Source organism: Halomonas halophila (genome assembly GCF_030406665.1).
In the GTDB taxonomy this organism is placed as follows: domain Bacteria; phylum Pseudomonadota; class Gammaproteobacteria; order Pseudomonadales; family Halomonadaceae; genus Halomonas; species Halomonas halophila.
On the sequence record NZ_CP129121.1, the window covers coordinates 1,129,093 to 1,185,269 of the forward strand.

General features: G+C 67.6%; 51 protein-coding genes (2 of these 51 only partly in view). 24 read left to right on the forward strand and 27 right to left on the reverse strand.

Annotated features, from left to right (window positions below):
- From QWG60_RS05090 to QWG60_RS05100, 3 genes are all read right to left on the reverse strand, one after another.
- Positions 1–630 carry the 5' end (the start) of an ABC transporter ATP-binding protein gene (locus QWG60_RS05090; RefSeq protein WP_146908371.1) on the reverse strand. The gene continues 1,170 nt to the left of window position 1, outside the view, so only the first 630 of its 1,800 coding nucleotides appear in the window; it begins with the start codon at positions 628–630; its stop codon lies off the left edge, out of view.
- Between the two features lie 178 nt (positions 631–808).
- A complete protein-coding gene (locus QWG60_RS05095) occupies positions 809–2,485 on the reverse strand; it encodes a peptidoglycan DD-metalloendopeptidase family protein (RefSeq protein ID WP_246124657.1) in 1,677 nt (558 codons plus the stop codon).
- Between the two features lie 202 nt (positions 2,486–2,687).
- On the reverse strand, positions 2,688–3,533 hold the full coding sequence (locus QWG60_RS05100; RefSeq protein WP_146908348.1) for a pirin family protein: 846 nt from the start codon (positions 3,531–3,533) through the stop codon (positions 2,688–2,690).
- 100 nt (positions 3,534–3,633) lie between these two features.
- Here QWG60_RS05100 and QWG60_RS05105 point away from each other — a divergent pair, with 100 nt between their 5' ends.
- Positions 3,634–4,533 (forward strand): LysR family transcriptional regulator, encoded by a 900-nt coding sequence (locus QWG60_RS05105; protein ID WP_046079047.1) that lies wholly within the window; start codon positions 3,634–3,636, stop codon positions 4,531–4,533.
- 127 nt (positions 4,534–4,660) lie between these two features.
- Positions 4,661–5,674: a glutathione S-transferase family protein gene (locus QWG60_RS05110; RefSeq protein WP_146908351.1), complete on the forward strand. Its 1,014-nt coding sequence runs from the start codon at positions 4,661–4,663 to the stop codon at positions 5,672–5,674.
- Positions 5,675–5,730: 56 nt separating this feature from the next.
- On the opposite strand, the gene QWG60_RS05115 is transcribed toward QWG60_RS05110, so the two are convergent.
- Positions 5,731–6,180, reverse strand: coding sequence for a YaiI/YqxD family protein (locus tag QWG60_RS05115; protein WP_035592929.1), 450 nt, complete (start codon positions 6,178–6,180; stop codon positions 5,731–5,733).
- A gap of 398 nt (positions 6,181–6,578) precedes the next feature.
- Here QWG60_RS05115 and QWG60_RS05120 point away from each other — a divergent pair, with 398 nt between their 5' ends.
- From QWG60_RS05120 to QWG60_RS05130, 3 genes are all read left to right on the forward strand, one after another.
- A complete protein-coding gene (locus QWG60_RS05120; protein ID WP_035592930.1) occupies positions 6,579–8,288 on the forward strand; it encodes a DEAD/DEAH box helicase in 1,710 nt (569 codons plus the stop codon).
- A gap of 159 nt (positions 8,289–8,447) precedes the next feature.
- Positions 8,448–9,437 carry a DMT family transporter gene (locus tag QWG60_RS05125; protein WP_186810059.1) on the forward strand — a complete coding sequence of 330 codons (990 nt, stop codon included), beginning with the start codon at positions 8,448–8,450 and terminating at the stop codon, positions 9,435–9,437.
- Between the two features lie 131 nt (positions 9,438–9,568).
- Positions 9,569–10,540 carry a Gfo/Idh/MocA family protein gene (locus QWG60_RS05130; RefSeq protein ID WP_146908354.1) on the forward strand — a complete coding sequence of 324 codons (972 nt, stop codon included), beginning with the start codon at positions 9,569–9,571 and terminating at the stop codon, positions 10,538–10,540.
- Here QWG60_RS05130 and QWG60_RS05135 read toward each other — a convergent pair.
- Positions 10,501–11,514 (reverse strand): LysR substrate-binding domain-containing protein, encoded by a 1,014-nt coding sequence (locus QWG60_RS05135; protein WP_107181653.1) that lies wholly within the window; start codon positions 11,512–11,514, stop codon positions 10,501–10,503. The two genes, QWG60_RS05130 and QWG60_RS05135, sit on opposite strands and share 40 nt — an antisense overlap.
- Positions 11,515–11,786: 272 nt before the next feature.
- Between QWG60_RS05135 and QWG60_RS05140 the strand changes: the two genes are divergently transcribed.
- The 5 genes from QWG60_RS05140 (at position 11,787) to QWG60_RS05160 (ending at position 17,813) form a co-directional block, all read left to right on the forward strand.
- On the forward strand, positions 11,787–12,902 hold the full coding sequence (locus QWG60_RS05140) for an aldose epimerase family protein (RefSeq protein ID WP_246124658.1): 1,116 nt from the start codon (positions 11,787–11,789) through the stop codon (positions 12,900–12,902).
- A gap of 324 nt (positions 12,903–13,226) precedes the next feature.
- Complete coding sequence (locus QWG60_RS05145; protein WP_046079041.1) at positions 13,227–14,219, forward strand: arabinose ABC transporter substrate-binding protein; 993 nt, start codon at positions 13,227–13,229, stop codon at positions 14,217–14,219.
- A gap of 58 nt (positions 14,220–14,277) precedes the next feature.
- Complete coding sequence (gene araG, locus QWG60_RS05150) at positions 14,278–15,771, forward strand: L-arabinose ABC transporter ATP-binding protein AraG (RefSeq protein ID WP_146908359.1); 1,494 nt, start codon at positions 14,278–14,280, stop codon at positions 15,769–15,771.
- A 44-nt stretch (positions 15,772–15,815) separates the two neighbouring features.
- Positions 15,816–16,829 (forward strand): L-arabinose ABC transporter permease AraH, encoded by a 1,014-nt coding sequence (araH, locus tag QWG60_RS05155; protein ID WP_035592935.1) that lies wholly within the window; start codon positions 15,816–15,818, stop codon positions 16,827–16,829.
- Between the two features lie 63 nt (positions 16,830–16,892).
- Positions 16,893–17,813 carry an SMP-30/gluconolactonase/LRE family protein gene (locus tag QWG60_RS05160; RefSeq protein WP_146908362.1) on the forward strand — a complete coding sequence of 307 codons (921 nt, stop codon included), beginning with the start codon at positions 16,893–16,895 and terminating at the stop codon, positions 17,811–17,813.
- Positions 17,814–17,925: 112 nt separating this feature from the next.
- Here QWG60_RS05160 and QWG60_RS05165 read toward each other — a convergent pair whose 3' ends face one another.
- The 7 genes from QWG60_RS05165 to QWG60_RS05195 all read right to left on the reverse strand — a co-directional run bounded on the left by QWG60_RS05165 (position 17,926) and on the right by QWG60_RS05195 (position 25,870).
- Entirely contained in the window at positions 17,926–19,089 is a 1,164-nt protein-coding gene (locus tag QWG60_RS05165) for a fumarylacetoacetate hydrolase family protein (RefSeq protein ID WP_290130930.1), read from the reverse strand.
- 10 nt (positions 19,090–19,099) lie between these two features.
- A complete protein-coding gene (locus tag QWG60_RS05170; protein ID WP_290130931.1) occupies positions 19,100–20,677 on the reverse strand; it encodes an aldehyde dehydrogenase (NADP(+)) in 1,578 nt (525 codons plus the stop codon).
- 14 nt (positions 20,678–20,691) lie between these two features.
- Complete coding sequence (araD1, locus tag QWG60_RS05175; protein WP_146910395.1) at positions 20,692–21,678, reverse strand: AraD1 family protein; 987 nt, start codon at positions 21,676–21,678, stop codon at positions 20,692–20,694.
- Between the two features lie 139 nt (positions 21,679–21,817).
- The gene (locus tag QWG60_RS05180; protein WP_146910394.1) at positions 21,818–22,777 is read right to left on the reverse strand and encodes a glycoside hydrolase family 43 protein; all 960 of its coding nucleotides are present in this window, start codon (positions 22,775–22,777) and stop codon (positions 21,818–21,820) included.
- 97 nt (positions 22,778–22,874) lie between these two features.
- Positions 22,875–24,176: a TRAP transporter large permease gene (locus QWG60_RS05185; protein ID WP_046079897.1), complete on the reverse strand. Its 1,302-nt coding sequence runs from the start codon at positions 24,174–24,176 to the stop codon at positions 22,875–22,877.
- Positions 24,176–24,754 (reverse strand): TRAP transporter small permease subunit, encoded by a 579-nt coding sequence (locus QWG60_RS05190; RefSeq protein ID WP_107181626.1) that lies wholly within the window; start codon positions 24,752–24,754, stop codon positions 24,176–24,178. Before QWG60_RS05190 ends, QWG60_RS05185 begins: the two co-directional genes overlap by 1 nt.
- Positions 24,755–24,847: 93 nt before the next feature.
- Entirely contained in the window at positions 24,848–25,870 is a 1,023-nt protein-coding gene (locus QWG60_RS05195; RefSeq protein WP_146910390.1) for a TRAP transporter substrate-binding protein, read from the reverse strand.
- Positions 25,871–26,100: 230 nt separating this feature from the next.
- On the opposite strand from QWG60_RS05195, the gene QWG60_RS05200 reads away from it, so the two are divergent.
- Together QWG60_RS05200 and QWG60_RS05205 are read left to right on the forward strand one after the other, a co-directional pair.
- Positions 26,101–27,846 carry an IlvD/Edd family dehydratase gene (locus tag QWG60_RS05200; protein ID WP_046079900.1) on the forward strand — a complete coding sequence of 582 codons (1,746 nt, stop codon included), beginning with the start codon at positions 26,101–26,103 and terminating at the stop codon, positions 27,844–27,846.
- A gap of 14 nt (positions 27,847–27,860) precedes the next feature.
- A complete protein-coding gene (locus QWG60_RS05205) occupies positions 27,861–29,666 on the forward strand; it encodes an IlvD/Edd family dehydratase (protein ID WP_290130932.1) in 1,806 nt (601 codons plus the stop codon).
- Between the two features lie 77 nt (positions 29,667–29,743).
- Here QWG60_RS05205 and QWG60_RS05210 read toward each other — a convergent pair whose 3' ends face one another.
- From QWG60_RS05210 to QWG60_RS05225, 4 genes are all read right to left on the reverse strand, one after another.
- Positions 29,744–30,511, reverse strand: coding sequence for a FadR/GntR family transcriptional regulator (locus QWG60_RS05210; RefSeq protein ID WP_035594095.1), 768 nt, complete (start codon positions 30,509–30,511; stop codon positions 29,744–29,746).
- Between the two features lie 71 nt (positions 30,512–30,582).
- Positions 30,583–31,317 (reverse strand): glutamine amidotransferase, encoded by a 735-nt coding sequence (locus tag QWG60_RS05215; protein WP_146910320.1) that lies wholly within the window; start codon positions 31,315–31,317, stop codon positions 30,583–30,585.
- 2 nt (positions 31,318–31,319) lie between these two features.
- Positions 31,320–32,480 (reverse strand): acetylornithine deacetylase, encoded by a 1,161-nt coding sequence (argE, locus tag QWG60_RS05220; RefSeq protein ID WP_146910323.1) that lies wholly within the window; start codon positions 32,478–32,480, stop codon positions 31,320–31,322.
- A gap of 108 nt (positions 32,481–32,588) precedes the next feature.
- Positions 32,589–33,155 (reverse strand): antibiotic biosynthesis monooxygenase, encoded by a 567-nt coding sequence (locus tag QWG60_RS05225; RefSeq protein WP_173835007.1) that lies wholly within the window; start codon positions 33,153–33,155, stop codon positions 32,589–32,591.
- Positions 33,156–33,565: 410 nt separating this feature from the next.
- Here QWG60_RS05225 and QWG60_RS05230 point away from each other — a divergent pair, with 410 nt between their 5' ends.
- Both QWG60_RS05230 and fic read left to right on the forward strand, forming a co-directional pair.
- Positions 33,566–35,257: an SWIM zinc finger family protein gene (locus QWG60_RS05230; protein WP_290130933.1), complete on the forward strand. Its 1,692-nt coding sequence runs from the start codon at positions 33,566–33,568 to the stop codon at positions 35,255–35,257.
- A 186-nt stretch (positions 35,258–35,443) separates the two neighbouring features.
- A complete protein-coding gene (gene fic / locus QWG60_RS05235) occupies positions 35,444–36,553 on the forward strand; it encodes a protein adenylyltransferase Fic (RefSeq protein ID WP_146910327.1) in 1,110 nt (369 codons plus the stop codon).
- Between the two features lie 61 nt (positions 36,554–36,614).
- On the opposite strand, the gene QWG60_RS05240 is transcribed toward fic, so the two are convergent.
- Entirely contained in the window at positions 36,615–37,475 is an 861-nt protein-coding gene (locus QWG60_RS05240; RefSeq protein ID WP_146910329.1) for an SDR family oxidoreductase, read from the reverse strand.
- Positions 37,476–37,570: 95 nt separating this feature from the next.
- Between QWG60_RS05240 and QWG60_RS05245 the strand changes: the two genes are divergently transcribed.
- Positions 37,571–38,424 (forward strand): IS5 family transposase gene (locus QWG60_RS05245; protein ID WP_146910409.1). Its coding sequence is split into 2 segments (ribosomal slippage): positions 37,571–37,913 and positions 37,913–38,424, totalling 855 coding nucleotides; the frame shifts between segments, so codons are not numbered across the junction.
- Here the strand turns inward: QWG60_RS05245 and QWG60_RS05250 are convergent.
- The 4 genes from QWG60_RS05250 to QWG60_RS05265 all read right to left on the reverse strand — a co-directional run bounded on the left by QWG60_RS05250 (position 38,421) and on the right by QWG60_RS05265 (position 43,565).
- Positions 38,421–38,675, reverse strand: a complete 255-nt coding sequence (locus QWG60_RS05250) for a Txe/YoeB family addiction module toxin (protein ID WP_046079907.1) — start codon at positions 38,673–38,675, stop codon at positions 38,421–38,423. The genes QWG60_RS05245 and QWG60_RS05250 overlap by 4 nt on opposite strands.
- A complete protein-coding gene (locus tag QWG60_RS05255) occupies positions 38,672–38,926 on the reverse strand; it encodes a type II toxin-antitoxin system Phd/YefM family antitoxin (protein WP_035594107.1) in 255 nt (84 codons plus the stop codon). The genes QWG60_RS05250 and QWG60_RS05255 overlap by 4 nt, the downstream gene beginning before the upstream one ends.
- A 74-nt stretch (positions 38,927–39,000) precedes the next feature.
- A complete protein-coding gene (locus QWG60_RS05260; RefSeq protein WP_146910267.1) occupies positions 39,001–42,303 on the reverse strand; it encodes an AAA family ATPase in 3,303 nt (1,100 codons plus the stop codon).
- Positions 42,300–43,565 carry an exonuclease SbcCD subunit D gene (locus tag QWG60_RS05265; RefSeq protein ID WP_146910265.1) on the reverse strand — a complete coding sequence of 422 codons (1,266 nt, stop codon included), beginning with the start codon at positions 43,563–43,565 and terminating at the stop codon, positions 42,300–42,302. Before QWG60_RS05265 ends, QWG60_RS05260 begins: the two co-directional genes overlap by 4 nt.
- Positions 43,566–43,641: 76 nt before the next feature.
- Here QWG60_RS05265 and nfi point away from each other — a divergent pair, with 76 nt between their 5' ends.
- Positions 43,642–44,346, forward strand: a complete 705-nt coding sequence (gene nfi, locus QWG60_RS05270) for a deoxyribonuclease V (RefSeq protein WP_046079909.1) — start codon at positions 43,642–43,644, stop codon at positions 44,344–44,346.
- 89 nt (positions 44,347–44,435) lie between these two features.
- The gene (locus QWG60_RS05275; RefSeq protein WP_146910262.1) at positions 44,436–44,999 is read left to right on the forward strand and encodes a DUF1415 domain-containing protein; all 564 of its coding nucleotides are present in this window, start codon (positions 44,436–44,438) and stop codon (positions 44,997–44,999) included.
- Between the two features lie 28 nt (positions 45,000–45,027).
- On the opposite strand, the gene QWG60_RS05280 is transcribed toward QWG60_RS05275, so the two are convergent.
- Complete coding sequence (locus QWG60_RS05280) at positions 45,028–45,912, reverse strand: aldo/keto reductase (RefSeq protein ID WP_052052391.1); 885 nt, start codon at positions 45,910–45,912, stop codon at positions 45,028–45,030.
- Between the two features lie 150 nt (positions 45,913–46,062).
- On the opposite strand from QWG60_RS05280, the gene QWG60_RS05285 reads away from it, so the two are divergent.
- Positions 46,063–46,491, forward strand: a complete 429-nt coding sequence (locus tag QWG60_RS05285; RefSeq protein ID WP_046079911.1) for an OsmC family protein — start codon at positions 46,063–46,065, stop codon at positions 46,489–46,491.
- A 70-nt stretch (positions 46,492–46,561) separates the two neighbouring features.
- On the opposite strand, the gene QWG60_RS05290 is transcribed toward QWG60_RS05285, so the two are convergent.
- The gene (locus tag QWG60_RS05290; RefSeq protein ID WP_046079912.1) at positions 46,562–47,251 is read right to left on the reverse strand and encodes a gamma-glutamyl-gamma-aminobutyrate hydrolase family protein; all 690 of its coding nucleotides are present in this window, start codon (positions 47,249–47,251) and stop codon (positions 46,562–46,564) included.
- A complete protein-coding gene (locus tag QWG60_RS05295) occupies positions 47,248–48,243 on the reverse strand; it encodes an amidoligase family protein (protein ID WP_046079913.1) in 996 nt (331 codons plus the stop codon). The genes QWG60_RS05290 and QWG60_RS05295 overlap by 4 nt, the downstream gene beginning before the upstream one ends.
- An 86-nt stretch (positions 48,244–48,329) precedes the next feature.
- On the opposite strand from QWG60_RS05295, the gene QWG60_RS05300 reads away from it, so the two are divergent.
- On the forward strand, positions 48,330–50,648 hold the full coding sequence (locus QWG60_RS05300) for a mechanosensitive ion channel family protein (protein ID WP_046079914.1): 2,319 nt from the start codon (positions 48,330–48,332) through the stop codon (positions 50,646–50,648).
- A 35-nt stretch (positions 50,649–50,683) separates the two neighbouring features.
- Here QWG60_RS05300 and QWG60_RS05305 read toward each other — a convergent pair whose 3' ends face one another.
- Complete coding sequence (locus QWG60_RS05305) at positions 50,684–51,091, reverse strand: hypothetical protein (RefSeq protein WP_107181614.1); 408 nt, start codon at positions 51,089–51,091, stop codon at positions 50,684–50,686.
- A gap of 1 nt (position 51,092) precedes the next feature.
- A complete protein-coding gene (locus QWG60_RS05310; RefSeq protein ID WP_146910260.1) occupies positions 51,093–52,211 on the reverse strand; it encodes a DnaJ domain-containing protein in 1,119 nt (372 codons plus the stop codon).
- Between the two features lie 216 nt (positions 52,212–52,427).
- Between QWG60_RS05310 and QWG60_RS05315 the strand changes: the two genes are divergently transcribed.
- The 5 genes from QWG60_RS05315 to QWG60_RS05335 all read left to right on the forward strand — a co-directional run bounded on the left by QWG60_RS05315 (position 52,428) and on the right by QWG60_RS05335 (position 55,785).
- Positions 52,428–52,796, forward strand: coding sequence for a glutaredoxin family protein (locus tag QWG60_RS05315; RefSeq protein ID WP_186810097.1), 369 nt, complete (start codon positions 52,428–52,430; stop codon positions 52,794–52,796).
- Positions 52,797–53,087: 291 nt separating this feature from the next.
- A complete protein-coding gene (locus QWG60_RS05320; RefSeq protein WP_146910256.1) occupies positions 53,088–53,672 on the forward strand; it encodes a hypothetical protein in 585 nt (194 codons plus the stop codon).
- A 30-nt stretch (positions 53,673–53,702) separates the two neighbouring features.
- Entirely contained in the window at positions 53,703–54,314 is a 612-nt protein-coding gene (locus QWG60_RS05325) for a hypothetical protein (protein WP_146910254.1), read from the forward strand.
- A gap of 87 nt (positions 54,315–54,401) precedes the next feature.
- The gene (locus QWG60_RS05330) at positions 54,402–55,091 is read left to right on the forward strand and encodes a DUF2268 domain-containing putative Zn-dependent protease (protein ID WP_146910411.1); all 690 of its coding nucleotides are present in this window, start codon (positions 54,402–54,404) and stop codon (positions 55,089–55,091) included.
- Between the two features lie 118 nt (positions 55,092–55,209).
- Positions 55,210–55,785: a hypothetical protein gene (locus QWG60_RS05335; protein WP_246124771.1), complete on the forward strand. Its 576-nt coding sequence runs from the start codon at positions 55,210–55,212 to the stop codon at positions 55,783–55,785.
- A 52-nt stretch (positions 55,786–55,837) separates the two neighbouring features.
- On the opposite strand, the gene QWG60_RS05340 is transcribed toward QWG60_RS05335, so the two are convergent.
- Positions 55,838–56,177 (reverse strand): IS5 family transposase gene (locus tag QWG60_RS05340; protein WP_146910409.1) (it continues 514 nt past the right edge of the window). Within the gene, positions 55,838–56,177 belong to an annotated coding region that runs on past the window's edge; the region does not span the whole gene.

Genomic DNA, 56,177 nt, shown 5'->3' on the forward strand with positions numbered 1-56,177 from the left:
CTGCATGCGGGTCTGCGGCGAACGCCAGCGGAACAGTCGGAAGGCGTCGCCGGAGAAGCGTGCCTCGGAGAGAAACACCGGCAGGGCGCCGATCACCAGCACCAGCAGCGCCCAGGGCGAGAAGCCGACCAGCAGCACGCCGAAGCTGGCCAGCGAGATGGCGTTCTGAAGCAGCGAGAAGGTCTTGTTGACCAGCCCGAGGGGGCGGGTCGAGGCTTCGCGCCGGGCCCGGGTCAGCTTGTCGTAGAACTCGGAGTCCTCGAACTGGGCAAGCGACAGGCGACCGGCCTTCTCCAGGATCATGACGTTGACCTTCTGGCCGAGCAGGGCGCGCAGCAGCGACTGCTGGGCGGCCAGGCCGCGCTGGGCCAGGGCGATCAGCGCCACCACGCCGGCTTCCAGCAGCACGAAGCGCAGCACCGGCCACAGCTCTGGCAGGAGCGGCGTGCCGGCCTGGTGGCGTTCCATGCCGGCGACCACGCCGTCGATGATCAGCTGGCCGACCCAAGCGGCCACGGCGGGCATCACGCCGGCGACCAGGGTGCACAGGGCCAGCCCCAGCGTCAGGCGGCGCGAGGTCTGCCACACCAGGCCCAGCGCCCGGTGGCTGTAGCGGAACACTCCGAGCATGGCCAGGGGGGAAGAGACGGAGGAGGGCGGTGCGGCGCGCGAGGACAAGGGCGGGCTCCGTTGTCGGCAGGAGAGCCCCAGTCTAGCGGAGGCCGCGGCCGACGATAGAGAGGGGCGATACGACGACGCCCCGCACGGGGCGGGGCGTCGTCATGGGGCCGGCGGCAAGGCCTGGCGGTCAGCTGCCATCGTCGGAGGCGCCGCTCGGCTCGGTGCCGGTACTGGCCACCGTGGTGCCGGTCTCGCCGCTCTCCAGGGCCGCCAGCATGGGCTCGGCCTCGCGCTGGAAGGCGACCAGGTCATCGCCGCTCAGGCCCTGATGCTCCGGCAGTTCCACTTTCATGGCGTCCACCTGGGTGTTGTTGACCATTACCTCGTAATGCAGGTGGGCACCGGTGCTGCGTCCGGTGTTGCCGGAGAGCGCGATGCGTTCTCCGCGCGTCACCCGGTCGCCGCGGCTGACCAGCGGCCGCGAGAGGTGCAGATAGCGGGTCTTGTAGCCGTTGTCGTGGCGGATCACGATGTAGCGGCCGGCCAGGGGATGGTTGCCCACCAGCTCGACGCGACCGTCGGCCGGCGCGTCCACCGGCGTGCCGCTCGGCATGGCGAAGTCGGTGCCCTTGTGCGGGCTGATGCGCCCGGTCACCGGATGATGGCGACGCAGGTTGAAGTTGGAGCTGATGCGATAGTGGCCGCTGAACGGGTAGCGGTCGAAGGCCGGGTCCAGGCTCTCGCCATCCGGCGTGTAGAAGCGATTGTCCTCGGCGTTGCGCACCAGGGTCAGGTCCATGCGCGAGCCTTCGTAGCTGACCGCCAGCACGCGCGGATCGAGGTCCTCGCCGTCGATCAGGTCGGATTCCACCAGCACGCTGAAACGATCACCGCGACGGGTGTCGCGGCGGAAATCGAGTTTCTTCTCCAGCACGTGGGAGAGCTCGGCCACCTCGGCGCTGTTCAGGCCGGTGGCCTGGGCCGAGCGCGCGAAGCTGCCGCTGACGGTGCCGGCATAGAGCCGCTGGGTGGCCTCGCCGGTGCGTTCGATGGTGGCCACGTCCAGTGCGCCCTCGTCGTCACGCTTGACCAGATAGCCGTCGCGGGCGTTCTTCATCATGCGCATCGACAGCAGCTTGCCCTGCTCGTCGAGCTGGTACTCGAAGCGGTCGCCGGCGCGCCAGTGGGTGAGCATCCGCGGCTCCGGGAGCGTCTCGAGCAGGGCGGTGACCTCGCTGTAGCCCAGCCCAAGGTTTTCCTGCGCCATGATCGCGAAGGTATCGCCGGGCTCGACCGTATAGGCCAGCCACTCGGGCACATAGGGCTCGTCGGCGTCGATCTCGTCCTCGAGCACGATGGGGCCATCGTCGAACAGTTCGAGTTCGTCCGAGGAGACGTCCTCGTAGGAAGTGGCGTCGGCGACCACCTGCTCGTCATCGGCCAGCATGCCGTTGCCGATCGTGCCGACCACGATGGCCAGGTGGCGCGCGGTGTCGTCGATCTGCGGGGCGGTGACCTCGGCGTCGTCGACCTCGCCGCTGGCCTGCGCGGCGCGGGCGAAGTCCACGTCGACGATCTCGGAGGCGGTCAGTTCGGAGAGGGGAATGGCTTCCCGGGTGGCATCCCGGGCGCGCGAGGCGAGTTCGATGGCCTCGGCGACCGGGGCGCGATCCAGGGCGATGGAGGGAACGCCGGGGCTGGCGTCTTCGCCGAGGGGAACCAGAACGGTGTCCTGATTCTGATGGCCCTGGCGGGCATCCTCGACGGAAGTCAGAATCTTGTGGGCGCCCAGCACGGTGACCATGGTGGCAACGGGCAACAGCAGCAACTTGTGCGTGCGGGGCAGCGAACGAAGGATTCGCATGATGGTTTTAGCCGTGTGAAATAGGTGTAAACGCATAAAAAGGCACTAGAACCTTAACCCATGACGATTAGGGTGCCTAGGCTGTACACCTATACAGCAGAGCGCGGACCCGGCCCGAGAGCGGGCGAACCGAGTCCGTGAACAGTGTTTATTAATTCGACCTTGCCATGCTTCACCCGCCTTCGGCAACCCTGCTTCCGGCTTAGTCGGTGAGACTGCCATCCCGATAGTCGCGCAGTGCCTGGTCGAGCTCGTGGCGGTGATTCATCACGAAGGGGCCGTAATGGGCGATCGGCTCGCCGTGGGGTTCGCCCGCCAGCAGCAGGGCCTGGGCACCGGCGTCGCTTGCCAGGGACAGTCGTCCGCCATCACCGAGGCGCACGAGTTCGCCCCGGGTGACGCCATCGCCCGCTATCTCGAGTTGGCCGGCGAAGACGAACACCAGCAGGGTGCTGGCGTCGGCCTCGAGAGCGATGTCACCGCCGGCCTCTAGGGTGACGTGGGCCACGCCGGCCCGGCCGGCCAGGGCATCGAGAGGGCCGCTGACGCGCTCGCCGTCGGCCGCTACCCAGTCCCCGCCGAGGGCCGTTAGCCGGGCGCCCGGCCGGGCCAGGTGCGGCATCTCGTCGCCGGGCACGTCGCGATAGGTCGGTTCGCTCATCTTGTTGCTGGCGGCCAGGTTGAGCCACAGCTGGAAGGCATGCAGGCCATGCGCGTCGGCGAAGGGCGTCTCGCCGTGGATGATGCCGCGGCCGGTATGCATCCACTGGGCGCCGCCGGCGCCGATGCTCGAGTGATGGCCGAGGTGATCCTCATGGCGCAGGCCGCCGTGGAGGACGTAGGTCAGGGTCTGGATACCGCGGTGGGGATGCGGCGGAAAGCCACCGATGGCGTTGTCGTGGGGCGCCGCCTCGAGCTCGTCGAGCATCAGGAACGGGTCCAGGCTGCCGCCGAAGTCGTGCAGGCGGTGGATGGCGACGCCGTCGCCGTCCTGGCTGGGATGGCTCTTCAGGCGACGCTGGGGGCGGCGGTCGATGGGCTGGGTCATCGTCTCGATCTCCCTGGGGAATGGAATGACTGGCATTCTAGGCCGATTTTTTCGAAGATTAAGCGCAACGTTTCGCGCATTACATTCGAGGAAATCGAACATGTCCCGTGTCACCCTCGCTCAGTGGCAGATGCTGGCCGCGGTGGTCGATCATGGCGGCTTCTCGCGGGCCGCCGAAGCCATCCACAAGAGCCCCTCGACGCTCAATCACGCGGTCCACAAGCTGGAAGAGCAGCTCGGGGTGGCGGTACTGGAGCCGATAGGGCGCCAGGTGCGGTTGACCGAGGCCGGCGAGATGCTGCTGAGACGCGCTCGTCAGTTGCTCGACAACGCCGCGTCGCTGGAGGACGTGGCCTCTCGCCTGGCCGAAGGCCTGGAGGCCGAGATCGTGCTGGCCATCGACCAGATCTTCCCGCCGGATGCCCTGGCGCGGGCGCTGGATGCCTTCTCCGCGGCCTTTCCCTATGTGCGCGTGCAGCTCCACGAGACGGTGCTCAACGGCGGCGTCGAGATGCTCCAGGACGGCGAGGCCGATCTGCTGATCTCGGGGCTCGGCGCCCAGGGGTTCCTGGGCGAGCCGCTGGTGACGGTGCGGTTCATCGCCGTGGCCCACCCCGACCACGAGCTGCATCGGCTGGGGCGCGAGCTCGATCTGCGCGACCTCGAGCAGTACCGTCAGCTGGTGGTGCGCGACTCCGCCCAGGGCCGCTCCCAGGATTCCGGCTGGCTCAAGGCCGAGCAGCGCTGGACGGTCAGCCACCTCGACACCTCCATCGGCATGCTGGAGCGTAACCTCGGCTTCGCCTGGGTGCCCGAGACGCGGCTCGGCGACAGCCTGGAGGCCGGGCGGCTCAAGCCGCTGCCGCTGACGGCCGGCGGGGTGCGCGAGATTCCCATCCAGCTCATCCATCGCGACCAGGACCGCGCCGGGCCGGCCACTCGGGCCATGGCCCAGCAGCTGCGTGACAGCGTGCGCGAGGTCGGCGGCGGTGAGGAATGATGCGGCGTAGCGTCGCCGTGCCGCCTGATCTTTCGAAGAAAACGAACAATGACGGCCAAAAACTGCGCTTGAGCTTCGATTTCCTCGGTTTAGGCTAGGTGCAAACGTTCTGAAAGAGGAAATCGAGATGGGCTTGCTGATCGACGGCCAGTGGCACGACCAGTGGTATGACACCAAGGCGCACGGCGGCGAGTTCGTGCGCGAATCCGCCAAGCTGCGCGACTGGATCACGCCCGATGGTAGCCCCGGCCCCGACGGGCGCCCGGCGTGCGCCGCCCAGGCCGACCGCTACCATCTCTATGTGTCGCTGGCCTGTCCCTGGGCGCATCGCGTGCTGATCATGCGTCGCCTCAAGGGGCTCGAGCCGCTGGTCGGTGTCTCGCACACCAGCCCGCTGATGCTCGACCAGGGCTGGACCTATCATCGTGACGAAGGCTCGAGCGGCGATCCGCTCAACGGCGTCGACTTCCACCATCAGCTCTATACCCTGACCGACCCGCACTATACCGGTCGGGTCACGGTGCCCGCGCTGTGGGACCGGCAGGAGGAGCGCATCGTCAGCAACGAGTCGGCGGACCTGGTACGCATCTTCAATGACGCCTTCGACGGGCTGACCGGCAATCGACTGGACCTCTATCCGACGGATCTGCGCGAGACCATCGATGCCGTCAACGCCGACGTCTACGACCACGTCAACAACGGCGTCTACAAGGCCGGCTTCGCCACCGAGCAGGACGTGTACGAGCGCCACGTCGAGGCGCTGTTCGCCGCGCTCGACCGCTTGGAAACGCGGCTGTCCGAGTGGCGCTACCTGGCGGGAGAGTGGCTTACCGAGGCCGACATTCGCCTGTTCACCACCCTGGTGCGCTTCGACGCCGTCTATCACGGTCACTTCAAGTGCAACCTGCGCCGGATCGAGGACTACCCGAACCTCTCGAACTACGTGCGCGAGCTCTACCAATGGCCGGGGGTGGCCGAGACGGTGAACATGGATCATATCCAGCGCCACTATTACATGAGCCACAAGACCATCAACCCCAACGGCATCGTGCCGGCCGGACCGCTGCTCGGCCTCGAGCGTCCCCACGACCGTGAGCGTCTGCCGGGGCGCGGGATTCGCGATAAGGTCGGTAAGGCGTGAGGAGAAGAGGAGTGAGGGGGGAGTGCCTCACTCCTTCCTCCTCACACCTCACTTCATTACTGCTGTTTCGCCAACCATCTGTCCAGCGCGTTGGCGAATTCCCGGCGGTCGACGTCCGAGTAGCCCTTGGGTCCGCCGGTGTGCTCGCCGCTGGCACGTAACGTCTCCATGAAGTCCCGCATCTGAACCCGGGCGCGGATGTTGCTCTCGTTCAGCGCCTCGCCGCGGCTGGTCATCACGCTGGCGCCGCGCTCGATGGCGGCCAGGGCCAGCGGCAGGTCGGAGGTGATCACCAGGTCACCCCTGGCCAGGCGGTCGACGATCTCGTCGTCGGCGGCGTCGAAGCCGTGGCTGACCGCCATGCCCTTGACCCACTTCGAGGGCGGCAGCGGCACCTGGTGGTTGGCGACGAAGGTGGTCGGGGTGGCGGTGCGTTCGGCGGCGCGCACGATGATCTCGCGGGCGATCCGCGGGCAGGCATCGGCGTCGACCCAAAGGTTCGGCATGGGGGCTCCTGGAGGTAAGGCGGAAAAGGCTGGCCAGCCTGGGGCCGCGATGGTAGCATGCGCGCTTCCTCGCATGTGCTGACCCCACCATCATACTCAGCGCCGCTTCACGAATCGTGACTGCGACGCTCGCGAAGACGCCGGGCCAACCGCCCAACGCGTTCGGACTGTGAAGATGGAGCGCCGCCGAGAGTTCGCCACCCGGGCGAATTCGGCGCAGACGGTCGCCACGACGGTTCGCCTGCCATGGCGGGCTCGAACCGATGCCAGGTGCGACCGGCGTCCCCGACTCCGATGTTGACGACGACCTGCCTCGTGCAGGATCCCCGAGCGTATTACCGCGTCGGGGGCGCCACGATGTTTCTTGCCGGCGATGCCGGCCTACCAAGGTGTGATTCATGACCTCGACTTCCGTCGCCTCGCCGAGTTTCGGCGATCTGGCCCTGCTGCCTGCCGTTCTCTCCGCCATCGAGACCCTCGGCTATCAGACCCCGTCTCCGATTCAGGCACAGACCATTCCGGCCCTGCTGGAAGGCCGCGACATGCTGGGCCAGGCCCAGACCGGTACCGGCAAGACCGCGGCCTTCGCCCTGCCGCTGCTCTCGCGCCTCGATCTCGACAAGCGCGCGCCCCAGGTGCTGGTGATGGCGCCGACCCGTGAGCTGGCCCAGCAGGTGGCCGTCTCCTTCACCAAGTATGGCCAGAACCTCAAGGGCCTGGAAGTCGCCACCCTGTGCGGCGGCATGGAATATCGCGACCAGATGCAGGCCCTGCGTCGTGGCGCTCAGGTCGTGGTCGGCACCCCCGGCCGCATCATCGATCACCTGGACCGCGGCAGCCTGAAGCTCGACGGCCTCTCCGCCCTGGTGCTGGACGAAGCCGACGAGATGCTGCGCATGGGCTTCATCGACGACGTCAAGCGCGTGGTCGCCGACACCCCGCAGGACGCCCAGCGCGTGTTCTTCTCCGCGACCCTGCCGACCGAGATCGAGCGCATCGTCAACCGCTACCTGGTCGAGCCGGTCAAGGTCGCCATCGAGTCCCGCACCACCACCGGCGAGAACATCGAGCAGCGTCGCGTGCGCATCGATGGCGGTGCCAAGCAGGAAGCGCTGGCGCGCATCCTCGAGGTCGAGCCGGTCGATGCCGCCATCGTCTTCGTCCGCACCCGGGCCGCCTGCACCACCCTGATGGAGCAGCTCTCCGCCCGTGGCGTCAACGTGGCCAGCCTGTCCGGTGACCTGGACCAGAGCCTGCGCGAGCGCACCATCACCCGCCTCAAGCGCGGCAAGGTCGACGTGCTGATCGCCACCGACGTGGCCGCCCGCGGTCTCGACGTGCCGCGCATCACCCATGTCATCAACTATGACCTGCCCCAGGATGCCGAGGCCTACACCCACCGCATCGGCCGTACCGGCCGTGCCGGCCGCAACGGCGTGGCGATCACCTTCGCCGGCAACCGCGAAGGCCGCAAGGTCGGCTGGCTGGAGCAGGCCACCGGCCAGAAGATGAGCGAGATGGACCTGCCCGACGAGGCCGCCATTCGCGCCCATCGTGATCAGGTCTTCCACCAGCGCGCCGTCGCCGCCGTCACCAAGGGCGCCGAGGAGCAGCGTGCGCTGATCGAGCAGCTGATCGGTGAAGGCTACGATCCGGTCGACCTGGCCTGCGCCTTCTCCGCCCTGGCGCGCGCCGACGAGGCGCCGATCGGCCGCCTCCAGGCGCCGCGCAAGGAGCGCAACGAGCGCCGCGACGGCAAGCCGGCCCGCCGCGAGAGCGGTCCCCGTGATCGTGCGCCGCGCGAAGGCATGACCCGCTACCGCGTGTCCGTGGGTCACAAGGACGGCGTCAAGCCCGGCCAGCTGGTCGGCGCCCTGGCCAACGAAGGCGGCATCGAGGGTAACCGCATTGGCCGGATCGACATCCGCAATGCATTTTCCGTCGTCGAGTTGCCGAACAACCTGCCGTCGAGCATCCTCGACAAGATGGGGCGCGCCCGGGTCGCGGGTCGTCCGCTGGAAATCAGCGAAGACCGCGCGCCTGCCGAGCGTGCGCCGCGCCGCCGCCGCGACGATGACGGTCCGGTGCCGCGTCGCGAACGCGCCTGAGGCGATCTCGCTAGCGTGAGGCCTCGCTCCTGACGCAGGAGCGAGCGCCGCACGCACCGTCAAGCCGAGCAGGCCGGGGGAAACCCCGGCCTGCTCGTCGTTTGTCACCACCGATTCATCACCGTATTGCCGGCATGCTTGCCGAGGGGGAGAGCGACGATGTGGTCACGTTTGCCGTTTCGCCTGCGGGGCTATCTGATCACCATGATGGGGGTGCTGTTCCTGTCGCCGGATGCCCTGCTGGTCAAGGCCACCACGGTGGACATCGCCACTTTCATGTTCTGGCGCGGGCTGCTGCTCGGCCTCACCCTGCTGGGCCTCGCCTGGTGGCGCTACGGTCGTGAGCTGCCGGCGGCGGTGAAGGCCTGCGGCCCGGCGGCCTGGTGGTGCCCACTGGCCTTCGCCGGCAGTGCTTGGGCCTTCGTGATCGCCAACCGTCTCACCTCCGCCGGCAACGTGCTGGTAATGATGAACCTGGCGCCGCTGGTGGCCGCGCTGATCGGCTGGTGGGTCTTCGGCGAGCGGCTGCGCCGCCAGACCTGGGTGGTGATCGTGGTCTGCGTGGCCGGTGCCTGCCTGATGGCCAGCGGGGAGATCGGCGTCGGCAGCCCCCTGGGACTGGCCGTGGCGCTGATCGTGCCGCTGTGCATCGCCATCAACACCACCGTGGCCAGCGCTCAGAAGAGCCAGTCCCGACGCGGGGTCGATACCACGGTGATCCTGCCCCTGGGCTGCCTGGCCATGATGCTGCCTGGCGCGCTACTGGGGGGCGTGCAGCTGCCGTCGGCGGTGGACATGCAGTACCTGCTGGCGATGGGCGTGCTGCTGACGGTCGCCTACTTCGGCATCCAGACCGGGCCGCGCTACCTGCCGGGCGCCGAGGTCAGCCTGGTGATGCTGCTCGAGACCCTGGTCGGCACCCTGCTGGTGTGGGTCTGGGTCGGTGAGGTGCCCACCGTGGCGGCCTTCATCGGTGGGGGCGTGATCGTGGCGGCGATGCTGATCAGCACCCTGCGGGATCTGCGTCGCCAGCGCGAGAAGGTGGCCGCCGGGGCGCCGGATTCGCGGGAGCTCCTTGAGGAGGCCGCTGTCGAGCCCTCCGTGGGCTCGCTCGGCGAGGGGCAGGGAGAGGGCGCCGGGCCGCGTTGATCCCGGCCCAGCCACGTGGCGGAACGGCGGCCGGGCGAGAGGCCGCGGCGGGTCGACGAGCCCTCGAACTATATGTTCGACATTTGCTCTGATATGGTCCGCTCATCATCAGCCATCCGTCAGGAACCGCCATGTCTTCGCTTTCCATCGGTCTCGTGGGTCTCGGCAAGATCGCCCGGGACCAGCACCTGCCGGCCATCCAGGCCAACCCGAACCTGCGCCTGGTGGCCGGCGCCGACCCCACGGCCGGCATCGATGGCCTGCCGCACCATGCCTCTCTCGAGGCGATGCTCGCCGCCGAGCCCGGCCTCGACGCCGTGGCGATCTGCACCCCGACCCACCTGCGCTACGCCCAGGCGCGCCTGGCGCTGGAGGCCGGCAAGCACGTGCTACTGGAGAAGCCGCCTGGGGCCACGCTCAGCGAGGTCGCGGCGCTGGTCGAGCTGGCCGAGCGTTGCCCGGGCACGCTGTTCGCCGCCTGGCACTCCCAGCAGGCCGGCGGCGTGGCCGCGGCGCGCGAATGGCTGGCCGAGCGCCGCATCGAGCGCGTCGCGATCGAGTGGAAGGAGGACGTGCGCGTCTGGCATCCCGGCCAGAGCTGGCTGTGGGCGCCTGGCGGCATGGGCGTCTTCGACCCCGGCATCAACGCTCTCTCGGTGGCCACCCTGGTGCTGCCGCGGCCGTTCTTCCTGCGCCAGGCGACCCTCGAGGTGCCGGCCAACTGCCAGACGCCCATCGCCGCCCGGTTGGCCTTCATGGATGCCGACGAGGCGCCGATCGCCGCCGACTTCGATTTCCGCCAGACCGGCGAGGTGATCTGGGAGGTGCGCGTCGAGACCGACGCCGGCCGCCTGCGCCTGACTCACGGCGGCAATCGCCTGCTGATCGACGACGAGGTGGTGGTGGATGCGCCCACCGGCGACGGCAACGACGAGCCATCGCGGCTGGCCGCCATGGTCGGCCAGGAATACGCCGGGCTCTACGCGCGCTTCGCCGAGCTGGCCGCCGCCGGTCGCTCCGAGGTGGACGTTGCGCCGCTGCGGCAGGTGGCCGATGCCTTCCTCTACGGGCGCAGGGAGAGCGTCGAAGCGTTCGAGGGCTGAGGTTCGGTCTGGAGTGAGCGTTGATGGGCCACCAGCTCGCGCAGGGTGCTCATCAGGGTCGCGGCACCGGGAGACAGGCGCCGGTCGCGCAGGCTTACCAGGCCGTAGGGCTGCACGCTCAGCGCCTCCTCGAAGGGCAGCCGACGGAAGCGCTGCGGCGCGCACAGCAGGTCGGCGGCCTCGCGGGTGGTCACGGTGAGGGTGTCCGACTTGTCGACCAGCGCCAGGGCCACCAGCACATCGGGGGTGTCGACGATCTGGCGCGGCGGTGCGACCCCGTGCTGCAGGAAGAGGCCGTCGACCCGCTGGCGCATCAGCGCCCCCGGGGGTTGCAGCGCCCAGGGATAGGCGGCCATCGCCTCCAGCGACAGCGCGGACTGTCCGCTCAGCGGATGGCCCTCGCGGCACACGAAGCACAGCGCCTCCTCGCCGATCTCCTCGAACACGAAGCGCTCGGCCGGGAAGCCGGCGGGGACGCGAGTGATGGCGAAGTCGAGCTCGCCCTCCAGCAGCCGGGGGATCAGGTCCCGGCTGACCCCCACGTCGACGCCAATCTTGAGGCCGGGCAGGTCGCGATGCACCCGCTCGATGGCGCTGGTCAGCAGCGTCACCGCCGGCGCCATCACCGTGCCGACGGAGACCACCCCGGCATTGCCCGCCTCCAGGGCGTTGAGTTCCTCGCCGGCGTGCTGCAGCTGGGAGACGATGCCGCGGGCATGGCGGATCAGGCATTCGCCGTACCAGTTGGGCGTGAGCCCGCGAGGATGACGTTCGAACAGCGCCACGCCGAGCTGCGTCTCCAGATCGCCGAGCAGCTTGGAGGCCGCCGGCTGGCTCATGCCGAGGCTCTCGGCGGCGCGATGCAGGTTGCGCTGCTCGTCGAGGGCGACGAACAGCTGCAGGTGGCGGAACTTTAGTCGAGCCCTCAGGAACCAGTCCGGTGGCAGGGCCTCGGGGGGATGCGTGGCCTTCATGGTGCGATAACGCTTTGTGTATCAACCGTCATGGCGAACATTATTGGTCCTTGTCGGTCGGCCTTGCCTAGGGTGGCATCGAGGAGCGCCTCCTGCGTCTCCCCGCTGCGGTCGAGACCCGTTCTACCGCAATGTGCCGATCCTGATAAAGGGGACTTTCCGCTATGTTCGACGCGACACGATGCCGGGCCTTCGTCGGGGCCGCCGGCTTGCTCATGATCGGTCATGGTGCCGCCATGGCCGACGAATCATCTCAACGAAGTGGGGAGAACATGCCGGATCATCAGCAGAAAAAGGGCGTTGAGGCCTCGTCGTTCGGCGCCTTGCCCGACGGCCGAGAGGTCACCCTGTATCGCCTCTCCAACGACCGCGGTCTGACGGTCGAGGTCATGAACTACGGCGGCATCATCGTGTCACTGCGGGCGCCGGATCGGGAAGGCAAGGTCGAGGACATCGTGCTCGGCTTCGATCGCCTGGATGGCTACCTGTCCGACGCCTATCGGCAGTTGAACCCCTATTTCGGCGCGCTGATCGGCCGCTATGGCAACCGCATCGACCAGGGGCGATTCACCCTGAACGGGGTGACTCACCAGCTGGCCACCAACGATGGGGACAATCACCTGCACGGCGGCCGGCAGGGCTTCGATCGCCGGCTGTGGGACGCCGAACCGTTCAGCGGCGAAGACGGCGAGGGCGTGATCCTGCGCACTGTCAGCGCGGACGGCGAGGAGGGCTACCCCGGGCGGCTCGATGCGACGGTCAGCTATACCCTGACCGACGCCAACGCCCTGGAGGTCCGCTATCGCGCCGAGACCGACCGGCCGACGCCGGTCAATCTGACACAGCACAGCTACTTCAATCTCGCCAGCGAGGGCGACCCCAGCATCCTCGATCACGAGCTGACGATCCACGGCGATGCCTTCACCCCGGTCGACGCGACGCTGATCCCCACCGGCGAGATCCGCGACGTGGCGGACACGCCCTTCGACTTCCGCGGGCCGACGCCGATCGGCGCGCGCATCGGTGACGACCATCGCCAGCTCGAACGCGGCGGCGGCTACGATCACAACTTCGTGCTGGCCATGGACAGCGCTCCGCTGGAGGCACCGCGGCGCGCGGCCCGGGTCGTCGATCCCGGCAGCGGCCGCGTGCTCGAGATCGCCACTACCGAGCCCGGCCTGCAGTTCTATTCGGGAAATTTCCTCGACGGCAGCGTAACCGGCAAGGGCGGCGAGCCCTACGGCAAGCGTTCCGGCTTCGCGCTGGAGACCCAGCACTTTCCCGACTCGCCCAATCAGCCGGGTTTCCCCTCGACGATCCTCGAGCCCGGCGAGACCTATCGCTCCTTGACGGTCTATCGCTTCTCGACCGACGCCGACGACGGCTGAGATGAGCGCTGAGCAAGACCTGTGACGCCGCCCTCGATGGGGCGGCGTTTTTCGTCCAAGGCCCCGGCACGGCGGCGCGACAGCAACTTTAGTCGTGGTGGCCGTTGTGCGACGACGGCGGTCGGTCGGCCTGCAAGGGTGCTTCTTCTCGTCGTGATAGCAAAGCGCATATCAATCGTACGGCGTTTGCGTATTAGAAGGTTATGCCGGGCGCTGGCTAGGGTGAACAGCGTCTTTCGACCGACTCGATATCCCACGACAACGCTCTCCAGCGACAGCCACTTCCAACAACAATGACCCCGGCAGGGGCGAAAGGAGCACGGCATGACTCTCACGTCTCGATTCGCACGTCTGGCCCTCGGCGGCGCCATCGCCATGGCAGGTTTCACCGGTGCCCAGGCCCAGGACGACGTCACCATGGGCTTCATCGTCAAGAAGCCCGAACAGGCCTGGTTCATCAACGAGCAGCAGGCCGCCACCGCCGTCGGCGAGGAGCAGGGCTTCGAGGTGGTGCGCCTGGCCGGCGAGGACGGCCAGCAGGTGCTCAGCGCCATCGACAACCTCAACTCCCAGGGCGCCCAGGGCTTCGTGATCTGCCCGCCGGACGTGCGCCTGGGGCCGGCGATCATGAACCGTGCCGAGCAGTACGGCATGAAGGTGGTCACCGTGGACGACCGCTTCGTCGGCCCCGACGGTGAGCCCATGGAGGGCGTGCCGCACCTGGGCATGTCCGGCTACAAGATCGGTCAGCAGGTGGGCGATGCCATCGCCGCCGAGATGGAGGCGCGCGGCTGGGACCCGGAGGAGGTCGCCGCGCTGCGCATCACCAACTACGAGCTGCCTACCGCCAAGGAGCGCACCGACGGCGCCACCGATGCGCTGCTCGAGTCGGGCTTCAACGAGGACAACATCTTCGACGCCCCCCAGCAGAACACCGACACCAGCAGCGCCTTCTCGGCGGCCTCGCCGGTGTTCGCCAAGCGCGGCGACTTCGAGCACTGGGTGATCTACGCCCTCAACGAGGAGAGCGTGCTGGGCGGCGTGCGCGCCAGCGAGCAGTACGGCCTGGGCGCCGAGGACGTGATCGGCGTGGGCATCAACGGCTCCGGCGCGGCCTTCGCCGAGTTCTCGCGCGAGACGCCCACCGGCTTCCACGGCACCGTGGCGGTGAGCTCCACCATGCACGGCCGTCAGACCGCGGAGAACCTCTATGCCTGGATCACCGAGGACGAGAAGCCCCAGGCCAACACCGTGACCTCCGGCACCCTGATGACCCGCGACAACTGGCAGGACGTGCGCGATGAGCTCGGCCTCTGAATCCGCCCGCCCGGACCGTGAAGGCCCGGGATCGTTCATCGTGCAGGAGTCCGCTGCCATGACAGACCCGTATCTGCGCTTCGATGGCATCAGCGTCGAGTTTCCCGGCGTGCGTGCGCTGGACGGGGTGAGCTTCGCCGCCCACGCCGGCCAGGTGCACGCCCTGATGGGCGAGAACGGCGCCGGCAAGTCGACCCTGCTCAAGGTGCTCAGTGGCGTCAATCGCGTCACCGAGGGCGCCCTGTGGCTGGGCGGCGAATGTCACGTCTTCGCCAATGCCCGTCAGGCCCTGCGCCAGGGCATCGCCATCATCTATCAGGAGCTGACGCTGTCGCCGAACCTGTCGGTGGCCGAGAACCTGCTGCTCGGCCAGCTGCCGGCCCGGCGCGGCTTCGTCGACCGCCGCCGGATGCGCGACGAGGCGCTGCGCATCCTGCGCGATCTCGGCGAGGACGAGATCCACCCGTCGACCAAGGTCCGCGACCTGTCCATCGGCCAGCAGCAGATGATCGAGATCGGTCGCGCCCTGCTGCGCGACGCCAAGGTGATCGCCTTCGACGAGCCGACCAGTTCGCTGTCGGTGCAGGAGACCCGCCAGCTCAAGCGTATCGTCCAGCGGCTGCGCGACGAGGGCCGGGTGGTGCTCTACGTGACCCACCGCATGGAGGAGGTGTTCGAGATGTGCGATGCCGTCACGGTATTCCGCGACGGTCAGCATATCCGCACCCACGACAGCCTCGAGGCACTCGACCACGACACCCTGGTCAGCGAGATGGTCGGCCGTGACATCGACGACGTCTATGGCTACCGCGCCCGGGAGGCCGGCGAGGAGCTGATGGCCATCGACGCCATCGACGGCAAGGGGCTGAGCGAGCCGGTCAGCTTCAGCGTCCGTCGCGGCGAGGTGTTCGGCCTGTTCGGCCTGGTCGGCGCCGGGCGCAGCGAGCTGATGCGGCTGGTGTGCGGCGTCGAGCGCCAGAAGTCCGGCGAGGTGCGCTTCGCCGGCCAGCCCAGGCATTTTCGCACTCCCGGCGAGGCGATCCGCGCCGGCATCGCCATGTGCCCGGAGGATCGCAAGTCCCAGGGCATCTTTCCCATCGCCAGCGTCACCGACAACCTCAACGTCAGCTGTCGGCGCTTCTACAAGCGCTGGGGACTGTTCCGCCAGCCGTCGCGGGAGCTGGCCAATACCCGCGAGTACATCGACCGGCTGAGCATCAAGACCCCGGGGCCGCGCACCCGTATCAGCACGCTGTCCGGCGGCAACCAGCAGAAGGTGATCCTGGCCCGCTGGCTGTCCGAGGAGATCGAGCTGTTCGTGATGGACGAGCCGACCCGCGGCATCGACGTCGGCGCCCGGCGCGACATCTACACCCTGCTCTATGACCTGGCCGACCAGGGCAAGAGCGTGGTGGTGATCTCCAGCGACCTGGCCGAGGTCAGCTCGATCTGCGACCGCATCGGGGTGATGCGCGACGGCGCCCTGGTCGACGTGGTGGCACGCGACGAGGCCACGCCGGAGCGCCTGCTGGGCCTGGCGCTGCCGGCCTGATGCCTGCAATGACTTCTGAACGACAAGACACGAGAGAAACCGCTATGACGACGCAAAAGATCGCGCAGGGCGAGGGCGACGCCCCGGCGCGTCCCCAGGGCCGCCAGGGGCTGACCAAGCCGCTGCGCACCCTGCTCGACACCTCGGGGCTGATCGCCATCTTCGCCGTGCTGTTCGTGGCGCTGTCGGTGTTCATCCCCGACTTCCTCACCGGCCGCAACATGGTCGGCCTGCTGCTCTCGGTGACGCTGATCGGCACCATCGCCACCACCATGATGCTGGTGCTGGCGCTGGGCGAGGTCGACCTCTCGGTGGCCTCCATCGTGGCCTTCGCCGGGGTGGTCGCCGCCGTGGCCACCTCGGCCTCGGGCAGCGTGATCATCGGCGTGCTGGGCGGCGTGGTCGCCGGCGGCGCGGTGGGGGCCTTCAACGGCTTCGTGGTGGCGCGCTTCGGCATCAACTCGCTGATCGCCACCCTGGCGGCCATGGAGTTCGTGCGTGGCCTGGCCTACATCACCTCCGGCGGCGACGCGGTGATGATCACCGTGCCGGCCTTCTTCGAGCTGGGCAGCGCCTCCTTCCTGGGGCTGACCCTGCCGGTGTGGACCATGATCGCCTGCTTCGTGATCTTCGGCGTGCTGCTCAACATGACCGCCTTCGGCCGCAACGTGCTGGCCACCGGCGGCAACGCCGAGGCCGCGGCCCTGGCCGGGGTCAACGTGCGGCGGTTGAAGATCATCGTGTTCGGCCTGCAGGGCGTGGTCGCCGGCATCGCCGGGGTGCTGCTGACCTCGCGCATGGGCCTCGGCGATCCCAACACCTCCCAGGGCCTGGAGCTTGCCGTGATCTCGGCCTGCGTGCTGGGCGGGGTGGCGCTGTCCGGCGGCATCGCCTCGATCACCGGGGTACTGGTGGGCGTGATGATCATGGGCTGCGTGCAGAACGCCATGGGCCTGCTCAACGTGCCGACCTTCTATCAGTACCTGGTGCGCGGCGCCATCCTGCTGCTGGCGGTGATGTTCGACCGCTGGAAGCAGACCCGCCGACAGCGCGCCTGACCCGCCGCGGCCCCGTCGTCCGGCGGGGCCGCGCTTCGCTGACTCTCGAGCACGGAGAACCCCATGGTCGATGCCTCGACACTGGAATGCGTCTGGGCCGGTCGCGCCCGGCTCGGCGAGGGGCCGCTGTGGTGCCCCGAGCGCGGCGACGCCGGCCGGCTGCTGTTCGTCGACATCCTCGGCGCCCGGCTGCTGGCCTTCGACCCGGCCCGCGGTGAGACCCGCGTCTGGCCGCTGGACGAGGCCTGCTGCTGGCTGGCGCCCCGCGACGACGGTGACGGCTTCATCGCCGGGCTGCGCTCGCGGCTGGTCCACCTGCGCCTGGAGGCGGGCGGGCCGCGCATCGTCGCCGACTGGCCGACCCCCGACGACGAACCCGCCGGCAACCGCTTCAACGACGCCAAGGTCGACCGCGAAGGTCGGCTGTGGCTCGGCTCCATGGACGACGCCGCCGAGCGTTCCAGCGGTGCGCTCTATCGCCTGGAGGGCCGGACGCTGCGGCGGCTCGATGCGGGCTACCGGGTCGCCAACGGCCCGGCGATCTCGCCCGACGGCCGCACCCTCTATCACAGCGACACCCCGCGGCGGGTGATCCACGCCTTCGACCTGGCGCCCGACGGCAGCCTCGCGAAAAAGCGCGAGCATATCCGCTTCGGCGAGACCCAGGGCTTCCCCGACGGCATGGCCTGCGACGCCGACGGCGGGCTCTGGGTGGCCCACTGGGAGGGCGGGCGCGTCAGCCGCTTCGCCCCCGACGGCCGCCTCGACGAGACGCTGCCGCTGCCGGCCTCGCGGGTCACCTCCTGCGCCTTCGGCGGGCCGGATCTCGACACGCTCTACATCACCACTGCGGCGGAGGCGCGCGACGCCGAGGGCCTGGCCGGCGGACTGTTCCGGGTCCGCCCCGGCGTGCGGGGCCTGGCGCCCACGCCGTTTCGGGTGGAGGCCGATCGCGAATCAGAGGCGTGGCGCGAGAGCGGATAGTCAAAGGTCAGGAAATGACGAGAGGAAAGAAGAAAGGGGCGGCCCGGATGGGCCGCCCCTTTTCATGTGGTGAGAGAGGCCGGGGACCCGCGTGTCCCCGGAGAATACCTCTCTATCTCCGTCTGGCCTGATCCGCCATCCACTGGCGGATGCCGTAGGTCCAGGGCGGCAGCCGGTCCGAGCGGTCGACGCGGTTGACCAGCGCGCCCAGCGAGGGCGTGGCGATGGTCACCGTGTCGCCCAGGTGGTGGGTGAAGCCCTGGCCCTCGCCGTCGCGGTCTTGGATCGGCGAGAACATGGTGCCGAGGAACAGCATGAAGCCGTCCGGGTACTGGTGATGCGCGCCGAGGGTCTGGCGCACCAGGTCCAGCGGATCGCGGCTGATCTCGGCCATGTCGCTGCCGTCTTCCAGCACGAAGCCGTCGTCGGCGCCCTCGATGCGCAGCGACACCCGGGCCCGGCGCACCGTGTCCAGGGTGAAGCGCTCGTCGAACAGGCGAATGAACGGACCGATGGCGCAGGAGGCGTTGTTGTCCTTGGCCTTGCCCAGCAGCAGGGCGCTGCGGCCCTCGACGTCGCGCAGGTTGACGTCATTGCCGAGCGAGGCGCCGCGGGGCCGGCCGGCGGCGTCCACCGCCAGCACGATCTCCGGTTCCGGGTTGTTCCACTCGGAGGCCGGATGCAGCCCCACGCCGCGGCCGAAGCCCACCGCCGACAGCGGCTGCGCCTTGGTGAAGACCTCGGCATCCGGCCCGATGCCGACCTCCATGTACTGGGACCAGGCGCCGCGGGCCTGGAGTTCGGTCTTGAGCGCCATGGCCGCCTCGGAGCCGGGCACGATCTTCGACAGATCGCCGCCGATCACCTGCTTGAGCTCCTCGCGCAGCTCGCCGGCCCGGGCCGGATCGCCGCCGGCCTGCTCCTCGATCACCCGCTCCATCAGGCTGACCGCGAAGGTCACGCCGCAGGCCTTGATCGCCTGGACGTCGCAGGGCGCGAGCAGGTAGGGCGCCTCGGGCGTCTCGTCCAGCGAGCGCGCGAGCAGTTTCTCGACCGGGCCCAGGTCCTCGCCCTCGGCCGTGGCCATCAGCTTGGCGGCGTCGTCGCGCTCGAGCAGGTCGGCCATGCAGGCGACGCTCGCCGAGATGTCGATCACCCGGCCGTCGCGGACGACGACCAGGGCCGGGCCCGGATGGGGCGCATCGCGCCAGACCCGGCCGACCAGCAGCGCCTGGTCGGCATCCTCGGGCAGGGCGAAGGTCATGCTATCGGGCATGGGTATCTCCTCAGGCCTCGCGCTGGCCGTCGACCAGGCGGCTGACGCCGGCCGGGTTGCCGTCGCGCAGCGCCTCGGGCAGCAGGCCCTGGGGCAGGTTCTGGTAGCACACCGGACGCAGGAAGCGATGGATCGCCGCGCTGCCCACCGAGGTGGTGCGCGAGTCCGAAGTGGCGGGGTACGGGCCGCCGTGGACCATGGCATGGCACACCTCGACGCCGGTCGGCCAGCCGTTGGCCATCACCCGGCCGGCGCGGCGTTCGAGCGTCGGCAGCAGCGCGCGGGCGGCGTCCAGGTCGGCGTCGTCCATCTGCAGGGTGGCGGTGAGCTGGCCTTCCAGGGACTCGGCCACGCGTTTGACCTCGTCGAGGTCGGCGCACTCGACCACCAGCGAGGTAGCACCGAAGACCTCGGCCTGCAGCGCCTCGTCGCTCATGAAGTCCTCGGCGGAGGCCACGAACAGCCCGGTCTGGCAGGCGTTGGGGCCGTCGCCGGCGTTGCCGCGGGCGATCTCGCGGGCCTTGCTGCTGGCGACCAGGCCGTCGACGCCCTGCACGTAGGCGTCATGGATGCCCGGGGTCAGCATGGTCTGGGCCGCGGAGCCCTTCACCGCCTCGGCGGCGGACGCCACGAAGGCATCCAGCGCCTCGCCCTTGACGGCGATCACCAGGCCGGGATTGGTGCAGAACTGGCCGGCGCCCATGTTCAGCGAGCCGACGAAGGCCTCGCCCAGCGCCTGGCCACGCGCCTGGAGCGCTTCCGGCAGCAGGAACACCGGGTTGATGGAGCTCATCTCGGCGTAGACCGGGATCGGCTCGGGGCGCTCCTGGGCGGCCTGCATCAGCGCGGTGCCGCCGCCGCGGGAGCCGGTGAAGCCCACGGCCTTGATGCGCGCGTCGCGCACCAGCGCCTGGCCGACCTCGCGGCCGGAGCCGTAGAGCAGCGAGAACACGCCCTCGGGCAGCTCGCATTTGGCCACGGCGCGCTGCACGGCGCGGCCGACCAGCTCGGAGGTGCCGGGGTGGGCGGAGTGGGCCTTGACCACCACCGGGCAGCCGGCGGCCAGCGCCGAGGCGGTGTCGCCGCCGGCCACGGAGAACGCCAGCGGGAAGTTGGAGGCGCCGAACACGGCCACCGGGCCCAGGGCGATGTGGCGCTGGCGCAGGTCGACCCGCGGCATCGGCGCACGCTCGGGCAGGGCCGGATCCAGGCGCACGTCGAGCCACTCGCCGGCGCGCACGACCTTGGCGAACAGGCGCAGCTGGCCGCAGGTGCGGCCGCGCTCGCCTTCCAGGCGGGCCCGCGGCAGGCCGGACTCGGCCATGGCGCGAGTGATCAGCTCATCGCCGATGGCCTCGATCTCGTCGGCCACGGTCTCGAGGAACGCGGCGCGGGCCTCGAGGCCGGTCTCGCGGTAGGCGTCGAAGGCGGCCCAGGCCAGCTCGCAGGCGCGCTCGACCTCGGCCTGGCCACCCCCGGGATAGACCGGGGACAGGGTCTCGCCGGTGGCGGGATCGACGGCCTGGATCGCCTTGCCGTCGCTGAGCACGGCCTGCTGGCCGATCAGTTGCTTGCCTTCCAGTGTCATGGAACCTCCTGGGGTCACAGGGAATGAACGGGGGTGTCGGCGGCGACGTCCTCGAACGCCAGCGGGTTGCGCAGCGTGCGGCCGAAGGCCGGCAGATCGATCTCGAAGCGGTCGCCGTCGCGGGTCTGGACGCCGTCGGCGAAGCTCAGCGTCGCGGTGCCGAAGAAGTGCACGTGGATGTCGCCGGGGCGTCGGAAGCCCGGGTACTTGAAGTGGTGATGCTCGAGGTTGGCGACGGTGTGGGCCATGTTGGCCTCGCCGGTGAGGAAGGGCTTCTCCCACAGGGTCTCGCCGTCGCGCACGATGCGGCTCGTGCCCTCGAGGTGGTCGGGCAGCTCGCCGATCAACAGCTCCGGGCCGAAGCTGCAGTGGCGCAGCTTGGAATGGGCCAGCCACAGGTAGTTGAAGCGCTCGGTGACGTGGTCGGAGAACTCGTTGCCGATGGCGTAGCCGACGCGCCAGGGCTGGCCATCGTCGCCGATCACGTAGAGCCCGGCGAGTTCCGGCTCCTCGCCGGCGTCCTCGGCGAAGGCCGGCACCGGCATCGGCGCCTCGGGGGCCACCACGCAGTCGCCGTCGCCCTTGTAGAACCACTCCGGCTGGGCGCCGGTCTCGCCGGTGGCGGGCTTGCCGCCCTCCACGCCGAGCTTGAACATGCGCATGGAGTCGGTCAGCTCGGACTCGTCGGCCTGGGCCTTGGCGTGCATGGAGGCGCGGGTGTCGGCGCTGCCCAGGTGGGTCAGGCCGGTGCCGGTGACCAGGCAATGGGCCGGATCGTCATGGGTCAGCGGCGGAAGCAGGCGGCGCTCGTCGATCAGCTGGCCGTAGTCGAGGCGCGTCTCGGTCAGCGCCGCCTCGACGACCTCGGCCAGCGGGCGGCCGGCGGCGATGGCGCGCCGGGCCAGGGTGTAGGTGTCGGCCTCGGTCAGGCGGACCCTGTTGTCGTCTTCGACCAGGGCGGCGCGGGCGGCGCCGTCATGAAGGCACTGGATGATGCGCATGGCGTGTGTCCTCGGCTGTCGGGTCGGAGCGGCGAAGCACCGAAGTGGCCCCATCATAGCCCCGGCTCCCGGTGTATGTGCAACATATAATTTTATATGTTGATTCTATTGTGTCGTGATGATGGTGGCTGGCCGTTTCTCACCGGGCCGGCGGCAGGGTGTCCTCGCCGGCGCGGCCGAAGTCCGGGAAGCCTTGCTCGTCCCAGCGGATCGGCTTGACGTAGGTATGGCGGTTGGGGTCCCACAGGGGATCGCCCTGGATGTCGGTGTAGGTCCGGGCGTGATAGACGAGCAGGTCGTTGCCGTCCTCGTCGACCGTGAAGCCGTTGTGGCCGGGGCCGAAGATCTCGTGGGCCGGATCGCTGACCAGGATCGGCGTCGGTGACTTCGACCAGCTCGCGGCGTCCAGCGGGTCGCTGTCGGCATCGGCCCACAGGAGCCCCACGCAGTAGTTCTCGTCGGTGGCGCTGGCCGAGTAGGTCAGCAGCAGCCGGCCGTGGCGCTGCAGCACCGCCGGGCCCTCGTTGACCAGGAAGCCGCGTGTCTCCCAGTCGTATTCCGGCACGCTCAGACTGGTCGGCGTCCCGGCCAGCCGGGTCGGGCCCGCCAGTTCGGCGATGTAGAGGTTCGAGTTGCCGGGAATGGCCGGGTCCTTCTGGGCCCAGACGTAGTAGTTGCGCCCGCGTAGCTGGAAGGTCGTGGCGTCCAGGCAGAAGCTGTCCAGCGGCGTCTCCATCTGCACAGGCTCGCTCCAGTCGCCGGCCAGCGGATCGTCCGCCGCGCAGGTGATGGCGTACATCCGGTGCTGGAAGAGGCCATCGACGATCTCGCGGGACGGCGCGGCGGCGAAGTAGATCACCCACACGCCGTCGACGCGATGCAGCTCGGGGGCCCAGATCAGCGCGCACAGCGGCCCCGTGTCGGGCTTGCGCCATACCGTGGTGGCCGGCGCCTTGGCCAGCCCGGCGATGTCGTCGGCGCGACGAATCTCCAGGCGGTCGTAGTCGGGCACCGAGGCGATGAAGTAGTAGTGGCCGGCGTGCGCGAGGATCCAGGGATCGGCGCGCTGCTCGACGAGGGGCTCGGGCGTCAGTGTCATGGAAGGCTCCTTGGCATGGGCGGACGAGCGGTTGGCGGTCATCACCGGGCCTGTCCGGTGGGGCAGGGCGACGGGCCTCGCCGCCCTGCCGGTGTCGTTACACCAGCCACATGGCGAGGTTCGGCCAGAACAGCAGCGCGAACAGCACGCACAGCTGCAGGGCGATGAAGGGCAGCACCGCGACGAAGATGTCCTTCAGGCTGACCTCCGGCGGCGCCACGCCCTTGAGGTAGAAGGCGGCCGGGCCGAACGGCGGCGACAGGAACGACACCTGCATGTTCACCGCGAACAGGATGCCGAACCAGATCGGGCTGTAGCCCAGCTGCTCGACGATGGGCACGAAGATCGGCAGCGTCAGCATGGCCACGCCGATCCAGTCGAGGAACATGCCCAGCACCAGCAGGATCGCCATCATCACCAGGATGATCACGATCGGCGCCACGTCGAGGCCCATGATCATGCCCGAGATGAAGCGGTTGCCGCCCATCAGGTTGTAGACGCCCACCAGCGCCGCGGCGCCGATGCCGATCCAGATGATCATGCCGCAGGTGGTCAGGGTCTGGCCCAGGCTCTGGTGCAGCGTCTTGACCGAGAACTCGCCGCGGGCGACCACCGCCAGCAGCACGCCGAACACGCCCATGGCCGCCGCCTCGGTGACCGAGGCCACGCCGCCGTAGATCGAGCCCAGCACCAGGCCGGCGATCAGCGCCGGCACGATGATGGCGCGCAGCGCCTGCCAGCGGTTGGCGAAGCCTTCCTCGCGGTCGGCGTCGGTCATCGGCGGCCCCATCGCGGGATTCTTCAGGCAGCGCACCAGCACGTAGCCGATGTAGCTGGCCATCAGGATCACCGCCGGGGTGATGGCCGCGGTGAACAGGTCGGCGATCGACTGGGAGGCGATCAGGCCGTAGATGATCAGCACGATGGACGGCGGCATCATGGTGCCGAGCGCACCGCCGGCGCAGACCACGCCGATGGAGAGGTGCTTGTCGTAGCCCAGGCGCAGCATCTGCGGCAGCGCCAGGATGCCCAGCAGCACGATCTCGCCGCCGATGATCCCTGACAGCGCGGCCAGGAAAAAGGCCACCACGACGGTCTGCACCGCCACGCCGCCGGGCAGGCGGCCGGCGAACACGCGCATGGCGTTGAACAGGTCCTTGGCGATCCCCGATCGGTCCAGTAGCGAGGCCATCAGCACGAACATCGGCACCGCCACCAGGGAGTACTCGGTGACGAAGCCGTAGACCCGGCTGGTGACCAGCGGCAGGGCGTTGGGCCCGAACCAGCCGAAGGTGAAGGCCAATGCCACCAGGCCGGTGATGAAGGCCAGCGGCAGGCCGGTGACCAGCAGGGCGAAGATCAGCCCCACCATCAGCATGGTTCCGGTTGCGATATCCATCAGTCAGCCTCGTGGGAAAGGGTGTCGGGCTTGCGGCGCAGCGAGCGGGACAGGTGCAGCAAGGCCTGCACGCACATGATGGCCAGCGCCAGCAGGATCACGCCCTTCACCAGCGCCGGGAACGGCGGGTTCCAGGAGGTGCCGGAACGCTCCAGCTGCCACTCGCCCAGCGGGTTGTGCGAGGCGGACCAGAACATGGTGAAGGCGGCGTAGCTCATGGCCAGACAGAAGCCGAAGGTCACCAGGTCGTTGAAGCGATCGAGCCACAGCTTGAGGCGCGGTCCGGCGGCATCGTAGAGCACCTTGACGCGGATATGACGATCGCTGGCCAGTGCCGCGGGGCCGCCGAGCGCGAAGCCGACGGCGACCAGCATCACCACGCTCTCGTGGACCCAGGAGGTGGGGGAGCCGAAGCCGTAGCGCATGATGACCTCATAGACGCTGATCGCCATGGCGATGAACACCAGCCAGGCGGCGGCGCGGGCGGCCATGACCACGCCGCGGTCGAAGGCGCCGCGAACCGGGGGCGCGGTGTCGCCTTCGGTCGCGGCGGGGTCGTCGGGAAGGGGGGAAGACATGACTCCTCCGGGGGCGCACGGGGCGCCGTCATGAACGTCGTGGAAGACGGCGGCGTCGAGGCGCCGCCGTCCGGTGTGGCTCGTGAGCGGGGATTACAGCTGGCCGCGGGCCTCGAGGAAGGCGGTGGCCTGGTCGTAGATCTTCTGGGTCATCTCGTTGCGGTCGGCCCACTCGCTCCATTCTTCCTTGGCGGCCTGGCGGAACGCCTTGCGCTCCTCGGCGGACAGGTCGATCGGATGCACGTCCGGATCCTCGTTGAGCGCCTGCAGGGTCTCGATGTCCTGCGCCTTGAGCCGCGCGATCAGGTCATAGGCCATGCCGTCGAAGGCGGTCTCGAGGGTGGTCTGAATGTCCTCGGGCAGGCCGTCCCAGATGTCCTTGTTGATCGACACGGCGATCATCGGCATGGAGTGGAAGCCCGGATACAGCGGATAGGGCGCGAAGGCGTGGATGCCCATGGCGTCGTTGTTGGACAGCACCGTGGAGTCGGCGGCGTCGATCACGCCCTTCTCCAGGCCGGTGTAGACCTCGGAGCCCGGCAGGTTGACCGGGGTGGCGCCGATGCGCTCGAAGATGTTGTAGACCATGCCCTGGGGAGCGCGGATCTTGAGGCCCTGGAAGTCGTCGATGGAATCGACCTCGACGGTGGAGGGAATCGACTCCAGCGGGAAGGTGGCCGCACCGATCAGGTGAGTGCCATAGGGCTCGGCCAGCTCGTTGTAGAGCGCCTCGCCGCCGCCCTGTTTCATGAACTCCAGGAAGTCGTAGGGGTTGCTCCAGGCGCCGACCAGGTTGCCGATCATGCCGAAGGCCGGATCCTGGCCGGAGAAGTAGCTGGGATCGGTCATGTGGCCCTGGAGGATGCCCGAGGAGACCGCCTGCAGGGTCTCGGTGGGGCCGACCACGGCGTTGATCGGCAGCACCTCGATGCTCACGCGGCCATCGGTCATGGTCTCGATTCGCTCGGCCCATTCCTGCTTGATCTGGAAGCTGGGCTCGCCGGCGGTCTCGGAGGCCTGGAACTTCCACTCGTACTCCGCCGCCTGGGCGGAGGACAGGCCGAGCATCAGCGCGGTGCCCGTGAGCAGCAGGCCGGACGTCTTGAGGTTAGGCATCGGAACTCTCCATCGAAGCTGTTGTTGTGTCGCGGCGCTATGTGTGGCGTGCCGTCGCGACGACAAATGTTGTACATAGTCTTAATTTGTTCAACATATACTTTCGTATGTGTCGACTATGAGCCGCCAGGCGGCTACCGTCATGCCATGGCCGCGCCATCCGAGGGACATGCCTCGGAGCAGCGCTCGACACGAGAACAGGCCGCGAGACGCGACGAGGAGAGGCTTCCATGACCGATAACAAGCGCCGGCTGCGCAGCGCCGAATGGTTCGGCAGCGCCGACAAGAACGGCTTCATGTACCGCAGCTGGATGAAGAATCAGGGTATTCCCGACCACGAGTTCCAGGGCAAGCCGATCATCGGCATCTGCAACACCTGGTCGGAGCTGACGCCCTGCAACGCCCACTTCCGCAAGATCGCCGAACACGTCAAGAAGGGCATCCTCGAGGCCGGTGGCTACCCGGTGGAATTCCCGGTGTTCTCCAACGGCGAGTCCAACCTGCGCCCCACGGCGATGTTCACCCGTAACCTGGCGAGCATGGACGTCGAGGAGGCCATCCGCGGCAACCCGATGGACGCCGTGGTGCTGCTGGTCGGCTGCGACAAGACCACCCCGGCGCTGCTGATGGGCGCGGCCAGCTGTGACCTGCCGACCATCGTGGTGACCGGCGGGCCGATGCTCAACGGCAAGCACGAGGGCCAGGACATCGGCTCCGGCACCGTGGTGTGGAAGCTCTCCGAGGAGGTCAAGGCGGGCAAGATCTCGATTCACGACTTCATGGCCGCCGAGGCCGGCATGTCGCGCTCGGCGGGCACCTGCAACACCATGGGCACCGCTTCCACCATGGCCTGCATGGCGGAGTCGCTCGGCACCTCGCTGCCGCACAACGCGGCGATCCCGGCGGTGGATTCGCGCCGCTACGTGCTGGCGCATCTCTCCGGCAATCGCATCGTCGAGATGGTCGACGAGGACCTGAAGCTGTCGAAGGTACTGACCAAGGACGCCTTCGAGAACGCCATCCGCACCAACGCGGCCATCGGCGGCTCCACCAACGCCGTGATTCACCTCAAGGCCATCGCCGGGCGCATGGGCGTCGATCTGGAGATGGATGACTGGACGCGCATCGGCCGCGGCACCCCGACCATCGTCGACCTGCAGCCCTCCGGGCGCTTCCTGATGGAAGAGTTCTACTACGCCGGCGGCCTGCCCGCGGTGCTCAGGCGTCTCGGCGAGGCCGACCGGCTGCCCCACAAGGACGCCCTGACCGTCAACGGCAAGACCCTGTGGGAGAACGTGCAGGACGCGCCGCAGTACAACGACGAGGTGATCCGCCCGCTGGACAACCCGTTGCGCGAGGACGGCGGCATGTGCGTGCTGCGTGGCAACCTGGCCCCGGGCGGCGCGGTGCTCAAGCCCTCGGCGGCGAGCCCCGAGCTGATGCAGCATCGCGGCCGCGCGGTGGTGTTCGAGAACTTCGACGACTACAAGGCGCGCATCAACGACCCGGACCTGGACGTCGATGCCGACAGCATCCTGGTGATGAAGAACTGCGGGCCGCGCGGTTATCACGGCATGGCCGAGGTCGGCAACATGGGCCTGCCGTCCAAGCTGCTGGAGCAGGGCATCACCGACATGGTGCGCATCTCGGATGCCCGCATGAGCGGCACCGCCTACGGCACCGTGGTGCTGCACGTGGCCCCGGAAGCGGCCGCCGGCGGCCCGCTGGCCGCGGTGCGCAACGGCGACTGGATCGAGCTCGACTGCGATAGCGGCCGGCTGCATCTGGAGGTCGACGAGGCCGAACTCGAGGCGCGCCTGGCCGAGAGCGATCCCACCGCGGCATCCAGGGAGATCGCCCGCAGCGGCGGCTACCGCCAGCTCTACATCGAGCACGTGCTGCAGGCCGACGAGGGCTGCGACTTCGACTTCCTGGTCGGTTCGCGGGGCGCCGATGTGCCGCGCCATTCGCACTGAAGGGTGAAGCGGCCATGACGACCCAGCGACCCCGCATGACGCCCGACCAGCTGCGCTCGCGCGACTGGTTCGACAACCCGCACCATCCCGGCACCACCGCGCTGTGCCTGGAGCGCTACATGAACCAGGGCATCACCCTGGAGGAGCTGATCAGCGGCCGGCCGATCATCGGCATCTGCCAGTCGGGATCGGACCTCACGCCCTGCAACCGGCACCACATCGAGCTGGTGAAACGGGTCAAGGACGGCATTCGCGCCGCCGGCGGGGTGCCCTTCGAGTTCCCGCTGCATCCGATCCACGAGAACGTGCGCCGCCCCACCGCGGCGCTGGATCGCAACCTGGCCTACCTGGGCCTGGTCGAGGTGCTGCACGGCTATCCGCTGGACGGCGTGGTGCTGACCACCGGCTGCGACAAGACCACCCCGGCCAGCCTGATGGCCGCGGCCACGGTCAACATCCCGGCCATCGTGCTGTCCGGCGGGCCGATGCTCAACGGCTGGCGCGGCGCCGAGCGCGTCGGCTCCGGCACCGTGGTGTGGGAGATGCGCAAGCGTCTGGCCGCCGGCGACATCGACTACCCCGAGTTCCTGTCGCGGATCGCCGATTCGGCGCCCTCGGTGGGCCACTGCAACACCATGGGCACCGCCTCGACCATGAACTCGCTGGCCGAGGCACTGGGCATGAGCCTGCCCGGCTCGGCGATGATCCCTGGGCCCTACAAGGAGCGCGGCGCGGTGGCCTACCAGACCGGCGAGCGCATCGTCGACATGGTGTGGGACGACCTGCGGCCGAGCGACATCCTGACCCGCGAGGCGTTCGAGAACGCCGTGGTCACCTGCTCGGCGCTGGGCGGCTCGTCCAACGCGCCGATCCACATCAACGCCATCGCCCGCCATGCCGGCGTCGCGTTCGACAACGACGACTGGCAGCGGCTGGGCCACGAGGTGCCGCTGCTGGCCAACGTGATGCCGGCCGGGGCCTATCTCGGCGAGGAGTTCCATCGCGCCGGCGGCGTGCCGGCGGTGATGTTTGAGCTGCTCGAGGCCGGGCGACTCCACGGCGAGGTGGCGACCGTCAACGGCCGCACCCTGGCCGAGAACCTGGCCGGCCGCGAGACCGCCGACGACGAGGTGATCCGCCGCTACGCCAACCCGCTGGTCGAGCACGCCGGCTTCCTCAACCTCAAGGGCAACCTGTTCGATTCGGCGCTGATGAAGACCAGCGTGATCGCCGCGGACTTCCGTGAGCGCTTCCTCAGCGACCCCGAGGACCCCAACGCCTTCGAGGGCAGGGTGGTGGTGTTCGACGGCTCCGAGGACTATCACGCCCGCATCGACGACCCCGCGCTGGAGATCGACGCGCGCACCATCCTGGTGATGCGTGGCGCCGGCCCGGTGGGCCATCCCGGCGGCGCCGAGGTGGTCAACATGCAGCCGCCCGAAGCCCTCATTCGTGCGGGGATCGAATCCCTGCCGTGCCTGGGCGACGGCCGCCAGTCCGGCACCTCGGGTTCGCCGTCGATCCTCAACGCCTCGCCGGAGGCCGCCACCGGCGGGCCGCTGGCGCTGCTCGAGAGCGGCGACCGGCTGCGCGTGGACCTGGGCCGCTGCGAGGTGACGCTGAGGGTCGACGACGCCGAGCTGGCCGCGCGCCGCGAGCGGCTGGAAGCCGAGGGCGGCTATCGCTACCCGGACCACCAGACGCCCTGGCAGGAGATCCAGCGCTCGATGGTCGAGCCGCTGGACCGCGGCATGACCCTGGCGCCGGCGACGAAGTATCGCGACGTGGCCCGGCTCAGCCCGCCGCGGGACAATCACTGACAAAAGAAGAAGGAAGAGGGAAGCAGAAAGAAGGAAGGTACGACGGCCGGCGCTCGGGAGGGCGCCGGCCGTCGTCGTCATGGGGTGTCCCGGCCGAGGGTCAGCTGGCGGCCCAGGGCGCTGTCGCCGGGCTCGATGCCCAGCGCCTCGGCGGTGCCGGCGAGTACCGCCTGGGCGGCAAGGAAGGCGTCCTCGGGGCGGCGGGCGCGGATGCATTCCATCAGCCGGCGATGGCGCTCCAGGCTCTCTTCGGGATCGCTGGCGCTGACGTTGGACGTCTCGATCAGCATGTAGATCGAGGGTCGCAGGATGTGCGAGAGCTGGGCCCAGACGATGTTGTGGGTGGCCTTGAAGATGGCGACGTGGAAGGCGACGTCGTAGTCGCTGTGCAGGCGGCCATCCTGGCCGTCGGGACCGTGCAGGTTCTGACCCATGCCATCGAGGGCCTCCTCGATGGCGACCAGGTCGCGGGCGGTGGCGCGCTTGGCGGCGGTCATCGCCACGTACGGCTCGACGTCGAGGCGGAACGACAGGATCTCCTGCTGGACGCGCGGATTGGGGGCGGCGTAGCGGGTCATCCAGTCGGTGACCTGGGGGTCGAGGATGTTCCACTCGGCGTATTCGCGCACCTTGGAGCCGTGGCCCGAGATGCGTTCGATGATGCCCACGTCCACCAGCTGGCGCAGGTCGCTGCGCACCGCCGAGCGGTTGATGGCGAACTGCTCGCAGAGATCGACCTCCTTGGGCACGAAGTCCCCCGGCTGGTAGCGACCGGAGAAGATGGCCTCGGCCAGGAAGTCGGCCACGCTGGGCCGGGAGGCTGTCTTGCGCTGCTTGTCTTTCACGAGTCCCGCGTCCGCTGAAGTTTCAACATATCGTGTTTTATGTTGCACATTTCGTCAATATGACCTTGGTGTCAGGCCGGCCCGTCGAGATTCGACAGCCGCGTGCAGAAGCGGGCCAGCAGCGAGGTGGCCTCGGGGGTCGGCGACACCGCCGTCAGCAGCGACTCGGGATCGCGCCCCTGTTCGGCCAGCCCGGCGTACTGGTGGCGGAGATAGGCACGCATCACCGCCGGGGTGAACTCGGGATGGAACTGCACGCTCCACTGGTTCGCCCCGTAGCGCAGCGCCTGGAAGGGATCGTGGTCGTTCACGGCCAGCACCTCGGCGCCCGGCGGTGCCTGGAGTACCGACTGGGCGTGGGTCAGCTGGGCGGGAAAGGCCTCGGGCAGGGCGCCCAGCAGGCCGTCGCGCCGGCCGGCCTCGGTCAGTCGCACCTGATGGGTGCCGGTCTCGCGGCCCGCGGGATGATAGCCGCTGTCGCCGCCGAAGGCCGCGGCCATCAGCTGGTGGCCGTAGCAGACGCCGAACATGGCGACGCCGAGCTCGCGGGCCTCGCGCAGCCAGGGCTTGAGCGCCTCGCTCCAGGGCTCGGCGTCGCTGACCATGGCGTGGGAGCCGGTGATCACCAGGGCGTCGTTCGCGGTCAGCGTCGGCAGCGTGCCGTCATGGCGGGCGTCGTACACCTCGAGGGTGAACTCGCCGCAGGCCGGGGCCAGCCGGTCCCGGAACAGCGCCTCGAAGTCGCCATGGTCGCGGACCACGTCGTCGAAGGCGTCGCCGGTCTTGACGATCAGCAGTCGCGGCATGTTCAGGCTTCCTTCTTCTCGAGTCGTTCGCCCAAGGCGCGCATGAAGGCTGAGCCGGCCTCCAGCTGCGCGATCTCCAGGTACTCGTCGGGCTGGTGGGCCTGGCTGATGCTGCCCGGGCCGCAGATCACCGTGGGCAGGCCGGCGCGCTGGAACTGGCCGGCCTCGGTGGCGTAGGCCACGGCCCCGGCAGGCGCCTCGCCCACGAGCTCCCGGCACAGGGAGAGCACCTCGGCGTTGTTGTCGTCGGCCAGCGCCGGCACCGTGACGTTGAGCCGCTCGGTGTGGATGCCGGCGTCCGGGGCGCGCTCGCGCATCTCGGCCTGCAGCCGCTCGGCACAGGCCTCGATGCGGCCGAACAGGTCCTCGAAGCGGTCCGACGGCAGATGGCGGATCTCCCACTCGAAGCTGCACTCCCGGGCCATGATGTTGATGGCGGTGCCGCCCTGGATCTTGCCCACGTGCAGGCTGGAGTGGACCACGTTGAAGGCCTCGTCGACGCGGCCCTCGGCGCGCAGCTCGCTCATCACGTCCTCGATGTAGGTCACCAGCCGGGCGGCGACGTGGATCGCCGAGACGCCCTGGTTGACCTGGCTGGAGTGCGAGGCGCGTCCGGTCACGGTGGTGCGCAGGTTGGTGGCGCCCTTGTGGGCGACCACCGGCTCCATCAGCGTCGGCTCGCCGACGAACACCGCCGCCGGGCGCGGATGATCGGCCATCAGCCGCTCGATCATCCTCGGGGCGCCGACGCAGCCGATCTCCTCGTCGTAGGAGAAGGCCAGATAGATGGGGGCATCCAGCTCGAGCTCGACCCAGCGCGGCACCTCGGCCAGGGCGCAGGCGATGAAGGCCTTCATGTCGCAGGTGCCGCGGCCGTAGAGGCGGCCGTCGCCCTTGTCGGTCAGGGTGAAGGGATCGGTCGACCAGGGCTGGCCGTCCACCGGCACCACGTCGGTATGGCCGGAGAGCACCACGCCGCCCTCGACCTCGGGGCCGATGCGGGCCAGCAGGTTGGCCTTGGCGCCGTCGTCGCTGTCGACGCGCCAGTGCTCGACGCCGTGGTCGTTGAGCCAGGCCTCGATGAAGGCGATCAGGTCCAGGTTGGAGTCGCGGGACACGGTGGGAAAGCCCACCAGTCTCTCGAGGAACTGGGCGGCGGTCATGGTCGGCTCCGAAGCAGGGTGACGTCGCCGCCTAGCCTATCATGCCGCCCGGCCCGGAGGGATGGGCCCGGCGGCATGAGTGAAGGCAGGAAAGAGGCGCTGCGTCGTTCAGGTCGAGCGGCGGCGGAGCCGGGGCACACGCAGCGGCTCGCCGCGCAGCCAGGGGCCCAGCAGCCGCGTGGAAAGCGGGATGAACAGGAACACCATCACCGGGGTCAGCATCAGGGTGCTGGCCAGCACCTTCGGCACCAGCGGCAGCGTGGCCAGGGCGTCGCCGAACAGGATCTGGAAGGCCAGCGAGACCGGAAAGAACGCCAGCCAGATGGCGATGGCCTGTTTCCAGCGCGGCGGCGCGGGGCTGCCGGTTTGCTGGAACCAGCGGTCCAGGCCGGTGGCGCGGTGCTCGTGGGGCGCGTCGAAGAGCCCCTGGCCACGGGCCAGCCAGGCCCGGCGCGAGGCGGAATGCTCCCAGATCGCCAGGGTCTCGGCGTCGCGGAAGCGGAAGATGATCTGGTACTCGTCGTCGCCGGGCGGCGGTGCCAGCACGCCGGAACCGAGGTAGCCGCCGAAGTCGGAGGCCAGCTCGCGGCCCTCCTCGAGCCAGCGCATGAAGTCGCGATAGCGGCCACTGGCCACGCGGCGCGCCACCATCAGAGTGACGGGATCAGAGGACATGGTGGTTCTCCTGATGAACTCGTTGGCCCGGGTAAGGGCCGCCGAAGAAACGGCGGATCGGGTACATCCGCTGCCGGGAGAATCATATGCCATTCCGGATGAAATGGACAGATCATGTGGGTTTTGAGCTCGTTGCCAGCATGATGGTCTATTTTGGGGCGATAAAAGGGGGCGGCTAGAGAATTTGCACCATGCTGGTGCCGTTCACTCCCGCTCGCTTCGGACGACGCTCCGAGCTCGATGATTGCGTCGGAGCCATGCCTGTCGCGGCGGTCATGGCAGCCGCCAGGACGATGGCTACCCGAAGCGGCATGGCTTAGCATCGATGGCACGAATTATCGGGCAGTTCAGCAGGGCGTTCATCGATGTCAACAACGCGGGTTGATTCGGCACTCCTTTCCGATCGGCAATTGATCCGGCTCGCCGGCGAGGCCGCCTTCGGCCGTGGCGTAGCGTATTACCACGAGGGCATGGTGGTCGGCTGGCACCAAAGTGGCACCACTATCACCGCCGACGTGGAGGGCGGCGAGCGCTATCGCGTGGTGCTGGAGTTGAGTGCCCAGGGCCTGGATGGCAGCTGCGACTGCCCGGCGTCCCAGGGCATCGACTTCTGCAAGCATTGCGTGGCAGTAGCGCTGTCGTACCGGACGAATGAAGCCGAGCAGGCGCGGCTGACGGAAGGCGATGCGACGGATAGGATCCACGCCTATCTGCAGCAGATGGACAAGTCGTCGCTGATCGAGGCGCTCCAGTCGCTGATCGAGCATGACCCGATATTGCGCCAGCAGTGGTCGCTGCGGGCCGATGCGGTGCTCGGCGTGCTGGATATCAAGACGTTGAAGAAACGCATCACGGCGGCATTTCCCGTCAACCGTGACCTGTACCGTTACGAGCAGGTGAATGCCTATTTTGCCCGGGCGGAGGCTGTCGTCGAACAGCTCGCCGAACAGGCGCCACAACTGCCGGCGGATCAGTGCCTGACGCTGGTGGACTACGCGCTGTCGCGCATGGCCCGGGCGCTGGAAACCGTCGACGACTCGGGCGGCTTTCGCTTCCACTGTGAGCATATCCTGCATGACCTGCATGTCAGGACCGTCCGGCGCCTCGACTGGTCGCCCGGGCAGCTGGCCGCGTACCTCTACGACAAGGCCTTCGGCGGCAGCGAGGACAGCTATCCGCCGATTCCCGATGCCTACGCCGAGGCGCTGGGCGAGGCGGGTATGGCGGCCTATCACGCCTGCCTGCAGCGGGCCTGGGACGATCTGCCGGCCTTGCCGAAAGAGTCCGGATGGATGGTGAAGTATCGCTATATTCGCCTGCGCGCCCCCTTGCTCAAGCTTGCCGAGGCCGACGGCGACCTGCCGGCCATGCTGGCGTTGTACGAGAAAACTGCTAGCGATGAGAAGGACTGCCTGGACGCCGCGAAAGCATGCATTGCCCATGAGGCCTGGGATCAGCTGGAGACCTGGCTGGCACGGGCGAAGCGGGCGACTTCCCAGCAGAATCCCCACCAGCAGGTGGAACGTCAGCGGCTTGAGGTGCGCCTGTACCTGCAGCGTGGAGAGGGGGAGGCCGCCGCGGCGCTGCTATGGGACATCTATCAGCATACGCGGCAGCTGGAGGATTATCGTCGGCTGGTGACCCTGGCCGACGATCGGCAGCTGGCGACCGATTACCGCCGGTGTGCCCACGACTGGCTGGTGGAGGGGCTCGACGAGGAGTCTCAACGTCCTTTCGGCTGGGGCCCGCGGATGGTCGACAGCCTGCTGGAAGTCTATCTGTTCGAAGGGCGCCTGGATGAGGCCCGGGCGCTTTGTGCCGAGCGGGCGGTCATGCCCGCGCTGCTGCACCAGCTGGCACAGGCAACGAAGGAGCTCGACGAGAGCCTGCCGCTGTACCTGCGCCTGGTTCGCCACGAGGTGCAAAAGACCAACAACCAGGCCTACCGGGATGGTATCGCCCTGTTGCAGGAGCTGGATGGCCGGCTCGACTCCGCATCACAGCGCGAGACGTTCCAGGACGCGTTGATCCAGCTGCGAACCGAGTTCAAGCCCAAGCGCAACTTCATCAAGTGGTTGAAAGAGGCTTTTCCCGAGCCGTAGATCGATACGCCGGCGTGACATGTTCAAGAAACGATGTCCTTTCGACACGTTTTGGGAATTTGTCGATGGCATCAACATGTCTCCATGACATGTTTAAATATCCCACTTTTATCGACACGTTGCCTGGATATGTCGATGCCATCGACATAAGCTGGCGACGTGTCGATCTTTCAGGGAAAAATGAACATGAACTGGTGCCCCGACCAACCTCACAATGATTTGCCGCCGCTGCCTCCGGCCGCAGAACTCGAGACGCCGGCGGTGCTGAAGGCCTGTATTCCGGCCCGTGCGGCGCTGGCGGAGCTCAAACAGGCAGGGGAACTGCTGCCAAATCAGGGGCTGCTGATCAACTTGCTGCCCCTGCTGGAAGCCCGCGACAGCTCCGAGATCGAGAATATCGTGACCACCGCCGACCGGCTCTTCCAGTTCGCCCAGGAAGACACCCATGCCGACCCGGCCACCAAGGAGGCGCTGCGATATCGTACCGCGCTGAGCCGGGGCTATCGTGAATTGGCCCGGCGGCCGCTCTGCACCAACACCGCGGTGGAGATCTGCAGCACCATCAAGGGCGTCGACATGGAGATTCGCCGGGTGCCGGGCACCACCCTGGCCCACCAGGTCTCCGGCGAGGTGATCTATACCCCGCCGATGGGAGAGAGCACCCTGCGAGAGCTGCTGGGCAACTGGGAACGCTATCTGCATGCAGACGATGACGTCGACCCGCTGATCAAGATGGCCGTGGCGCACTACCAGTTCGAGGCGATTCATCCCTTCACCGACGGCAACGGACGTGCCGGCAGGGTGCTGAACATCCTTTACCTGATCGAGAAACGGTTGCTGTCGCTGCCGATTCTCTACCTCAGTCGCTACATCATGCTCCACAAGTCCGACTACTATCACCTGCTGCTGGCTGTGACGCGTGAAGGGCAGTGGCAGGAGTGGCTGCTGTACATGCTCAAGGCCGTGGAATACACGGCTCGTTGGACCACCGACAAGATTGCGGCGACCCGTGCCTTGATCGAGGAAACCACGGCCTACATCCAGAAAGCGCTGCCCCGGGTCTACAGCCACGAGCTTGTGCAGGTGATCTTCGAGCAGCCCTACTGTCGCATCAATAACCTGGTGGAGCGCGACATCGCCAGGCGACAGACGGCATCGAGTTACCTGCAGCAGCTGTGTGAGATCGGCGTGCTCGAGGAAATTCGCGCCGGGCGCGAAAAGCTCTTCGTGCATCCCAAGCTGGTCAGGCTGATGACCGAGGATAGCAATGAGATAACACCCTATCAGGCGTCGTGAAGAACCTGGCGAACGTGTGTACGGCGGTGATGCCAGGAGTCTAGGGCGGCAAGCCGCCTTCTTACTCCCGCTCGCTCTTCGTCGCGCTCAGCAGCACCCGGTCCATGCCGCGCGTGCTCAGCATCCGCTTGAGCGCGGCGAACAGGTGGGTGGGGACGGTCACGGCGTAGCGGGGCCTGGGGCGACGGTGCTCGAGGGCGTGGATCAGCTTGTCGACGACCGCCTCGGGGCTGAGGGTGAAGGCGCCCTTTCCGTCCTCGCTGGCAAGGCGTGCCTCGACCTTCACGTAGGTGTCGGCGTGGGCGCTGTGGGCGGCGTCGATGTTGGCCCGATAGGCGCGATAGGCGTTCTCGCGAAAGCGGCTGGTGATGGGACCGGGCTGGATCAGGCTGACGTGGATGCCGCTGCCGGTGAGCTCCTGACGCAGGGTATCGCTCAGGCCTTCGAGGGCGAACTTGGAGCACACGTAGGCGCCGCGATAGGGCAGGGCGGCGAAGCCCAGCACCGAGCTGTTGTGCACGATGCGCCCGTGGCCCTGGGCGCGCATCATCGGCAGCACCTTGATGGTGAGCTCGTGGGTGCCGAGCAGGTTGGTCTCGAGCTGTTCGCGCAGCACGTCCCGGCTCAGGTCCTCCACCGCGCCGGGCTGGCCGTAGGCACCGTTGTTGAACAGCGCCGTCAGCCGCCCGCCGGTGCGCTCGCGCACCGTTTCCACCGCGGCCGCGATCGAGGCGCTGTCGGCCAGGTCCAGCCGCAGCGCTTCCAGGCCTTCCGCCTCGAGCCGAGCAACATCCGCCTCGGCTCGTGCAGTAGCGAAGACCCGCCAGCCGCGCTTGGCCATGGCGTGGGCCGCGGCATGGCCGATCCCGCTGGAACAGCCGGTGATCAGCAGGCTGCGCGTCGAGTCGCGGCGTTCTGGCATCTCATCTTCCTTTCCGTGTGTCCGATATGGACTAGGCTTTGTCCGAAAAGTCGGATTTGCTAATGTGTCCCATGCTGCAGCTGCATAGGTGACCCATGGCAGGACGCTACGAGATCTCCGACAATGGCTGGGCCCTCATTGAAGACATCGTCTCGCCGCCGCAGAGGTCAGGCCGTCCCCGTCGCGATGACCGCCAGGTGTTGAACGGCATCTTCTGGATCCTCTGCTCGGGCGCTAAGTGGCGTGATCTGCCAGAGCGCTACGGCCCTTGGAAGACCGTTTATGACCGTTTCCGTCAGTGGCGCGATGATGGCACCTTCGAGGCCATTCTGGCGCGCCTCCAACTTCGCTTGCGAGAGGATGGCCTGATGGATCTGGACACCTGGATGATCGATTCGACATCAATCCGCGCCACCCGGGCCGCCTCTGGAGGCGGCAAAAAGGGGGACAGGTAGAGCCCGTAGACCATGCCCTGGGACGGAGTCGCGGCGGCCTGACGACCAAGATCCATATGGTCTGTGACCGTCATGGTTGGCCGCTGACCTTCACGCTGTCGCCGGGGCAGGATTCGGATACGCGGCACTTCATTCCCACCCTGGAGGAGGTGCAACTGCCTGGAACCAAGGGCAGACCTCGTAAGCGTTGCCGCTTCATCGTGGCGGACAAGGGCTACGATAGCGACCCGCTTCGCCGCTACTGCGGCCGGCATCGCATGAAGCCGATCATTGCCCGGCGCAAGATGAAGCGAAAACCGCGCCCTGGCGCTCCGAGGGGCTTTGACAAGCCCCGATATCGGGAGCGAAACATCATTGAGCGCTGCTTCGGTTGGATCAAAGAGCTACGCCGGGTCTGCACCCGTTACGACAAGTTGGCCAGCAGCTTCCGGGCGATGGTATGCCTGGCCTGCATAGACCGTTGTTTGCGTGCAGACTTTTCAGACAGAACCTAGTAGTGATAACGCAGCTGAGCAATCAGCAAGGCATCTTCCGTCACCTTGTAGACGAGGCGATGTTCATCGTTGATGCGTCGCGACCAGTAACCCGCAAGACCATGCTTCAGGGGCTCCGGCTTGCCGATGCCCTCGAAGGGCGTGCGCTGGATCTCCTTGATCAGCTGGTTGATCCGGCGTAGCACCTTCTTGTCGGTCTTCTGCCAGTAGAGGTATTCCTCCCAGGCATGCTCGGAGAAGGTGAGCTTCATTCCTCGATGAGCTCCCGCTCCTGCCCGTCGCCTTCCTCCAACTGGGCGATGGATTCGAGCAGGCGGCGGGCGTTCTTCGGCGAGCGCAGCAGGTAGGCGGTCTCCTGCAGAGCCTCGTAGTCTTCCAGCGATATCATCACCACCGACGGCGCCTTGCTGCGGGTGATGGTGATGGGCATGTGATCGTCGCACACCTGCTGCATGGTCTTCGCCAGGTGACTGCGCGCCGCCGTATAGCTGATGGCTTCCATGAGTACTCTCCCGTACAGGATATTGTCCTGTACAGGATAGCGTGCAGGTAATGTCGCGACAATGGCGTTCGGTCTCACCCGCTGACCAGCCGCGCCTGGCTGGTGCCGTTGCCCAGCGGTTCGACGCGGATCTGCACCGGGATGCGCTCGTGCATCTCCTGGACGTGGGAGATCACCCCGACGCGGCGGCCCAGCGCCTGCAGGCCGTCGAGGGCCTCCATGGCCAGCGCCAGCGACTGCGGATCGAGGCTGCCGAAGCCTTCGTCGATGAACAGCGACTCGATGACCAGCTCGCCGGAGGCCATGGAGGCCAGCCCCAGCGCCAGGGCCAGCGAGACCAGGAAGGTCTCGCCACCGGACAGCGAGTGCACCGAGCGGCGCTCGTCGCCCATGTCGTGGTCGACCACCAGCAGCCCGAGCTCGCTGCCGCCGCGCACCAGCCGGTAGCGCCGCGACAGCCCGCCGAGGTGCGCGTTGGCGTGCTCCAGCAGCTGTTCCAGGTTGTAGGCCTGGGCGATGCGCCGGAACGCCTTGCCGTCGGCGGAGCCGATCAGCTCGCTGATCCGGCCCCAGCGGCGATGCTCGGCCCGCGCCGCCTCGAGCTCGGCCTGTGCCTCCTGCTGGCGCTGGCGCCGCCGGTCGTCGTCGTGCAGGGCGTGAGTGGCCTCGTCGCGCTGCTGCTGGGCGCTTTCCAGCCGCGGGGTGAGGCTCTCGCGCTCTTCGGCGAGTGCCTCGCGGCGACGGGCGATCTCGGCCTCGGCACTCGCTTCCAGCAGTGCCGCCTCATCGTTGGCGTCGACCAGGCCCTGCTCGCGACGATGATCGATCAGCGCCTGGCGGCGTTCCTTGAGAGCGGCGGCGGCCTGCTGGCGGGCCTGGTCGGCGTCTTCCAGCTGCCGACGCTGGCGCTCGGCCTCGTCGTCGGACTGGGCCAGCAGCCGGGCGAGGGTAGCGTCGTCCAGCTCGGGATGAGCCCGTCGCCATTCGGCCAGCTCGGCGGCGAGGGTATCGCGCTCCCGGCGCAGTGTCTCGAGCCGTTCGGCCTCGTGGGCCGCCTGCTGGGCGAGGCGTTGGTGGCGAGTCTGCGCCTCATGATGGCGAGCCAGGGCCGCGTCGCGCGCGCTGGCGGCGGCCTGCTGACGGGCGTCGAGGTGCTGCTGCCAGGCGTCCGGCGAGGCGTGCTCGCCGAGGCGGTCGCGCAGGTCGGCGGCCAGGGCCTCGCGGGCCTGGCGAAGCGGCGGCAGCCGTTCGGCCAGCCCGTCGAGTTCCTGCTCGAGCTCGTTCTGCTGGGAGCCGAGCCGGGCGAGCTCGATCTCGTCCTGATGCAGCGCCTGGTTCAGCGGCGCGAGCTCGGTCTCGGCCCGGGACAGCTCGTCGAGGACGCGCCGATGCTCGGTTTTCCGTGCCTCGCTGGCCTGCCGCTGATGGTCCAGCCAGGCCTCGCGCTCCTCGGCGGCGATGGTGGCCAGCTCCGGCTGCAGCGGATGCGCGTCGAGCGCTCGCTGCGCCTCGGCGCGCTGCCGATCGGCGGTGCCGAGGTCCTCGCGCTGCTGGGCCACCGAAGCCTTCAGGGCGCGGTATTCGCCTTCGATGTCATGGCGCTGCTGGTAGGCCCGATCGCGCTGATCCTGCGCCTGTGCCAGCTGGCGATCCTCTTCTGCCTGCTGGGCGGCGAGCTGGGCCGCCTCCGGCGAGGCGGGTGGCCGGTGACGCCAGGGATGCTCGAGGCCGCCACAGACCGGGCAGGGCTCGCCGTCCGCGAGGCCCTCGCGCAGGTGGATGACGCTCTCGCTGCGCACGGCGCGGTTGCGCTCGACGAACGCCTGAACGCTCCTGAGATGGCGTTCGGCGTCGTCGAGGCGCTGGCGGGCGGCCTGGCCCCGGCCGAGCAGCGCCTCGAGGCGTTGTTCGCTCTCCGCCAGGCGTGTCTTCAGCGCCTGATGGGCCTGCTCGGCGCGGCAGGCTTCCTGCCAGCGGCCGTGCAGCTCACCCAGTTCGAGCCGGCGCTGGGCGGCTGCGTCGTGGGCCCGCTGGGCGGCCTGACGGGCAGCGTCCAGATCGTCATGGTCGCCGATCAGGCGTTCGAGGGCGGCGTGCCAGCGGTCGCGCTGCTCGCATCGTTGGGCGTGGGCCGCGTCGGCCTGGCGCCGCTTCTCGGCGAGGGAGTCGGCGCGTCGACGGCGCTCCTCATGAGTGCGCTCGAGCTCTGCCAGCTGCTGGTCCTGGGTCGCGAGGCGCTGGGCCCGTTCGCGTGCCTCGCGCAGGGCGGGCTCGGCCTGCTGGCGGGCCCCGGTGGCTGCCGCCAGCGAGCGTTCGGCGGCCTCGCTGGTCTCGCGGGCGCTCTGCTCGGCGCTCTCGGCGTCGGTAAGCGCTCGCTGCGTCTCGGCGTGCGTCGCCGCCAGGGCCTCGAGTTCGCCGGGCAGCGCGGCCTGGCGCGTCAGTTTGTGGCGCCGGGGCAGGATCACCCGTCGCCAGGCCTGATCCCGCCGGGCGGGGGCGAGCGAACTCCAGGCGTCCTCGGCCGTGTCCAGGTCGCTCTGACCGCGCTGGAAGGTGGCTTTCAGTTGATCATCTTTTTCATGCCAGTGCTGCCTGGCCTGAAGCGATGCCGAGTGCGCCTGCAGGTCGGTGAGCGCTCGCTGGGTGGTCTCGGCGGCGCGTTCGAGCTCGGCGCGAGCCTCGGGCTCGGCGGGCAGGTCGTCGGCGAGCCGGGCCTCGATCTTCTCCACGGCCTTCCTGGCGTCGCTCGAGCGGCGGTAGGCGGCCATCGAGATGGCGGAGTATTCGGTGGTGCCGGTCAGCCGCTCCAGCAGGTCGCTGCGCTCGTTGTCGTCGGCCTTGAGGAAGGCGGCGAACTCGCTCTGTGCCAGCAGCACGGCGCGGGTGAACTGCTCGAAGGTCAGGCCCAGGCACTCCGGCAGCAGGCGGTCGAACTCGCGCTTCTGGTTGGTGAGCAGTCGCTCGTCGTCGAGGTCGCGCAGCGACTGGTCGACGGCCTGCAGACGGCCGCCGGCCTTCTCGCGGGCGCGGCGCACCGCCCAGCGGGCGCGGTAGCGGCGGCCGTCGCGGCCGAGGAAGTCGACCTCGGCGTAGCCGCTGGCCGTGCCGCGGCGCAGCAGGGTGCGCGGGTCGGCGGTGTTGAGGGTGGCGTCGCCGACGTCGGGCAGCGGCGCCTCGCGGCCGGGGGCCTGGCGCAGCCGGGGCGTGCCGCCGTAGAGTGCCAGGCACAGGGCGTCGAGCAGGGTGCTCTTGCCGGCGCCGGTGGGGCCGGTGATGGCGAACAGCCCGGCATCGCTGAGCGGCGGCTCGGTGAAATCGAGCTCGAGCGGCCCGGGAATCGAGGCCAGGTTGGCCAGGCGCAGGGCGAGGATCTTCATGCGGAGTCCTCCTCGCCGGCGTCCAGCACGTCCTGACGCAGGCGGTCGAAGTCGGCCAGGATGTCGTCGTCCGGCGGCTCGCCCCAACGGCCCTGCCAGGTGCGCTCGAACAGCCGGCGGGGGCCGAGCGTCTCGAGATCGATGCGCTCGGGAGCGTGCTCGGCCGCGACTTGCGGCAGGCGCCGCTCGAGGCGCAGCAGGCGCAGTGGCTTGCCCTCGAGGGCGGCGTCGACCCGGGCGCGCAGGTCGGGCATCGGCGCCTCGAGCTCGACGCGCAGCTCCAGCCAGGGCCAGCGTTCTCTCGGCAGATCGGCATCGAGTTCCAGCGCCTCCAGCTCGGCCAGCACGGCGTCGAGCGGCGCGGGGCCGAGCCGGTGCATGGCCACCGGGCGCGGTACGGGCAGGGATTCGACCCCGGCCAGCCGCTCGCCGTCGAGGGTCGCCTCGACCACCTGGTGGGCGTAGTTGAGCTCGCTGAAGTCCAGCGGCAAGGGGCTGCCGCTGTAGCGGATGCGCTCGTCGCCGACCTGCTGGGCGCGGTGCAGGTGGCCGAGGGCCACGTAGGCGATGTCGTCGGGGAACAGGGCGGCGGAGATCGACTCCTCGCCGCCGATCACGATCGGCCGCTCGCTGGCCTCGGAGACGGCGGCGCCGTGCAGGTGGGCGTGGCTCATGGCGACCAGCGCCTGGCCGTCGCCGCGGCGCTCGCGGGCGGCGTCGATCAGTTCACGATGGACGCGGTTGATGCCGGCGACGTAGTCATTGGGCGCTTCCTCTGTGTTACCGGTCTCGTTGGCGGTCATCTGGCCGGTGACCTCGGCGGGGCGCAGGAAGGGCAGCGCCAGGCACCAGGCGCGGGTTTCGCCGGCGGCGTCGGTGAGCGGCACCAGCAGGCGCTCGGCGTCGAGGCGGCCGTCGTCGAGCCAGCGTACCCGGCCCCGGGCGTGGGTGCGCAGGCGCTGCATCAGCGGGGCGGGCAGCTCGATGCGGTTGCCGCTGTCGTGGTTGCCGGCGATCAGCACGATGTCGAGCCGGGGCAAGCGCTCGTGGGCGCCGACGATGAAGTCGAAGAGCAGTTCCTGGGCGCGCAGCGAGGGATTGACCACGTCGAAGATATCGCCGGCCACCAGCAGGGCGTCGGCGTCGCGTTCGACCAGGGTATCGAGCAGCCATCTCAGGAAAGCGCGGTGCTCCTCATGGCGCTCCTGGCCGTGGAAGCTCTGGCCCAGGTGCCAGTCGGCGGTGTGGATCAGTCTCAGCATGGCGTCCCCGGTGTTCCGTCACACGGTCAAAAAGGCCTAGTCTAACCCGAGCGCCGCCGACACATCAGGAGCCCGCATGCCGTCCGTTCCCTTGCACGATTGGAACCTTTCCCCCGCCGAGGCCATCGCGCTGCAGAAGCGCCTGGCGGGGCGGGTCGAGCGCGAGGATCGGCTGGACACGGTGCGCCGCATCGCCGGGGTGGATATCGGTTTCGAGCAGGGAGGCGAGATCACCCGGGCCGCGGTGGTGGTGCTGGCCTGGCCATCGACGGGCGGGGGCGTCTTCGAGGTGGTGGAGCAGGCGGTGCACCGCGAGCCGACGCGCATGCCCTATGTGCCGGGGTTGCTGTCGTTTCGCGAGGTGCCGGCGGCACTGGCGGCCTTCGACAAGCTCGCGACCCGCCCGCAGCTGGTCATGGTCGACGGCCAGGGCATCGCCCATCCGCGCCGGCTGGGGGTGGCCAGCCACCTGGGGCTGTGGCTCGACCTGCCGACCATCGGCGTGGCCAAGACGCGGCTGTGCGGCCGCCACGGCGAGCCGGGGGCGGAACGGGGCGACTGGGCGCCGCTGGTCGACACAGGCTCCGACGGTGAGGAGACGATCGGCGCGGTGCTGCGCTCGCGGCAGGGCGTGAAGCCGGTGTTCGTGTCGCCGGGGCATCGGCTGTCGCTGGCCACGGCGCTGGAGTGGACGCTGGCCTGCCTGGGGCGGACCAAGCTGCCGGAGCCCACGCGGCTGGCCGATCGGCTGGCGTCGAGACGGGATCAGAAGCGGCGCTGAGCCGATCTTTTTCCACCTTGCTTGCCATTCAGGGCCGGGCGGCCGACCATGGCGCCCCTTCTTTCACCATCACCATCGGGATGCCCGCCATGACCGCTTCTGTTCCTTCCCCGCTCGAGGCCACCCGCGCCTGGGTCGAGACCTTCGTGGTCGGCCTCGAGGTGTGTCCCTTCGCCGGCCGCGAGGTCACCCGCGACAGCATCCGCTACGTGGAGGTGGACGCCACCGATCCCGCGGCGGCGCTGATGAAGCTGATGGAGGAGTGCTGGCATCTCGACGAGCACGCCGAGACCGAGACCACGCTGATGGTGCTGAGCGAGGGGCTGGCGGACTTCGACGACTACCTGGACGCGCTGGGCATGGCCGAGGCGCTGCTGGAGGAGCAGGGCTACGAGGGCATTTATCAGCTCGCGAGCTTCCACCCGGACTATGAGTTCGAGGGCGAGGCCGGGGATTCGCCGCGCAACTTCACCAACCGCTCGCCCTGGCCGATGTGGCACCTGATCCGCGAGGCCGGGCTGGAGCGAGCGCTGGCTCACTACCCGGACCCCGAGGCCATCCCCGAGCGCAACGCGGCGCTGATGGAGGCCAAGGGGCACCAGGCGCTGGCCGCCTCGCTGGCGGCGCTGCGCGGGGCATCGGGGCAGGGCTAGCCCCGACGCCCGTCGCTCCAGTCGCGTCTCACACCACGTCCAGCGGTTCCTTGGCGAAGGGAGCCGGGAATTCCGCTTCCAGACGATCCACGGCCTGATCGTCCAGGGTGGCCTGGAGCACGGCGGCGTTGTCGCGGACGTGCTCGAGGTGCACGGCCTTGGGCAGGGCGATCAGGTCGCGCAGCCCGTCGACCGGGCGGATCGCCCAGGCCAGCATCAGCTGGGCCGGCGTCAGGCCCTGCTCGGCGGCCAGGGTGTTGACCACCTCGTTGGTGAGCGGGTCCTGCTGCAGTCGGCCGGCGCGCGCCAGCGGGCAGTAGCCCATCAGCGGCATGCCGTGCTGGCGATGCCAGGGGCGCAGGGCGTGCTCGATGCCCCGCGAGCCCAGATGGTAGAGCACCTGATTGATCGCGCAGCTGTCGCCGCCGGGTCGCCCATACAGGCCTTCCATGTCGTCGACGTCGAAGTTGGAGACGCCGAAGCGGCGGATCTTGCCGTCCTCGCGCAGCCGTTCGAAGGCTTCCAGGGTCTCGTCCAGGGGGATGCCGCCCGGCCAGTGCAGCAGGTAGAGGTCCAGGTGGTCGGTGCCCAGGCGCTCGAGGGTCGCCTCGCAGGCGGCGATGGCCGAGTCGCGGCCGGCGTTCCAGGGGTAGACCTTGGACACCAGGAAAGCCTCGTCGCGGCGCCCGGCGAGCGCCTGGCCGACGACCTTCTCGGCGCCGCCGTCGGCGTACATCTCGGCGGTGTCGATCAGCGTCATGCCCAGGTCCATGCCCAGCTGGAGGGCGCGGATCTCGTCGGCGCGGGAAGCGGGGCCTTCGCCCATGTACCAGGTACCCTGGCCGATGGCGGGCACTGCCACGGCCGGCTCGTGGGCCGTGGCCGGCAGGGTGACGCGAGCGGGTTGTGTCATGGCGCTTCCTGTCTGTTGTTGTCGAGGTCTTGCCTCCAGTCTGGAGATGGCGGCCCGGTGGCGCAATCCGCCCTTGTTCCACGGTGAGATCATCCCCATGGTCTATCGTGAAGAGGCTAGAATTCGACCACTCAAGCGCAAGGAGTCGACATGAGCATCCAGAAGAACGGCAGCGCCGTCTGGCAAGGCGGCCTCAAGGACGGAAAAGGCACGGTATCCACCCAGAGCGGCACGCTGAGCGAGGCGCCTTACAGCTTCGCCAAGCGCTTCGAGGACGAGGCCGGCGCCAACCCCGAGGAGCTGATCGGCGCCGCCCATGCGAGCTGTTATTCCATGGCGCTGTCGATGATCCTCGGCGAGGCGGGCTACACGCCGGAGCGCATTGCCAGTCGGGCCAGCGTCACCCTGGCGCCGGACGACAGCGGCTTCAGCATCAGCGCCATCCACCTGGAGACCCGCGCCAGCGTGCCGGGGGCCGACGAGGCGGCCTTCCAGGACGCGGCAGAGAAGGCCAAGGCCGGCTGCCCGGTGTCGAAGCTGTTCAATGCCGAGATCACCCTGGACGCCAGGCTGGACTGAGGCGCCAGGCGCGATCCACCCGACCACACACGTCAGTCAGCGAGGCCACCTTCGGGTGGCCTCGTGGCGTTCAGGGGGAGGTGTCGCGTGCCCGGTCGGCGGCCTTCACCAGGGCGCGGATCAGCCGCTGCTGGGGACGATTGAAGATCAGCCACTCCGGGTGCCACTGCACGCCGATCAGGAAGTCGTGCTCGCGGGACTCGATGGCCTGCACCAGGCCGTCGCGGTCGCGGGCGACGATCTCGATGCCCTGGCCGGTCTCCTGCACCGCCTGGTGGTGCAGGCTGTTGATGCGACACCAGGTCACGCGAAGGATGCGGTAGAGCCGGCTGTCGCCGACGATGTCCACCGTCTTGCGCGGCAGCACGGTGCGTCGCCGCTTGAGCCCCTCGTTGGTGGTGTAGATGTCCGGGTCCAGGGTGCCGCCCTGGTGCACGTTGATCAGCTGGGCGCCGCGGCAGATGCCGAGCACCGGCGTGCCGGCGGGAATGAAGCGCTCGAGCAGTGCCATCTCGAGCTGGTCGCGTTCGGGATCGACGCGCACGTCGAGCTGGATCTCGCCGCCGTAGTGGTGGGCCTCGATGTCATCGCCGCCACCGATGATCAGGCCGTCGAGTCCGGTGGGCCGCGGGCGCGCGGGCGACAGCCGCAGTGGGCGGCCGCCGTGACGCCACACGGCGAACCAGTCGAACCACCAGGCGATGCGGCTCTTGCGGTCGGAGGTCGTGATACCGATCAGCGGGCGCGGGTGCTGCCTCATGACTGCCCTAACCTCCGGCGCAGCGATTGCCACAGCCGCACCGGCCAGACCGGACGATGGCGGGCCAGATATTGGGCGCCGCGCTCGGCCAGCGTTTCCGGCGAGGCGGCCAGCACTTCCACTTCGAGCCAGCGATTCCACTCCTGGACGGCACCCCAGCCGGATTCGGAGAGCTGGGCGTTGGGCAGCCGGTAGTGGTAGGTCGGCCGCGGCTTGACCAGGTGATCGTCGAGCAGCTCGTGGGGATGCTCGGGATGCAGGTGGGCGAACAGCGGCAGCAGGTCGAGCTCGCGGTTGCGGGTCGGGTTGTCCTCGAGATAGTCGTCGATCAGCGTCTCGAGGTCCGGCGCGTAGTCGGGATCGAGCACCTTGAGCGCGTAGGCCCGCGGGAAGGGGTTGGCGTGGGGCAGCACCTCCCGGGTGATGTCGACCTGGATCTGTTCGCGCAGCCAGCGAGCGCTGAGCAGATAGGCGCGCAGGTGGGCCAGCAGGCTCTCGACGTCCAGGCTCGGCGCCTCTGGGTTGAGGTGCAGGCCGAAGCCGTAGAGCAGGCTGGCGTCGGTGCCCTTGGCGCCGCGCTGACGCAGCGCCTCGAACAGGGCATCGAGCTCCCCGAGCTCGTCCCAGGGCACCGGCGGGCAGACGATCTCGGTGGGCACCAGGCCGGTGACCACGTCGCCGATCAGCTCGCGGGTGCGCTGGTGGAACTCCTGGCGCATGCGCTCCCATTCGCTGTCCTGGCAGGCGTCGGGATCGACCCGCTCGGCGTCCGGATGGGCGTACTGGGTGTCCAGCTCGATGCCGAACTCGCCCCAGCGGGTGTCGGTGACCTTCAGGCGATGGGGGCTCAGCACCTCGACCTCGCCGCCGAACAGCTCCTGTACCAGATTGGCGGTGTCTCGCGGCGGCAGGCCGGCGAACTCGATCTCGACTCCGACCCGGCGGGGCCTTCCTTCGGCATTGTCGGGTACGGGTGGCGGTTGCGGCGTCATGACGGCATCCTGTGTGACGGTATCGGCAGCCTAACATCGCTGCCATGGATTCTGATATTGCGGTCACCAACGTACGGAGACTCACGTTGCCACGCGCGCATCGCCACTTCTCGTTCGCCCTGCGGGGCCTGCTACTGCTCTCGCTGCTGCTTCTGTCGCCGATGGCGGCCGCTCAGTCGCTGCCCATCTCCTCCCTGGGCGGCGGTCAGGAACAGAGCGGCGAGCAGCCGCCCGATCCCGAGGCCCTGCAGCAGGCGCTCGACCGCATCATCACCACGCTGGAAGACGAGAACCGGCGCGACCAGCTCTTGCAAAGCCTGGAATCGCTGCGCACCGCCAACAGCGAGGTCACGCAGGGGGAGGGCATCGCCGGGCAGCAGGGGCTGCTGGGGGCGCTGGCCGATACCCTCAACGAGCTTGGCGAGCAGGCCGAGTCCGGTAGCTCGCCGTTCAACGACTGGCAGCGGCAGTTCCGCGAGGGCTGGACGGACTTCACCGAGCTGACGCTTCGCACCGGCGACGGCACGCTGCTCAACTTCGTGGTCGAGATGACGGTGCTGGTCGGCATCTGGGCCGGGCTGCTGGTGATCCTGATCGCGCTGGGACGGCGGCTGGCGCAGCGGCGCGGCTGGCCGCTGGACCTGCCCCGCGAGCCCAAGGGGCTGTTGCTGGCGATTCACTTCCTGCGCCGCCTGTTGCCCTGGGCGCTGGCCTTCGTGCTGGCGCTGGGCGTGGCCCAGCTGGTGCCCGAGAGCCCGGGGCGCACCGGGGCGCTGGTGGTGGCCTATATCTCGCTGTGCGGGCGTACCCTGTCGGTGGTGGTGGAGACGGTGATCTCGGTGTTCACCCGCGGTCATCGCTTCGTCGCCGTGCAGATCCTCCAGCAGCGGGCGCTGCGGCCGCTGTTCGTGATCGGCGCGCTGATCGCCCTGGGCGATGCCCTCAATTCCACGCGGATCACCGACTCGATCGGCGACGACCTGGCCAACCTGCTGTCGGTGATCGCCAACGTGCTGGCCGCGCTGCTCAGCGGGCGCTTCGTGATCCGTTTCAAGCGGCCGATCACGCACCTGATTCGCAATCGCTCGTACAAGCATCGTCGCGACAGCAGCAACGCCGCCGACATGGCGCGTGCGGTGGGCGGGCTGTGGCACATCCCGGCGCTGCTGCTGGTGGGGGGCTCGCTGGTGGCGATCTTCGTCACCGGCGGCGACGTGGCCACCGCCCTGGCGCGCTCCATCGTCTCGGCCTCGCTGCTGGTGCTGACCCTGGTGGTGGCCGGGCTGATCCGCCGTCATTCCGAGCGCCGCACCAAGCGCCGCTTTCGCCGCGAGTATCGCCGCCGGCTGGAACGCTTCGGCTACACCCTGGCCCACGTGGTGGCCTGGATCGCCTTCGCCGAGCTTTTCCTGCAGGTGTGGGGCGGATCGCTGATCGGCATCGGCCGCGAGGGCGTGGCCAGCGTGCGCATCGGCCAGGCGCTGCTCGGTATCGGCTTCACCGTGCTGCTGGCCTGGCTGGCCTGGATCTTCGCCGACACCGCCATCCAGCGGGCGCTGGCTTCCTCGGCGCGTGCCCGCGGCCGGCGCGTCAACCAGGCCCGGGCCCAGACCATCACGCCGATGATCCGCAACATCATTTTCGCCACCATCGTGATCATCGCCTCCATCGTCGGGCTGGCCAACCTGGGGGTGAACGTCACGCCGCTGCTGGCCGGTGCCGGTGTGATCGGCCTGGCGATCGGCTTCGGCGCCCAGACCCTGGTGCAGGACCTGATCACCGGCATCTTCATCCTGATCGAGGATTCGCTGGCGGTGGAAGACTTCGTGCAGATCAACGGCCACATGGGCACCGTCGAGGGGCTGACGCTGCGCACCGTGAAGCTGCGCGACCTGGACGGCATCGTGCACATCATCACCTTCAGCCGCATCGACTCGATCCACAACATGTCGCGCCAGTTCGGCATCGCGCTGATGAAGATCCGTATCCCCTACAGCATGAAGATCGACGACGCCATCACCCTGATGCAGGAGACCGCCCAGGCGCTGCGCCAGGACCCGATGATGCGCCACTACATCTGGTCGCCGCTGGAGATGCAGGGCATCCATGCCTTCGAGGACGGCTGCCCGATCCTGCGCATGCGTTTCCGCACCGCGCCGGAGATGCAGTGGGACGTGGCGCGTGCCTTCAATCTGCTGCTCAAGCGTCGCATGGAGGAGCAGGGCGTCGATCTGGGCGTGCCGCGCCTGAGCGTCAGCATGGAAGGCCATGGCGGCGGCCGGCTGGACGGCAGCGCCGAGTGGGGGCAGGACCACGATGCCGCCGGGCGCGAGCCCGGCGAGGCCGGCGTGGCGGACCCTCATCGCCAGACCAGCGCCAGCGGCGGCTCGCCCGACCCGGGCTAGGGCCCAAGCTGGCGCAGGGATCGCAGCGGAAAGCGTCAGAGCAGATAGCGGCCCAGGGCCACGCCGCCGGCCAGCGTCGCCAGCCACAGCACGAGCAGTATGCCGCGGCGCCTGGGCCGGCGGTTATGCGCCCGGGCGGCCACGTTCAGGCGCTGCATCCATTCCTCGAAACGCGAGCCCGGCGGGCCCGGCGGCAGCGAGAAGTCGTCCGCCGGGCCGGCGCGCCAGTAGGGCGCGTGGGTCAGGCCCAGCCGCGCGCGCAGTCGGCCGATGTCGGAGAGGGTGTCGTGCAGGGCGTCGTATTCGGCGCGGCGCGAGTCGGCCTGCAGCACGGTGGCGGCGTCGGCCTTGAGGGCGCTGTGCTCGCAGCGCGCGATGGCCTCGGCCACGGCCGACTCGTCGGCATCGGCGGAGAGGTGCAGTCGCTGGTAGAGGTCGCGCATCTCAGCTCACCTTCATCAGGAAGTCATAGGCCCGGCGAATCCGCTGGAAGCGCCGCGAGGCGCTGGCGACGATGGCGTCGCCCTCCTGGTGGAAGCGGTCCGGATGATGGGCCTGGGCGAGGCGCCGGTAGGCCTTGCGGATCTCGCCGCGGCTGGCGCCGGGCTCCAGGCCCAGCACGGTCAGGGCGCTGCGGATGCGCGGGTCGGGCGCCGCGGGCCGCTCGTGGGCACGATGCGCGCCGTCATCGTGGGCACGCTGGTGGCCATGGTCAGAGCCCCGGTCACCAGAGCGTGAGTGCTGTTGCCGTTCACGATGGCCGCCGCGGCGGCGTTCCCGCTCTTCCTCTCGGTGTCGTCGCGCCTGTTCGCGCTCGGCCCGTTGGCGCTGCTTCTCGGCCTCGCGCCGGGCCTGCTGGCGGCGTTTCTCGGCGTCGCGTTCGGCTTTCTGCCGGGCCTTGGCCTGTGCCTTTTCCTCCTGACGCTGGCGCCGGGCTTCCGCCTTGTCCTCGCGAGCCTGACGGCGCGCCTCGGCCCGCGCTTCGCGAGCGCTTTCCTGCTCGGTTCGCTCGCTCTCGGCGGCCTGTTCCTGTCCGGGGCGCTCGTCGTTCTCCTCACCGGCCGTTTCACGACGACGGTCTCGCGTGCCCCGTTCGCGCTGCTGCCAGTAGTCGCGCCGGCTCGGGTCGCCCGGCTCGCGCAGCGCCCGGCCGGCCTGGGAGGCATAGAGCTCAGCGAACTCCAGCGGCGGCACGCCCAGCAGGTCGGCCAGGAAGCGCAGGATATGGTGGTTGGCCAGGGTCGGCTTGCCGTGCTCGGCGGCCAGGGTGACCGCCAGGCGCAGGAAGGCGCGGGCGGTGTCGCCATGCAGCTCCTTCTGCAGCACCTCGGCGGCGAGCTGGATGGCGCCCAGGTCCTGGCTGGCGGCGATTTCCAGCAGCGGGGCCAGCTCGTGGCCGTGGCGGAAGGCGCCGGTCAGCGAGACCAGCTGGGCGCGCTCGGCTTCCCCGACCGGCCCCTGCTGGGCCAGCACCCAGGCCAGCAGCAGCAGCGCGGCGCTGTCGGCCTGGTCGCGACTCTGGAGCAGCAGCAGTTCGAAGGTGGAGAAGCGCGCAGCGGTCATTCCCTGACTCTGGTTGGATATCTTGTTGAAGGGCCCCGTCGGTGGGCAGATCAGGCATCGATCATGTTCGTGCCGGGGCCTGGCCTTGGCAAGCCCGGCGCGGCGATGTGCTAGCGTAATGCCGGAAGCATCGGCCACGGCAGGCGCGCCGACGCGGGAGGCAACCCTTTGACATCGGCGGCTTGCGCCCGATCTTGATGCCGGGAGGAGAACATCATGCGATCACTGATCCAGACATTGCTGGCGCCGTTGGTGTGGGTGGCCGACAAGCTCGGCACCCGCCGCGAGGTCGCCCGGAACGACGCGCACCAGGCCGAGGTGGACGCCGCCTGCGAGGCCCTGGCGCTCTACCAGTTCTGGAGCGAGCCCGAGTGCATTCGCGTGCGCCGCGTGATCACCCGCCTGGGGCTCTCCATCGAGACCCGCGACGCCCGCCTCGACCCCGAGCACGGCCAGACGCTGAAGGAGCAGGGCGGCAAGCTCCAGGTGCCGTGCCTCTACATTCGTGAGGCCTCCGGCGAGGAGCGCTGGCTCTATGGCGCCCAGCGCATCATCGACTATCTGAAACGGCACTTCGGGGAGTAGGGCGGCATCCTTTCTCGATACGCTCAGCGGCCCTCCCCGCCACGCCTGTCCCCCGTCAATGGCGATCGTACCACGCTAGATCCTCAGCTAATTTAGTGGCAGGCTGAAGGAAAGGACGTAAAAGGTGGAAGGCACGATGATCGGTGTTATCGCGCCTAATTGTCATTAATATGCATGAAAATCAGTGGGTTGGGCGCATCAGGCGGGCCGCATAACATGGATGAACGTGCCGGCACGTTCAAGTCAATAAACGAGCCAGCTGCCTAATACCTGTTAGCTCTAGGAGAGTGCATGGGCTTCAAAGTAGTCGTAGATACACTCGCTTCGTTGGCTGCACTTGTAGCGATCCTGTCAGTTTTGATTGGGTGGTATAGCAGTGCGCGGAAGCCTCTTAGCATTTCTAGGGTGGTAGTACATAAAAAGGATGACGGCTTAACCTATATAATTGTGACGAAGAACAGAAAGTCGTATCCAGTTGAGGCAAAAAGAATTGATTGCTTTTCGCGGAAAACTTTCGAGATAGAGCAGAGGGTAGGAGAAAAGCCAGAATACGTTGAGAAGTTATCCAGCCGATACGCTGTGTTTTCGTCAAAAACTTCATTTGAGGTGCCAGCCAAAGGAAATATCGATATTCGTATTGAGGTGGACGGACAGACCGACCCCTCCGATCACCTTATCTTTTCGTTTGATACTACTCACGGATACCATGAGATTTCCTGTAACGATATCACCGTCGTCGAAATAGGAAAGACCGTGGTTTACTCGGTCGAATTTAAGAAGGAATATGGCTCCAAGAGTCGCGCGAAGATGGTGTACTTTTGGAGGCGAATTGTGGAGCTAACCAAGCGCTGCAGCCGACGGCTTCGCCGCGCCTGAGCTCAGCGTTAGCTGCGTAAGGAGACATTCATGTACTCAGACAAAGATGGATTTTCCAAGGATCCTTTCGGTTATAGCGCTCTGGCGTGGCATAAATGGGGAGCACTTGCGACTGCGAACGGCTTCGAAATAGACATCACTAAACCGCCAACGGTTGAAGATCTGAAGAATCCAGTTCTTTGGTTAAGCCATGCTAATGCGCTAAGCGAAGCAGCTGTTTGCCTGGCGCGGAGTTCCCCAATCTTTGAAAGTATGCCTCCGAGTATTCGGACCATATGTCACAGTCAATATCATGCTGTAGTTTTAATGTTGGTTGGCTATAGCCTTGAGGTTTGCTTGAAAGCCATGATTTTAATGCGGCTTGGGGCGGAAGAGTTTACAAGACAGGAAAAGAAACACTTCCATCATCGACTTGATGATCTGGCCAAGTTTATTCCCAACTTGAGTGAAAAAGAACTAGCAATATTGAAGGGGCTTACTCACTTTGTACTATGGGCTGGTCGCTATCCTGATCCAGGGTCACGGCGAGTGAATGATGCTGAAGATGTATTCGAAATATCTGAAACGTATAAAATAAGCGCTAAAGATCTTTTTGAGTTATCAGCAAAAGTGATGAAGCATGTTAGAACTGTTGTCGATTAGGCAGCTAACAAGTGAATGCAGCCGACCGCTAACGCGTCGGCTGATTTAGGCGTTGGGCTGACAGGTTCTCACTGACAGGAGTCATGGATGATCGTTCCTCTATTCCTTGATACAAATGATTGTCGGCATTTCTCAAATGATGCTCGCCGCGCCATCGGTGAGGTATGTGCCGATGCTGAGCCAGAGATACGATCTCTTCTTGGAGACTTACCTGAGAATATTGATTTGGCATGTCAAACGGGTCCTTTCGTCATCCCGGAAACGGGTGAGATGGGCACGGCAATCGCGCCGAACCGCGTGGGATGGACGGTTGATTATAGGCTGCCGGGAGGTGTAGCTACCATCGCTCGCACCCAATTACGTTTCACTTTGTTCCACGAACTCCACCACTTGGTAAGAGGCTGGGTCATGTATTGTGGGGCAGCACCCAACTCCTTTATGGATGGGGTCGTGAGTGAGGGCCTAGCGACTGTGTTTGAGCGTGATTTTGGCGGCCGGGAAACACCTTGGGGAGAATATCCTGAAGACGTCGAGAATTGGGTGACTGAGCTGCTAAAACTTCCAGTTTCTGCTCCTTATAACCAGTGGATGTTTCAGCACCCCGATGGGAGGCGTTGGATTGGATATCGAGCGGGAACGTACATTGCGGATCAGGCTATCCTTGCTTCCGGTTATTCAGCCGCTGACTTGGTTCTCATCTCTACCGACGAGATATTGAAGATGTCTGGAATTGGCCTAGTGAAGCCCAACAATGCCATGCACGCGACGAGCACGTGATGGCTGGCGTTAGAGCTCACGCAGTCCTGAATATCAGCATCATTAAAGGAATTAAACGCAAAACCTTGTAAAACATACACTTTACCTTTTTCTATGTATTACTGGTCTAACTGCTGCAATGACGTTAGTAGGTATTGGCTACGCTTGGTTTTTTTCGGAAGCGAAAGAACTCCCACATTTGGAGTGGCTAATAGGCTCTGTGATTGTAGAGGTGGTCGCGGTGATCCTAATGCTTGCAAAAAAAGGACTGAAGTATCTTCCAGATACACAAACTGATAAAGAGCCAAAAGACACTCTTAAGTTTATGGAAAGTTTTATTTCTACGGGCACTAGTGCAACTGTTGTGAGTAACCGAGTGTCATGGCTTTCAGCTAACGATAAGCTTATATTAATTCTTCAATCAAAAATTGAAAAAGGCGCTCGTATTGAAATTATTACTCCAAATGAAGTTCCAGAGGCACTTAGAGAAAAGCTGAATGGCGCATCTTTTATTGTCACAAAAGAGAATGTATCTCCTGAAGCTAGATTTACATTAGTGAATGGAGATCGCAGCGGCGCTGAAAAGCTCGCCATTGCTCGTGGAGTTCATCCTGACCACGAGATTACAATTTTTGACAACAATTCAGGCCCCCAAATAATTGCAATGGCGAAGGACATAATTAGAAAATCCAAGGAGTTGGCTAATGCCCCATAGGTGGTGTAATTCGGCGCAAATACGTCGAGAGCAAATTGAGTCAGGAGCAGACTTAGGTTCTGTCTGAAAAGTCTGCACGCAAACAACGGTCTATGCAGGCCAGGCATACCATCGCCCGGAAGCTGCTGGCCAACTTGTCGTAACGGGTGCAGACCCGGCGTAGCTCTTTGATCCAACCGAAGCAGCGCTCAATGATGTTTCGCTCCCGATATCGGGGCTTGTCAAAGCCCCTCGGAGCGCCAGGGCGCGGTTTTCGCTTCATCTTGCGCCGGGCAATGATCGGCTTCATGCGATGCCGGCCGCAGTAGCGGCGAAGCGGGTCGCTATCGTAGCCCTTGTCCGCCACGATGAAGCGGCAACGCTTACGAGGTCTGCCCTTGGTTCCAGGCAGT

Bases quoted from the DNA above. Each gene is read 5' to 3' on its own strand.
- QWG60_RS05215 (WP_146910320.1), bottom strand. From the start codon at position 31,317: ATGCCGCGACTGCTGATCGTCAAGACCGGCGACGCCTTCGACGACGTG.
- QWG60_RS05115 (WP_035592929.1), bottom strand. From the start codon at position 6,180: ATGCCGAACCTTTGGGTCGACGCCGATGCCTGCCCGCGGATCGCCCGC.
- QWG60_RS05240 (WP_146910329.1), bottom strand. From the start codon at position 37,475: ATGCCAGAACGCCGCGACTCGACGCGCAGCCTGCTGATCACCGGCTGT.
- QWG60_RS05120 (WP_035592930.1), top strand. From the start codon at position 6,579: ATGACCTCGACTTCCGTCGCCTCGCCGAGTTTCGGCGATCTGGCCCTG.
- QWG60_RS05130 (WP_146908354.1), top strand. From the start codon at position 9,569: ATGTCTTCGCTTTCCATCGGTCTCGTGGGTCTCGGCAAGATCGCCCGG.
- QWG60_RS05295 (WP_046079913.1), bottom strand. From the start codon at position 48,243: ATGACGCCGCAACCGCCACCCGTACCCGACAATGCCGAAGGAAGGCCC.
- QWG60_RS05110 (WP_146908351.1), top strand. From the start codon at position 4,661: ATGGGCTTGCTGATCGACGGCCAGTGGCACGACCAGTGGTATGACACC.
- QWG60_RS05260 (WP_146910267.1), bottom strand. From the start codon at position 42,303: ATGAAGATCCTCGCCCTGCGCCTGGCCAACCTGGCCTCGATTCCCGGG.
- QWG60_RS05325 (WP_146910254.1), top strand. From the start codon at position 53,703: ATGTACTCAGACAAAGATGGATTTTCCAAGGATCCTTTCGGTTATAGC.
- araD1 (WP_146910395.1), bottom strand. From the start codon at position 21,678: ATGCGCATCATCCAGTGCCTTCATGACGGCGCCGCCCGCGCCGCCCTG.
- QWG60_RS05315 (WP_186810097.1), top strand. From the start codon at position 52,428: ATGCGATCACTGATCCAGACATTGCTGGCGCCGTTGGTGTGGGTGGCC.
- QWG60_RS05335 (WP_246124771.1), top strand. From the start codon at position 55,210: ATGACGTTAGTAGGTATTGGCTACGCTTGGTTTTTTTCGGAAGCGAAA.
- QWG60_RS05125 (WP_186810059.1), top strand. From the start codon at position 8,448: ATGTGGTCACGTTTGCCGTTTCGCCTGCGGGGCTATCTGATCACCATG.
- QWG60_RS05140 (WP_246124658.1), top strand. From the start codon at position 11,787: ATGCCGGATCATCAGCAGAAAAAGGGCGTTGAGGCCTCGTCGTTCGGC.
- QWG60_RS05135 (WP_107181653.1), bottom strand. From the start codon at position 11,514: ATGAAGGCCACGCATCCCCCCGAGGCCCTGCCACCGGACTGGTTCCTG.
- QWG60_RS05310 (WP_146910260.1), bottom strand. From the start codon at position 52,211: ATGACCGCTGCGCGCTTCTCCACCTTCGAACTGCTGCTGCTCCAGAGT.
- QWG60_RS05185 (WP_046079897.1), bottom strand. From the start codon at position 24,176: ATGGATATCGCAACCGGAACCATGCTGATGGTGGGGCTGATCTTCGCC.
- QWG60_RS05195 (WP_146910390.1), bottom strand. From the start codon at position 25,870: ATGCCTAACCTCAAGACGTCCGGCCTGCTGCTCACGGGCACCGCGCTG.
- QWG60_RS05160 (WP_146908362.1), top strand. From the start codon at position 16,893: ATGGTCGATGCCTCGACACTGGAATGCGTCTGGGCCGGTCGCGCCCGG.
- fic (WP_146910327.1), top strand. From the start codon at position 35,444: ATGAACTGGTGCCCCGACCAACCTCACAATGATTTGCCGCCGCTGCCT.
- QWG60_RS05225 (WP_173835007.1), bottom strand. From the start codon at position 33,155: ATGTCCTCTGATCCCGTCACTCTGATGGTGGCGCGCCGCGTGGCCAGT.
- QWG60_RS05250 (WP_046079907.1), bottom strand. From the start codon at position 38,675: ATGAAGCTCACCTTCTCCGAGCATGCCTGGGAGGAATACCTCTACTGG.
- QWG60_RS05320 (WP_146910256.1), top strand. From the start codon at position 53,088: ATGGGCTTCAAAGTAGTCGTAGATACACTCGCTTCGTTGGCTGCACTT.
- QWG60_RS05105 (WP_046079047.1), top strand. From the start codon at position 3,634: ATGTCCCGTGTCACCCTCGCTCAGTGGCAGATGCTGGCCGCGGTGGTC.
- QWG60_RS05200 (WP_046079900.1), top strand. From the start codon at position 26,101: ATGACCGATAACAAGCGCCGGCTGCGCAGCGCCGAATGGTTCGGCAGC.
- QWG60_RS05275 (WP_146910262.1), top strand. From the start codon at position 44,436: ATGACCGCTTCTGTTCCTTCCCCGCTCGAGGCCACCCGCGCCTGGGTC.
- QWG60_RS05190 (WP_107181626.1), bottom strand. From the start codon at position 24,754: ATGTCTTCCCCCCTTCCCGACGACCCCGCCGCGACCGAAGGCGACACC.
- QWG60_RS05290 (WP_046079912.1), bottom strand. From the start codon at position 47,251: ATGAGGCAGCACCCGCGCCCGCTGATCGGTATCACGACCTCCGACCGC.
- QWG60_RS05100 (WP_146908348.1), bottom strand. From the start codon at position 3,533: ATGACCCAGCCCATCGACCGCCGCCCCCAGCGTCGCCTGAAGAGCCAT.
- araG (WP_146908359.1), top strand. From the start codon at position 14,278: ATGACAGACCCGTATCTGCGCTTCGATGGCATCAGCGTCGAGTTTCCC.
- QWG60_RS05285 (WP_046079911.1), top strand. From the start codon at position 46,063: ATGAGCATCCAGAAGAACGGCAGCGCCGTCTGGCAAGGCGGCCTCAAG.
- QWG60_RS05145 (WP_046079041.1), top strand. From the start codon at position 13,227: ATGACTCTCACGTCTCGATTCGCACGTCTGGCCCTCGGCGGCGCCATC.
- argE (WP_146910323.1), bottom strand. From the start codon at position 32,480: ATGACCGCCGCCCAGTTCCTCGAGAGACTGGTGGGCTTTCCCACCGTG.
- QWG60_RS05205 (WP_290130932.1), top strand. From the start codon at position 27,861: ATGACGACCCAGCGACCCCGCATGACGCCCGACCAGCTGCGCTCGCGC.
- QWG60_RS05280 (WP_052052391.1), bottom strand. From the start codon at position 45,912: ATGACACAACCCGCTCGCGTCACCCTGCCGGCCACGGCCCACGAGCCG.
- QWG60_RS05170 (WP_290130931.1), bottom strand. From the start codon at position 20,677: ATGACACTGGAAGGCAAGCAACTGATCGGCCAGCAGGCCGTGCTCAGC.
- nfi (WP_046079909.1), top strand. From the start codon at position 43,642: ATGCCGTCCGTTCCCTTGCACGATTGGAACCTTTCCCCCGCCGAGGCC.
- QWG60_RS05180 (WP_146910394.1), bottom strand. From the start codon at position 22,777: ATGACACTGACGCCCGAGCCCCTCGTCGAGCAGCGCGCCGATCCCTGG.
- araH (WP_035592935.1), top strand. From the start codon at position 15,816: ATGACGACGCAAAAGATCGCGCAGGGCGAGGGCGACGCCCCGGCGCGT.
- QWG60_RS05095 (WP_246124657.1), bottom strand. From the start codon at position 2,485: ATGCGAATCCTTCGTTCGCTGCCCCGCACGCACAAGTTGCTGCTGTTG.
- QWG60_RS05305 (WP_107181614.1), bottom strand. From the start codon at position 51,091: ATGCGCGACCTCTACCAGCGACTGCACCTCTCCGCCGATGCCGACGAG.
- QWG60_RS05265 (WP_146910265.1), bottom strand. From the start codon at position 43,565: ATGCTGAGACTGATCCACACCGCCGACTGGCACCTGGGCCAGAGCTTC.
- QWG60_RS05330 (WP_146910411.1), top strand. From the start codon at position 54,402: ATGATCGTTCCTCTATTCCTTGATACAAATGATTGTCGGCATTTCTCA.
- QWG60_RS05255 (WP_035594107.1), bottom strand. From the start codon at position 38,926: ATGGAAGCCATCAGCTATACGGCGGCGCGCAGTCACCTGGCGAAGACC.
- QWG60_RS05165 (WP_290130930.1), bottom strand. From the start codon at position 19,089: ATGCCCGATAGCATGACCTTCGCCCTGCCCGAGGATGCCGACCAGGCG.